The organism is Candidatus Zymogenus saltonus (assembly GCA_016929395.1).
Classification (GTDB): Bacteria; Desulfobacterota; Zymogenia; order Zymogenales; family Zymogenaceae; genus Zymogenus; species Zymogenus saltonus.
In genome coordinates, this window is the sequence record JAFGIX010000088.1 from 1 (window position 1) to 41,093 (window position 41,093).

Consider the following 41,093-nt stretch of genomic DNA (forward strand, 5'->3'; position numbering starts at 1 on the left):
ATTGCGGGGGGTTGGATGTTTTGATTTCTCATTTCGTAATCATCAGGTCGGGGGTTCAACTCCCCCCTCCGGCTCCAGTGATTTCAATAACTTACATGTTTTAGCTTTCCCGAAAATTTCATTGATACAAAAACGATGCCAAACAGGGCGTAAAAAAAAACGCTAAAAAATCTCCTTTTTCAGTCATCTGGTCAATTCCCTTTTCACCCTTCCCGAAAGGGATTACATCACCCTCTTCTTCCCCGGTTCGAGCGGTAAATTAAATTTGGTAACTATCCCCTTAAAGTAACTATGCATAAGTTGAATATAGCATGTGAGGGGAGTCTGTAAAAAAGTCCTTGACTTATTACTATTTTTTGAAAGGAAATTATACGTCGACTTTGAGTTGAAATGTAATATGTTCTCCCATTACTTTCAGATTATCAGCATATTGGAGTCTCTTTTGACTCGTCGGTTATCCCGCTTTAAAGAAATACAGTCTCGGGAGCCGGGAGGACTATTGCCGTAAAACTGGGTGTTACAAATAGGGTTTGGAGTAAGATATTAAATTGTCACTTCTTACTGAAGTAACAACTTTCTACACAATTCGTAACTTTTTCAAATTACGGATTTAAACAGTTGTCTCCTTACAATCGGGGACTTCGAGAATATCGCAAAGGCTCTTAGAGTCCCTGTAAGTACATTTTTCAAAGACGAAGAATTAAAGACAAAGGACCCCGAATCCTATCTGTATAAGGGAACGCTTCCAATCCTACACTCCCGATCCATGCTCAATGGACGGCGCCGTCGTGCTCCTGGTTTTCGCTGCCGGAGGTTTCAGAGTCGTCCTGACTGTATACATTGAGGGCCTTCTCCTCCTCCGTGGATACCGGCTTTTCGAAGTTAGCGCCAGGCTCGGTAAAATCACCCTCTTCTGCGGCAAGGGATAACGGCATCGAAGATAAGGATATGAAAACGATAAAAAAGAGGAGCAGATTTAAAGTCCTTTTCATTTGATTCTCCCAATTAATCTTATTATGACTGATAAAATAGAGAAAAAAGTCTGATATGTCAAGATTATTCAGCGAGAAGTTTTTTTCTTGACTTTTTTTGTATATAAAGTAATGTGCTGCTGTATATTATCGTCATTATAAGGAGGAGTGTAATGATTAGAAAAGGAATCGTCTTTTCGATACTATTTATACTCGCAAGTATTCCCGCGTTTGCCATCGACTGGGAGACCAATCCGGTTTTTCTAAGGGGGGTTGATGAAGACTCGATCTTTGCGTCATATAGGGCCACCTTCGGCTCCGGAAGATTGCATAATATCTCCAATTCGATCACGGGAAATTACACGACCTACCTCGCGGCCGAAAAGGACATTGTAAATCACGGCCTTTACATCGGTTACGTCCAAATACTTTCGCCGGAGAGCAACTTCGGGGCGTTCGCAAGCTATGACCTCGGGCTCGAATACACCGATGGTTTTTTTCATCAGAGCTATCCGTCCAGCGGGACCTACTACATCGACGAGTACGGGAAATATTCCCGCACAAACGGCGAGTCCCTCGATCTCCTCTATGCGAGGAGGCTTTCCAACAAGATAGCCCTCGGCGTCTCCCTGAACCTCGACTTTAGCCAGGCGAGGGACGAGACCCTGTACAGTACCGTCAAGACAAACCGGAGCGGAAGATACGCCCAGTACATCGAAACGAAGGAGAAGTATTACATCGGCGCGACATTTGGAATGGGGTGGCTTCCCTTAAAGGATCTGGAGCTCGACTTCGCCCTCGAGGCGGCGGGCCTTTTCGGAAATCTTAGATACGAGGAGGATATTGTTAACTACCCGATGAACAGAACCTATTACGACTTCAGGGACAACGGAAGCATAGACGGGTGGAAGATCAGGACGGAGATCGACGGCATCTGGAAGCCCTCGAAATACTTCAGGGTCCCGTTCTCGCTGTCGTATGCATTCAACAACGAGCTTGAAGAATATTCCGGATTCGGGGTCTACGACAGAGACACCCTTCCACAAAGCTATCTCTATTTCAAGGACTATGAAAATGATTTAAGGGCCCATTTAATGGATCTCGGTCTCGGTCTGAAATATTACCCAACCGGCAAGACGGATGAGCTGGGACTCTATTTGTGGTGCTATTATAAATATTACAACGGTACTTCGAGGACGGTCTTATTCATAGACGAATCGAAGGGAGGGCTCCCCAGCTCGCTGAACAACAGCAACGTGGTTTACAACAACAACACCATCGGTTTTTCGGCCGGGGGAAATCTGCCGCTGACGCAACAGCTCTGGCTCTCTATGGGCGTAAACTATTACTACACCTTCATCTCCATGAACAAGAGGCAGAGGAACTACGCTGACGGGGACGTTACCTCCATCTACAACTACTACGGGAACGGCCACAGCCAGTATCTTGGATTGAAGCTCGGTCTCGGCTACACCCTGCCAAAAAGCGGACTCACGATAAACCTGACAACTCATATTCCCATACTCCACGAATCCGACTACGTACTGGACGGCGCAAACAACGTCAACCTCTTTTTGCCGGACCCGATAAGGTCCGATTCCATGAGGAGAGACTACAGCGTCATCCTGGGCATCTCATACTCCTTTTAACCGGGACGACGCGGGACTATTCATACAACCCTGCGGCGCGGCCTAATGTGCCGGGCGGAAGATTATGTTAGATGAATGCGGATTGAGCCGCATTGAATCCGCCCAGGAAAATTTTATATATAGGGGTAAAATTATGAAAAGGATAAGCCTAATACTCGTGGGTGTCATGATACTGGCCATGTCTGGGTGCCTCTTTCTTTTTCACGACACGAATAAAAGCCTGTTGATATTCTTCAACAAGGACGGAAGCATTGATTACGTGATACACGAAGACGGAACCGTTACCAAATTTTATCCGGACGGGAGCAAGAGGCACTACGACGCGGGACAATACGGCCCCTCGGCGGACGGCGGATGGGATTACAAATATGGCGCCCCCGGAGAGAAGCAGGGGTACGAGGGGAGGACTATCTGGGTCGATCACGGGGACGGAAGGGTGACCTACTACACCGCAAAGGGGGAGAAGCTGTATACAAGGGACAGCCAGGGCAATAAGGTATGGTACGACAGGGACGGCAGGGAGTCGTTCAGGGAGGACGCGGACGGGACGATCACCCACCTCATCTGGGAGAAGGATAGGGTCGAGGGGGTGGAGGAGATAAAGAACAAAATGCCTCCTCCGGCCGCATATGCGCCCGGCGGGGAGGACAATAAATCGGGGTCGGGCGGAACGGACGTGGGGATGGGCTACGAGGACGACTTATTCAACAAGCCGCTCCCGCCCTATGACGAGAAGGGCGAGCCGGGATCGATAGGGACCCCCGATCCGGCGGGGGGTGACAAAAAACCCAAGCCATACCCCCTCTACACAGTCAAGAAGCCGGACGGATCATCGATCACGGTTTTCAGCGACGGCTCGGAGGTGGCGTACTACCCGGACGGGAGCATACGCTTTAAGATTGGTCCCGGCTATCAGCCGAACATTACCTACTACAAGGATGGGAAGGTGTGGTATGTGGAGGACCACGAGGGAAACGTGATATATCACTCCGGCGGAACGATCCCGGACGACATGAAGAAGGGGAATAGAGAGGAAGTGGACAGGATGGTCCAAAGCCTGGACAAGTCCGCCCCGGCGTCGAAAAAGCTGGAGGGGAACACGGGCCCCGAATACGGCTACGAGGGGGAAAAGGGGAATGTAAAGGAAGAGAAGGTTAATATGGCCCAGAGCCCGGAGACGGAGACCATCGGCACCCCCACGCCCGGAACGGGAGATAACAAGGAGACAGACTCCTTCGACACGGGGACTCCCACTCCAAATACGGGAGGAGATAAAGAGACCGGCTCTTTTGACGTCGCCACGCCAACACCCGGAACGGGGGACAAAAAGGAGACCGGCTCCTTTAACGTAGGCACCCCTACGCCCAAGTCCCTCAAGGATGAATTTGAAAGAGACTCGGATGGGAACGTAACCTACTTCTACACGGACGGGAAGAAGGCTTACACCGTTCACCCTGACGGCTCGGTGACCTATTACGATGAGAATGAAAATAGATGGTACACCAAGCACAAAGACGGGACGGTTACCTATTATAAAAAGGAGGACAAAAAAGAGGGGAATTCGACCGAGGAGCTTTCCAATTTTCTGGAGGAGACCGATACCGGCAATGACTTCATCGAAGGTGGAGGCAACACAGGCCCCGGCGGAGGCATGGATCCCAGCGGCGGTCACGGCAGTTACGAGTAGGAGAGTTCCCCGCCCGCGTATAATGAAAAAAATAAAGCCTCACCCCCCTCTTCATGGAATCGAGGGATATTCGAATGCTGTGGTGAAAAGAAAGCCCGGGACGTCAGGGCCGGATGGGGAGACCGGTCTATTCACAAAACCTGATAAAAAACCAAGAAAGTGTCTTTATTATAAGTCGCCTCTCTAAATGTTCTTCAATTTGTCCATTGAGCTGAAGAGTGAGATCGGAAGTTGATATTTGCCTTGATGAGTCTTTCTAATGAATCACTAATGAACTCATTGTTTTTTTACTGAATCGAAAACCGCTTGGCAAGAAATAGAAACGGCGAAATTTATTTCTTCCGTCCAAAGAGACGGGGCTTTTGACTCCCGATCCTGTTATGAATTGACAACATCGGTATTTTGGCCTTCGGCTCCAATTATTCCAAAAAGGCTGCCGGGGTCTTTTTCAACTCCTCTTAACTCTTTGTGACCACATATTTCCCAACTTCCACCGATAAAATACAAACATTCATTTTTGAAATATTTTCTTGTTTGCTTCTGATATTCATTTGTGGTAAATTAACTCCGTTTGGGAAAAGGGAAAGGGCTTAAATTTCAAATTGGTTTTTTAAGGGGAATCGCGGTTGACGCAAGGCTCCGATGAGATGATTAAGTTGATTACGATAAATTTTGATTTATTCTATCTAAAGACAGAAGGAGGAAATTATGGCGGAAAAAGTATGGCATAAGTTTTACCCACCTAACGTGCCGAAGAATATCGATTACGATAAGCACACCATTTCTCAGGCGCTGAAGAGATCGGCGGAGAAGTACCCTAACCAGTCGGCCATCAACTACATGGGCAGAAAGATCACCTATAAGGAGCTCGATGGTTTGGTCAACAGCTTTGCCCGGGCGCTCATTGACATGGGTGTCAAAAAGGGGGACAACGTGGCGGTATGCCTTCCGAACATCCCTCAGGTGGTTATCGCCGATCTCGCCATCATGCGCATCGGGGCCGTTATAGCGCAGAACAATCCCCTTTATACCGAGCGGGAGCTGGAGTATCAGCTGAACGACTCCGGCTCGGAGTATATCATCACTCTTTCGCTACTGGTGCCCCGGATGCAGGGATTGATGCCCAAGACGAAGATAAAGAAGATAATCGCCTGCCATATTCATTCATACCTCTCATTTCCAAAGAAGCAGCTCTTCCCCTATGTGAAGAAGGCAATGCACAGAGATATCGAAGAGACCGATGACGTAAAGGTTTTCATCAACCTGATAAAAAAATACTCAAAGGAGCCGATCGAAGACAAGAGCAAGTGGGACGATCTAGCGACCCTGATCTACACCGGCGGAACCACGGGGGTCAGCAAGGGGGTCATGCTCTCCCACAAGAACCTCTCCGTCAACGTGCAGCAGATACAGAGATGGTTTCCCGATCTTACTTTCGGGGACGATTCGATCGTCGGCACCTACCCCTTGTTTCACTCGGCGGGAAACATCATAAGCTGTTTTGCCGTCTGGATGGGGTGGACGCAGATACTGATACCCCGCCCCGAGCCGAAGGGAATCGTTGAAATCTTGAAGAAGACCAAGCCGGGATGGCTCCCGGGCGTTCCGACAATCTTCGTAGGGCTTTTGAACGAGCCGAGCTTCCGCAGTCTCGATCTCACCTTTATAAAGGGGTTTTTCTCCGCCGCGGCCCCCCTCGCACCGGAAACGCTGAGGGACCTGAAAGACCTCACCGGGGCCACGATGTCGGAGATCTACGGGATGACCGAGGTCTCCCCCGCGGCGACCATCACCCCGAGCAGCGGAACCATAAAGCCGGGGACGGTGGGCATCCCGATCGCAGACACGGACGTCAAGGTGATGGATTCGGACAAGGGGACGAAGGAGCTCAAGCCTCACGAGACGGGGGAGATAATCATCACGGGTCCGCAGCTCATGATGGGCTACTACAACAAGCCGAAGGAGACGAAAGAGGCGGTGAGAAACGGGTGGTTCTACTCGGGCGACCTCGGATTCTTCGACGAGGACGGCTACCTAACCATCGTGGACAGGAAGAAGGATATGGTCATTGCGGGGGGATACAATATCTATCCAGTGGAGATAGACAACGTCCTTTACGAGCACCCGAAGATCCTCGAGGCGTGCGCCGCCGGGGTGCCGGACAAGTACAGGGGCGAGACGATAAAGGCGTTTGTCGTCGTCAAACCGGGCGAAAAGCTGACGGAAGAGGAAGTCATCGCCTACTGCAAGAAGAACCTCGCCGCCTACAAGGTGCCGAAGGTGGTGGAGTTCATGAACGAGCTGCCGAAGAGCACCGTGGGAAAGGTATTGAGGAGAGAGCTCAGGGATATGGAGATGAAGAAGGCAAAGGAAGCTGGCAAGTAGAGGTGGGGATATAATATAGTTTTATCCTCGAAAACAAACCGATATTGTGTATATAAAAGGGGGGCGGGTTGTAATGACCCGTCCCCCCTTTGATTTGGCCGACGGTTTTGGGCCGGGGGGAGGTGACGCCCCGCTATGCTCCGCCGGCCCCTGTTGGCTGTCAGCGGCCCGACTTCGGCCGCCCGAGATCAGCGGGACCAATTATAATATCCCCGATTATACCTGTCGTATCCATCTCGGTGAGTCCTGTCGTTACGACCCCTCGCCCCGTCGAGTCTCCGCTCTTTATACCAATTCCGGTTTTCGTTGTAATATTGTTCCCGACTATCATATTGATTCCTTTTGATCATGAACCGGAGAAAACCGCCGGGCATGGTGCCCGCCGGATTGTTCCTCCAGGCGTAATTACAGTAGCTCCCCGAACCGGGATTTATGCACGATCCGTATCCCGTTTTAGACGATGTTCCTGTATTGTTATTTCGTACGTTCCTGTATAAATCCTGTCCTGAGACAGATCCGGCGAAGAGAAGGACAATCGCCGCAAATACAAGAACCACGCCCGTCTTATTCTTTATTCTATCCATGACTATGCCTCCTTGACTTTGAATTTGCATAATTTCTTAATGGTATAAACAATGTGGGTGTTGAAATCCTTCGGATTGCATAAATAGAAATGGGGGGCAAGGTCAATAACAGTTCGAATGTTGATATGTTGAAGCATTGAAATTAGTGAAGCATTGATATTAGATAGGTCAATCTTTAAGATACTTTTGGTAAATACTTCCTTTTATTTAATATTCATGGCGATTTTAGACGATTTGATGTCCATATCGATCGTTCTATAATGAAAAATACAGGCATTTTATCCTTACTTATCTACAAAATATGTCTTTTCTTGTCTTCATAACGCACATTTTTCTTGACATATGAAAAAATTTGTTGTATTGTTAATCACGATCAGGGCGCGGGGTCCTGATTATGGATACTGCTAAAGAGAGAGTCGAGGCGTATCATCAAGGTGTCCGATAATTTCAATAGCAGTTTTTTATGTTTTATTCTCGAGTTTAATAATGTGTTTTGAGAGAGGTATTGTTGTTTTCTTGTTTTCGCCTCCTGAAGTGACCGTTGTTAAATAGAGAAAAAGGAGTCAAGAATGCAAGGAAGCAAACTTTTTGTGGGAAACCTCAGCTATTCGGTGACCGCTGAAGAGCTCGAAAACCTCTTTTCGGAATATGGAGAGGTTGTAGAGGCCAAGGTCATCGAGAGAAAAGGCTTTGGATTTGTCGAAATGTCGACCCAGGCCGAAGCCGAAGAGGCGAAAGAGGCATTACACGGAAAGGATTTATCCGGACGAACACTGAACGTCGACGAGGCAAAGCCTCCTCGGAGCAGGAATCAGAGGGATAACCATCGTAGGTATTAACCCACGAGTTAAATTCCGAACAAGAGAGGGGGGACTATTCCCCCCTTTTTTATTGTCTTTAAGAAGCTGAGCATCGAGGGTTAATATTAACTTACTATAATAATGATACAAGTGTCGTGAAAGTTGAGCTTTTAATTAACTCCAAAAAATGCTTGCTATTCTTAAGCATTTATGATAGCTTCAACGAAGTATGTTTTTAATCCTTTAGAGGAGGCTTAAATGGATCCTTCGCTGTTTATCATGCAGTACGCAGAAGAGGCCGGTGGGGGTGGTTTTGGCTCAATACTTATTGCTGTTTTGGGTTACGTTTTCTTCGCCCTCGCCCTCATGGGTATTGCAAAAAAGACCAATACGAAAAACGCCTGGTTTGCCTGGATTCCCATTCTCAATATTGTCCTGCTACTTAACATTGCCAAGAGGCCCGTCTGGTGGCTTATCCTGCTCCTGATACCCCTTGTGAATATTATCATTGGGATAATTGTTGGTATAGACATCTTAAAGGCAAGGGGCAAGCCAGCATGGTGGATCATTCTTCTTCTCATCCCCATCGTCAATGTCATTGTGCTTTGTATACTCGCCTGGGGCAAGTAAAAAAAAGAGAAGGTTTCATCTACAGTTTTGCTAGAAAAGGGCGCTTCGGGCGCCCTTTTTGTCGTCATCTTCCCCTCTCGATCAATTCCAGGCCGAAGCGGATCACGGAAGTCTTTGCCGTTTCGTAATATCTCTTCACGGTCAGATAGTCCCTTATGGAACAAAACGTGTCCAGCGATGAGACGACGAGCGACTCCAAGTAAATGGGCGGAATCACGGTAAGGGGCCACATATGTTTTTTGATGATGTCCTCCTCCTTTCTGGAGAGGCTTGTTATCTCACGAGCGTTCTTGAGGGAGATGTTCGGGTGCCTGAAGCCGTGGAGTCTCGGCCCTTCCCGCAGCCAGTCGTAGTAGAAAAGGTCGTGCAGCAGTGCCCCCCGGACGATAGCATCACAGTCGAGGGAAAGCTTCTTCCCCGCTATAAGGCCAAGATACGCCACCTCCTTTACATGGTCCAACCTTGACTTGCCGTTGTGGTGGTTACATTCAGATAGGATCGCCACCCTCTGGTCTTCAAGAAGGGGCCTCGTCACGCTTGTGTATTGCCTGTTAAGAATTTCTCTCTCTTCCGGCGTAAGCCTGAAGAAGGTTTCCACCGATAGGGTCAGGAAATCGACAAGCATTATGGAGGAGAGGGCTATCGCAAAAAATATTACAGAGGAGGGCGGAAAACCGAAGAGGGCATTCTTGTATGCCGGAAATATAAGATATTCAAAGACAAACGCCGCAAACGTCCAGTAAATCGAGAACTTTAGACAGATGTAGCCCTTGTAATTGAGATGCTGGTCGGAATAGTCCCAGAGGCGGGTGTTGAAAAGGCGCTTGGCGATGACTCCCGAGGCAAATTCAAGCCCGGTTATGATTATGATATAGACCAGCGCCTTTATCGCCGGGCCCGATTCCCGCAGCAGAGATATGGCCACGATAAGGATCAGGGCGCTCGTGCCGTAAAGTATGAGATAGGGCCCCTTCAAAAGACCGGGGTTGACGAACCTCCCGGCGTTGTAAGAGCGGTAAGAGACCTCGAGGATCCATCCCAGGATAGAAAAGACAGAGAAGGTAAAAAGCACCTCTACAATTTCTGAAATCATCTTTCACACCATTATTGAAGTGTTTTACAGAGGGGCGGCTTTCAGGCCGTGTCTTTAACCCCCTTTTCAGACATAATTCCGAAGAAAAGGAGCTTCAGCAATTCGTCGAGATAATGCTCTATGAGCTCCTCGCTTTCCTGCACCAGCCAGTTGAGCTCAAAGCCCTTCAGCGCATAGCCGATCGCCCTTGCGGTAAGGAGTATGTCGTTGGTCTTGAAGGTCCCCTTTTCGATCCCCTCTTTCAGAATGGATACGATGATGTTGTTCTCCCGATTGAAAAAATCGTCTCGAATCTTCTCGGCGCTCGGCAGGAGATTTTCTATCCCCTCTTTGTCAAGATTTAGGATATTTACGGCCCTGTGCATATACTTGAACTTTGCGCGGACAAAGGAAACTAACTTTTTGTCGGGGGAGGTCTCTCTTTCGACGGACGACAGGACGCTTTCCAGAATCTCGTCCGCCTCCCGGTTGAGGACCTCCATATAGACCCTGTCCTTGCTCCCGAAGTAGTTGTAGATGGTCCCCTTGGCGACCCGCGCAAGCCGGGCGATCTCATCGAGGTTTGTCTTCTTGAGGCCGTAGCGGGCGAAGAGCTTCCTGGCCGTTTTTAGTATTTCATCCAGCTTTTCCTGCTTCATTAATTTGTCCTAAAAATCATTTTGTACCTATATCGTTTTATAGTTCAAATATAGCACAAAAAAAGCGTGTGTCAAGGGATTTTTTTGTTTTTTTTCGGATGATTGAAAAAAACCGAGACGGCAGAGGTGTTTGAAGATGGAAGAAAAAAGGGCGCCTGGGGACGCCCTTCCTTATCTAAACTGGTTTTCAATGCCGGATATTGAAGTCAGTTAATATCGGATCCGATTTTTTTAGGCAGATTAATCAATTGATCATTCCCCTACTTCTCTCATTCTTGTCTTGACCCGATCCGTTTCTTGCCTAAAATGGCCCGTCCGTCAATTTGTCCCCCCACTCACCACAGGGCCGGAAAGAGGCGCCTTCTCTCCCTTGCGAACTCCGGGTAGCCATCCATCTTGAAAAGGGTCTTCTCCTCCCCCAGGATTCTCAGCGCTATCGCCGGTATAAAGAGAAAGAGGTAAATAATCAAGGTCGGGAGATTGAAGAAGTAGATTATGACGCCGAGGTTTGCCGCGATCATCCCGGAGTAGGCCGGGTGGCGGATGTACCTGTAGGGCCCCGAGTCTATGATCCTGTGGCCGTCGACCTCCCTGACTATGTGCGAGTAGTACCTCCCCAGCGTCCTGATCGCCCAGAGCCTTAAGGAGACGCCGATGAGAAATATCGAAAATCCGAGGAGGTGAAAGGGGCCGGGGGACTGCCAGACCGATTTAAACCAGAGGGCGGAGAGGAATACCGCCGCCTGGCCTATCGCGTAGAGCTCGCACGTCCCGAAGTCGCGGGTCTTGTCCCCCTTGTCCAGCTCGCTCTTCGAAACCTTCGATTCCAAGATAATCCAAAAGAGGTATGCGCATACAAAGACGATGTCCATGTTGAATATCCACCCGTCCCATATACCCCCGCCCTTGAGCCTCAAAAACGTCAGGACCAGGATCAGTATAAAGAGGATGGGCGACATTATCATCGGGATTAGATTTTTAATATTAACGCTCATACCTTTCTCCCCGATTACCCAATTACAGGAGATGCTCCAAATGAGTCCTTTTGTCTCAATCCGCCCATCATGCTTGAACACAGCTCAAAAGGCGAGCCGAGTCAAGTATAGAGAGATTTTGAATCTATAAACTCCCGCCTGAATCGCCAACCTCTCTATTTCCTGAGAGACGAGACGATTATCTTATACATCAATCTCTCAGGCATAAAGCGGACCATGAGATGGGTTATCCGGTTGTTCAGCCCGGGGATACAGATCGGCCTGTCTCTCTTTAGACAGTCGAGAGATATTTTGACGACTTCATCGGGGCTCATCGCCTTGCTCATCCCCTTGGTTTCATAGATCTCGGAAGGTTTAAGCCCCATCTTCTCGTGGAAATCCGTTACGGTCATACCGGGGCACAGAGCCTGTACCCTAACGCCGGTCCCCTTGAGTTCGAGATGGATGCTCTCGGTGAAGAACTTCACGAAGGCCTTGGTCGCCGAGTAGATTGAGTTTCCGGGGAAGGGCAAAAGCCCGCCGATGGATGACAGGTTGATAATATACCCCCTGCCGTTCTTCACCATTTTCGGAAGCGCCGCGTACGTCAGCTCCATGGTGGCGACCGAGTGCACCGCCAGCATCTCCCTTTGCGGCCCGATATCCGATTCGTGGAAGCTCCCGCTCACCGCAAAGCCGGCGTTGTTGACGAGGATTTCGAGGTTGTCCGTCGATCTTACCCTCTCTATCAGCTTATCCAGCTCCTTTTTGTCAGAAAGCTCACAAATGATCACCTCGACCTTTACCTTATGCTCCTTTTTGATCGAATCTGCAACGGACTCGATCTTTTCCCGGCGTCTGCCGGTGATAACGAGATCGTACCCCTTTTTCGCGAAGGCCGTGGCGAAGGCCTTCCCTATCCCGCTGGTTCCGCCGGTGATGAGGGCGGTTCCTTTTGTTTTTTCTTGCATATTCTAATCTCAATTGCTAAATTAGTGTTTCAAGGGGTATATTATATAACTACTTTCGGTGAGGTCAATTGAAATATGTAAAATATTTTTGTCCATTTCTATTCCAGTTTTTGTTCAACACCTTCATTAGATAGAATACAATTTCATTACAGCCCAACGCTCTCGTTAAGAGTTTGTGCATCGAATGAATCCTCCACTTCACTTCCCCAAACGAAAAATTGAAAAAGCTCTTATTACAAACGGTTTTTAGTAACTCTCACACGGATTTTTTTGTTAAAGATTCAAAAATCAATATCAAAACAACTTGATTTAGTTGCATATTAAAAAACAACTTGACAAAGGCATCTAATTAGGGTAAATTCTTAAATAGGAATGATAATTAATAAAGTTTCAGGAAATGGAAGACAGCTCAGAGAAAATATCTCAGAAACTGGATGACTTTAAAAAAACCATAACACAGGCGGGATTCAAGCTTACCCCACAGAGAATTGAAATATTTAAAGAGGTTATTAAATCCAAAGATCACCCTGACGCAATGACGGTATATAAGAAAGTAAGCGTCAAAATGCCTAATATATCATTAGACTCGGTTTACAGGTCACTGTGGCTTTTTATAGACCTGGGGTTGATTACAACTTTCGGCAATTCATGCGATAGGTTGCGATTCGATCGGAACATGGATCCCCATCATCATTTTATTTGTAGAAACTGTGGGACAATACTTGATTTTGACAATGATGATTTCAGCCATTTAGAAATTCCCGAAAATGTTGAGAGTATGGGAAGTGTTGAAAATATTCATGTTGAAATGAGGGGTGTGTGTTCACTTTGTTTGCAAAAAAGGCAAAGCGAAAAAAACAAAAATAAGAAAGGAGGGTAAAGAAATGAAAAACAAAAAAAGAATTCTCACAACCGGTTTCGGAATGCCGGTGGATAATGATTTGAACTCGATGACGGCGGGATTGAAGGGGCCCGTTTTAATACAGGACGTTCATCTCACCGAGAAGCTGGCGCATTTTGACAGGGAGAGAATCCCCGAGCGTGTCGTGCACGCCAAGGGAGCTGGGGCCCACGGCTATTTTGAAGTAACACACGATGTGACGAAGTATACCTGCGCCGATTTTCTATCGAAAGTGGGGAAAAAGACCGATGTATTCGCCAGGTTTTCCACAGTCGGCGGCGAGAAGGGGTCCGCAGATTCTGAAAGGGATCCCAGGGGATTTGCCCTGAAATTCTACACGGAAGAGGGCAACTATGATATGGTGGGGAACAACACACCCGTATTTTTTATTCGCGATCCCCTTAAGTTTCCAGATTTCATTCATACCCAGAAGCGAAACCCCGCGAATAACCTTAAGGACGCGGATATGTTCTGGGATTTTCTATCCCTTACGCCGGAGTCGATTCATCAGGTTACAATTCTGTTTTCAGATCGCGGCACTCCCAGGACGTTCCGAAATATGAACGGGTACAGCAGCCACACTTATATGTGGTATAACAAGAAAGGTGAGTACTTTTGGGTGCAGCTGCACTTCAAGACGGAACAGGGGATTGACAACTTTACCGGGGAAGAGGCGGCAAAAATGAGGGGCATTGACCCGGACTGCGTGACGCGGGACCTCCATGAATCGATAGGACGCGGCGATTTTCCCTCGTGGCGTTTGGAAGTGCAGATAATGACGCCGGAGCAGGCAAAAGATTATCGGTTCGATCCGTTTGATATTACAAAGGTCTGGCCCCACGGCGACTTTCCACCCATGGACGTCGGCCGTTTGGTCCTGAATAGAAATCCGAATAACTATTTTGCGGAAGTCGAGCAGGCGGCCTTTTCTCCTGGAAATTTCGTCCAGGGCATAGGACCTTCCCCGGACAAGATGCTTCAGGGGAGACTGTTCAGTTACCACGATACCCATCGCCACAGACTCGGCCCCAACTATCACCTGTTGCCGATTAACGCCCCGAGGGCGTGCAAGATGGACAGCTATCAGCGAGACGGCTATATGCGCTTCGACGATAACGGCGGCGGGGGACCTAACTACTGGCCGAACAGCTTTGGCGGGTCGAGTCCCGATCCAGACATAGTTTTCCCGAAGCTCGATATTTCCGGGATGGCCGCGAGACACACCTATGAGCTTGGAGATGTTGATTTTGTTCAGCCCGGCGATCTTTACAACAAGGTCATGAAAGATAAGGATCGTGAAAATCTCGTGAGCAATATCGTAGGGCATCTTAAGAACGCACAAAAAAGGATAGAGCTCAGGCAGACGGCTCTCTTCTATAAGGTTGACGGCGATTACGGCGAGCGTGTGGCAAAGGGACTCGGGCTGAACGTGAGTGATATAAAGAAGCTCGCGGCAATGTCACAGGAGGAGCGCGTCAAGGCGACTGCAAAATAATGCAGAGTTGTCTTTGGCGTTTTGGTGGTTAAAAATGCTTTAACACCATTAATTTATTGTATATAATTAATGGATAACAAGAGAGGAAAATTTAATCTATTAGAGGAGGGGCAAAATGGCGGAGCCAAAAGACAAATGTGTAAAGCCGGCGGGCGGGCCGCTGCTTGAGGCCGCGGAAAAGCCGGAGGAACAAAGGGCGTTTCAAACAGGAGGACGCGTAATGATCGCAAAGGTAGGTAAGCCGGCCCCGGATTTCGAAGCCAGCGCTTTTTACAAGGGGGGATTTGAAAACATCAAGCTCTCCAAGTACAGGGGGAAATGGGTACTTCTTTGCTTCTATCCGGGAGACTTTACGTTTGTTTGACCTACTGAGCTTACGGCAGTTGCCGTAAAGTATGATGAATTCAAGAAGCTGGACACGGAGATTCTGGCCATGAGCGTCGACAGCAGGTTTTCCCACAAGATATGGCAGGAGGAGGAGCTCTCCAAGATGGTCAAGGGGGGACTTCCCTACCCGATGCTAACCGACGCCGGCGGCCGAATCGGGACCGTATACGGGGTGTATGACGAGGAGGCGGGAGTCAATGTGCGCGGCCGCTTCATAATCGACCCGGACGGGATCGTCCAGGCGATAGAGATATTGACTCCTTCTGTGGGGAGGAACGTCTCGGAGGCGTTGAGGCAGCTCAAGGCATTCCAGCACGTCAGGAAGACGGGCGAAGCGACACCGTCGGGGTGGCAGCCGGGGAAGAAGACCCTGAGTCCAACCCCCAGTCTTTCGGGCAAGGTCTGGGAGATATGGAAGCCGGAGATGGCCTTCTGATATGCTTTCTGATAAAAAATATTGGATTAGGATATAGATGCATGGAATTGTTTAACCTTAGAGGAAAGGAGTTTGGATATGCTTTCACAGATACCGATTGATATTAGCAAGATCAAAAAGGACGACCTCGACCGGGAAATCATAAGGGCCGGGATCATCGCGGAGCTCGACGCGATCAACCTCTACGAGCAGATGGCGGCGCTGGCGAGCGACAATGATCTTAAGAAGGTCTTGCTCGACATCGCCAAGGAGGAGAAGGAGCACGTCGGGGAGTTCATGGCCTTGCTTCTGAGATCGGACAAGGAGCAGGTGGAGGAGCTGGAAGAGGGGAGGGAGGAGGTCGAGGAGCTGATCGGCAAGAAGTAGCAGCGGTTTATCAAAAGTCTTATAACGTCATCAAACATCCTGAAAATCTACAGAGTAAAAAGGGGGGGCTTAAAGCTCCCCCTTTTTTTGCGGGAAGATAGATTTGACGCTTTATCTTATTGCCGAATAATGAAGCCCGGCATACGAACCGGGCTTTTTTATCTAGGGATTGAATTTCAACACTGTTGACTGCGGGCACATCATGTGCTATCTTCAGGGGAGGTTGAAGGAGTAAATTCGTGAGATTTTATAATATATACTATTTTCAGGAGGCTGAAATGAAGAAAAGAATCGTTTTAGTTCTGATGTTGTCGATAGTCTTATCCTTTTCAATTCCCCTATTTGCCGTCGAGATAGAAGATGCCTGCATGAAGGGGGAGCCGTTCACCAAAGGGATTCTTCTTCAGGACGATAGGGACTATATGATCGTAACCGATCTCGGAATGGATTTGAAGGTCGATATCATACAGCAGCTGGAAGGGCAGACCACAGAAGGCAAGGTCGTCTGGACGACTACGGATAGCGGCAGTTTCACGTTCAGGCCGCCCCTCACATCATACCACATCATCAAGGTGACAAACTCATCGGACAACGTGAGGACGTTCAACATCAGAATTGAAGAGAAGCCGGCAGATAAATATCTCAGGTGATACCTCATTCATTTTTAGAGTGTTAATTTTAGTGGAGTTTTTCCATGTCAGTAATTGAGATCGTACCGAATATCTACTGGATCGGCGTAAACGACAGGACAACAGACCTCTTCGAGGGGATCTGGCCCATAACCGATGTGGGTATAGTAAACAACGCCTACTTCATCGACGACGAGAAGAAGGCGATCGTAGAGTCATCAAAGGCGTTCCAGACGGAAGACCTGCTAAACAAGATTGCGGAGATAGCAAGTCCCCCGGAGATAGACTATGTGATAATAAACCACATGGAGCCGGATCACACCGGGGCCTTGGCCAGGCTGGCGGATGCCGCCCCGAAGGCGGTCTTCGTCGGGACCGAGCGCACGAAGGGCCTCCTTGAGGCGTTTTACGGAATCACCGAAAGGGTGGTGACCGTAGCGGACGGCGAGGAGCTGTCTCTTGGATCGCGCACGCTGAAGTTCTTCCACACGCCTATGGTCCACTGGCCCGAGACTATGATGACCCTGGAGACAAAAGACGGCGTCCTTTTTTCCTGTGACGGGTTCGGCGGGTACGGGGCGATCGAGGATAACATCTTCGACGAGACCTGCTCCGATATCGACTACTACGAAAAGGAGTCGCTTCGCTATTACACCAACATCGTGACCAAGTTCAGCGGTATGGTTACGAAGGCGATCGACAAGCTGTCGTCCGTCCCCGTCAAGATCATCGCGCCCTCCCACGGCCTGATCTGGAAGAAGGAGCCGGGACGGATCATAGACCTATATAAGAAGTGGGCGTCGTACGGGGTAGGAGAGGGGGAGAGGGGAATAACCGTGATTCACGGGTCGATGTACGGCAACACCGACATGATGCTCGACGTCGTGATCGAGGCGTTGAAAAAGTCCGGGATCCCCTTCGAGGCCTTTGACGCCTCCCGGACCCATGTCAGCTACGTGCTTCCCTCCCTCCTGACGAGGTCGGGCGTCGTTATCGGCGCCCCGACCTATGAGGCGGGGCTTTTCGTGCCGGTGGCCCATATCCTCGACATGGCGGCCAGGAAGGGGATTAAGAACAAGAAACTCTTTCGGTTCGGCAGCTACGGCTGGTCCGGCGGGGCCGAGCGGGAGCTGAAAAAGTTCATCGACGACCTGAAGTGGGAGCTTACAGACAGCTTCGAGTTCAACGGCAGGCCCACCGAAGAAGACCTGAAAAAAGGGGCTGATCTGGCGAAGATGTTCGCTGAGGGCCTCTAAGAAGAGCGGACATTGCTTGAGCTGTGCTCGTTGTTTGATGTTATATCATATCCATAGCGAGAGAGGAGGTTGAAAGATGGGCGATACCTATCACGAGAGCTCGCGGGAGATTCCCGTTTTCGATTCGGTCGACGTAATCGTTTGCGGAGGGGGCACCTCCGGTATATTCGCCGCCCTTGCCGCCGCAAGGGGGGGAGCTGAGACGTTTCTCATAGAAAAAGAGGGATTTCTCGGCGGGACGGCGACCTCGTATCTGGTCAACCCGCTCCCGGAGATGATGGGAAAGGGGGGCCTCATAGGGGAGTTCATGGACAGGATGGCGGAGTTGGGCGGGTACGTGAAACACGACCCGGCGGACGTCGTGTACGATTTTTCCTTGGCAAACACCTACGACGTAGAGCTTTTCAAGGACGTGGCGCTTGAGATGCTCAACGATGCGGGGGTCAAGATACTCCTTCACACGATGGCCGTGAGATCGATTTTGGAAGAGGGTACTATCAAAGGGATCATAGTTGAAAACAAGTCGGGGAGGCAGGCGGTGATGGGAAAGAGGGCCATCGACTGCACCGGCGACGGGGACGTCTCCGCGTTTTCCGGCGCACCCTTCGAGAAGGGGAGAAAGAAGGACGGGTTGATGCCCTCGGTGTCGCTTCTCTTTCACCTCCAGAATGAGGGGAAGCTTAAGGACAACCCTGCAATCCCGGTGGGGGGGATATTTCTCCTGGCGCCGGTTCTGATGGGGCTCGCCAGGGAGAAGGGGATAGACTATGAGATCCCCTACGATGCGAGCTTCCTCGTCCCGATGCCGGTGAGCCGCGGGAGGCTCCTTGTCAACCTGGCCCACGTGAAAAACGTCGACGGCACGAAGGCGGAAGACCTGACAAGGGCGCACATCGCCTTAAGAAAGCAGATCAGGGAGGCGGTGGATTTATTGAAGAACCACCCCTACTTCCAGGACGCGTACGTTGCCACAACAGCGACCAACATCTATGTGAGGGAGACGAGGCGGATCACGGGCGAGTACGTCATAACCGAGGAGGACGCACTGTCCGGGAGGAGCTTTGAAGACGCGGTCGCATCGTGCCGCTATATGATAGATGTCCACCCAATAGACGACACTGAGGTAGGGAGATACGACAACCACCCCCCCTTCGACATCCCGTACAGGAGCCTCGTCCCGCTGAAGGTGGAAAACCTCCTGATGGCCGGAAGGTGCGTATCGAGCGACAGGGTTGCCCAGTCCGCCCTGAGGATAAGCGGCACCTGCATGAGCACCGGCGAGGCGGCGGGGACGGCGGCGGCCCTCTCCGTGGTGGAGGGCCTCTCCCCGAGGGAGCTGGACGGCAAGCTCGTTAAAACCCTCCTCGAGAAGAACGGGGTAAACATAAGGCCGGACGAGAGCCGGATGCCGAAGAAGTGCATGCTCGATTGAGGATTCGAGATTAATTCCTCTCCTGTTGTTGAACCGGTTTGTGGGGTTGTCCGAACAGTTGAGGGGGGTAAGCAATATTTTAATTAAGGGCGCGCCCAGCCCTTAGACACATTCTAATACTTAAACAGAGGAGATACCTTATACCATGAGTTACATCTTCGGCCCCGTCCCATCCCGACGTCTCGGACGTTCCCTCGGGATTGACCTCGTCCCGTTCAAGACCTGCACGTACGACTGCATCTACTGCCAGCTCGGGGCGACCACCAACCGCACGATGGAGAGGGGGGAGTGGTTTCCCTTAGACAAGATAGTATCGGAGTTGAAGGAGAAGCTTGATACAAGGCCCGACTACATCACCCTCAGCGGGTCGGGGGAGCCGACGCTTTACTCGAGAATCGGCGATCTCATAGAGGCGATTCGTTTGATGACCGATGTCCCGGTCGCCGTCCTGACGAACGGCTCGCTTCTGTGGCAAAAGGAGGTTCGCCGGGGGCTGATCGATGCGAATCTCGTGATCCCGTCGTTGGACGCCGGCGACGCCTCGACCTTCGAGGCGGTCAACAGGCCGGTTGACGGCATTGACTTTGAGGAGATGGTGGAAGGCCTTGTCACCTTCAGGTCGGAGCACAAAGGTGACCTCTGGCTGGAGGTGTTTTTGCTGGACGGCTACAACGCGGCCGTGGACGACGTTAAAAAGATCGCCGCCCACGCCCTGAAGATCGGGCCGGACCGCGTTCAGCTCAATACCGTGACACGGCCCCCGTCCGAGGAATATGCCCTGGCCGTTAATCAAAATCGAATGAAGGAGCTCGCGAAGCTGTTTGAGCCTCAGGCCGAGGTTATCGCGGACTTCCGGTCGATTCATAAGGAGGCGGATTTTGCCTCAACCCGGGAAGATATTGTAAAGATGCTTCAGAGGCGCCCGTGCACGACGGCCGACATTGCGGACGGGCTGGGGATCCACAGAAACGAGGTGGTTAAATATATCGAAGAGCTCTTCGAGAGGGGGCTGCTGGAGCAAAAGAGGGTGGGGGAAAAGGTCTACTATTTCGCCGATACAAATTCTTGATCCGGCGGGCCGTTCAAGGAGCGCCGGGGCGTCCAATAATGGGACTTCTTTAAGATTCCAGGACTTTCGCTCATTTCCTCAATGATGCGGGTAAAAAAGGGATAAGAAATAAGAAAAATTTTCGGTCCGAAAGCTACGGCTTGTCCAGCAAGTCCGAGCGGGAGATCAAGAGATTCATCGATTATTTGAAGTGAAAGCTGATATTACGTTTTGCATTCAACAAAGGACTTACAGATGAAGATTTGAAAAGAGGAACAAATCTGGTTAAAAAATTTGCTGAAGGTATCTAAAAAGACGCTTTTAAGAAGGAGGGATAAATATGAAACCAATAGGGCCTCTAATGCACGAACATCGTCTTATTGAGCGAATGATCGCAATTATTGGAAGGGAAAAAGAACGTATCACGGCGACTAACACTCTAAACGCCGTCTTAATCGATACAGTGGTCGATTTTATAAGAATATACGCAGACAAAACACATCATGGGAAAGAGGAGGATATTCTTTTTCGTGATCTGCTGAAGAAGAAAATGACGCCGGATCACGAGAAAATAATGCAGGAGTTGATTGATGAACACAAGTTCGCCCGTAAGGTAACGGGGGATCTGGTTCAGGCAAAAGAGAACTATTTAAAGGATGGCAAAGAGCATGATTTAGATGTAATTGTTGGGCACTTAAACACGCTAATCGAATTCTATCCCGAGCATATAAGGAAGGAGGATAAAGATTTCTTCTTCCCAATTTTGGATTACTTTACAAAGGAAGAGCAGGATGCCATGCTCAAAGAGTTCGATGAATTCGATAGAAATATGATCCACATGAAATATAAGTCAGTAGTTGAAACTTATGAAAAATAGTTTTCAACGGTCAGGAGTTGTATTGACAATAGGTTTCCCCGATTTTCAATAATGCCAAATTTTATTTTTCGGATTCAATTCGTTAATAGAACAGCTCGATTGAAGACTGTTCTGTTGTTGTCCTGTAATAGAGCGGTTATCAAAGACTGTCGTTTTGTTTCTATATAAATGAATAGCCATCCCCATTCTCGTGCAAACCGATTTTTGATTCTCACGGACGCTTCTTTGCCTTGGCAGCGAGAAGAGGCATAATCCAATCATAAAAATCCACCTTTTTATTGTTCATAAAGTGGCGCTTGTAAGTCCAGTTTATCGACCTTAAAAAAATCAAAGTACCGCCATTTTTTTCTTGACATATTTTATATAGTGAAGTAGTATTTTAGTTAGACTAACTAAATATATGGTCGCAACGATGGAATTTATACAGCTCCTTATAAGGATAAACGAGATCGTCCACGCCTCAATGAGGCGGTTCAAGGAGGAGATCATCGGGGGGGGCGACTACCCGGAAGTCACGGTAAACCAGCTTATATACCTCGAGGCGATATTCCAGCTGGGGAGCCCCACGGTGAGCGAGCTGGCCGATCACCTGAAGGTGTCGAAGGCGTCGGCCAGCGTGGGGATCGGAAAGCTGATCAAGAGCGGGCTGGCAGATAAGACGATATCGCTTCAAGACCGGAGGATTCACCATATAAGCCTCTCCGGCGATGGGAAGAGGCTTATCGAGGCGGAGGTGAGGGCGCTCACCGAATTCTCGGAGAGGGTCAGGGGGGCGCTCTCGGACGATGAGGCGAAGGTGCTGATCGAGATATTCAAAAAGATACTCTCTAACTACAATGGTTCTAATAATAAGGACTGATTTTTTTTAAGGCAAATGTTAGTTAGACTAACTAAAAAGGAGGCAAAATATGGAAAAAGTGGAAAAAGTGGAAAATGTGGACAGAAGAATCTTGTGGCTGAGGATAAGCTACTGGGTCGGGGCGATCCTCGACGGGCTATGGGTGGTTCCCATGTATTTTCCGAGACTGGGGGCGAGAATCTACGGGATCGAGGACTTAACCTTCGGGGGCGACTTCAGGTATGCGCTGGCTATTGGCGCGGCGCTCATGCTCGGCTGGACGTTTCTCCTCATATGGGCGGACAGGAAACCGGTGCAGAGGCGGGGGGTCCTGCTCCTCACGATATTTCCGGTAAAGGTCGGGTTGGACCTGGCGAACATATATCTTTTCGTCTACGGTTACGCCACCGTTAAGGGTATGCTCCCCTCATGGATATTGTCGTTTCTCCTCTATGTCCTGTTTATATACAGCTACGTTAATTCGAGGAGTCTGGTTGAAAAGAAGGGCTGATTGGTGATTCAGCCTTTTTACTGGATATGGATTAGGCCCCCCGTTGGAGCAGACAGACTAATTAAATTCGAGCATCACCTTAAAAGCTGGTTATACTGATAGGACATCCTTGAGTAAAAGACTTTTTTAGGGCAAACTGTTTCGGATTTTCGCGAGCGTTCCTTTTCAATGATAAAAAACGCGGATCCCAAACAGTTTGCCCCTTTTTGTGATTCCTAAAAACTGCACAAATATGTTGACTTTAGCTTTCCGTTTAAGCTGCTTATACCCGTAATCAAAAGTCTCAACCTAATCCATTTGCTGCTGCTCTTCTTCCTTGGCGCCGTCGCCGTTTCCGGTGTCGCCGTCATCGCCGCCCGTATCGACGTTGTTTACGTTCATCACGGCCGTGACCGGGCTTGACTTCAGCTTGTCTATCTCGGCAAGGGGTATCCATTTGCCCGTCGGCAGTGTGTGTACCTTACCATTCTTGAAGACCACTAACTTGTCGAACCTGACTGAGCCCTTGTTCAACGTCCCGTTGACCGGGTCCTTGTAGTAGATGTCATCCATCATGAGGATATTGACCATATCCCCCTTTACCTTCGCCTTCCCGACAAACCTCGTGTCCACGCCCCCGATCTTTAGCTCTTCGGACTTTGCGTTTCCCTCCCTAAGGAGTCCCCTCCAGGCGTTTGACGCCTCATCGCCCGAAAGCGTCCCGGCGTTGACCTCATCCACGAACTTGGTTACGGAATCCGAGTCGACAAGGTAGCACCTGATCTCCAGCGAGTAGAGACTCACCACCTTCGACCCGGCGCCCAGGGCGCTTCCGACCAGGGCAATGGAGAGCGCCATCGCCGTAATAACAAAACTTAATATTAATCTCTTCATTTTTTAACCCCCAAATAATTGATAACACGACTTAATTTCAGAATACTACGAAAATGGTCAGAAGTCAATAGGAGGCAATTAAAACCGCGAGATAAATCTTGGTTAAGGATGGGTTGATATTTTTGTCTATAAAGCCAGGAAGGATATAAGCGGAGAAATTATCTTAAAGTGGTGGATTGTTGTACTGAAGAAAAGAGATTCTTTATCCAATCACCGACCCTTGAAAACCTTGTCTCGAAACCTGCCGCCGGGGCATATATGTTTGATGGCGCAGACCTCGCAAATCTTTAATAGGAAAACCAGATAATATACTAAATGTATCAAAAAATAGCCTATAGCATATACTATACCGAGTTTGGCTAACCAGTAGAGTGGGAAGAACGGCATACCCAGAAAGGCGAGGAAGGCGGTCGAGGCGTTTATATCAAACATCCACTTTGACTTTACGATCTTTCTATTTCCGCAGATTAGCTTCGCTAATATGCTCGCCGGCATCAGGCCCGCCGCGCCCGGGCAGAATCCGCCGACATAGGGGCAGTCCTGATAGACGCAGCAGTACGCCATGAAAAAACACATTATTAGGTAAAGCGACAGAAATATCAGGGAGAGGATAAAGTTGATAGACCAGAGGTAGATGAATACGAGGATGTAAATTAGCAGGAGGGGGACTGTCATTAAAAGATATAGCTTCTTCCTGCGATAGGGAAAATAGGACATATCGGGCTTCATTCCTTCGGGCATCTTGATACTCCATTACCCAAGCTTCATCTTAACTGAAAATACTTTAGAACAAGAGGGATTGTCAACGTTTTTATTGGTTGTGAGGCAGAAAAAAACAAGAGCCGAAGCCCTTTAGTCAAGTTTTTGTTGATACGATCCGGGAAAAATGATATAAGGGAAAACTACTCGAACTGACCGATAGATACCTTTAAACAACACAACAAATTCAATACCGGATTTCTGATTTGATGAGCGGATAAACATGGGTGAGATATTAAATATTGCGCCCCTTAAGTGATTTCGTGATCTTGACCTGAATCGAATTATGGCGGAAATATGAACGACGAAAATATCTGGATACCGATCCTGATCACCACCCTCGCCGGGTTGTCCACCGGCATAGGGAGCGTTGCGTCCCTCTTTATCAAGGAGTTCAAACACTCCTTCCTCTCCGTGACCCTCGGATTTTCAGCGGGCGTGATGGTCTACGTCTCTTTTGTGGAGCTTTTGAGAAACGCCATCGACGGGGTGGGATTCGTTTACGCAAACCTCGGCTTTTTCGGCGGAATTATCTTTATGTTCCTCATAGACCGGATCGTGCCCCACAACTATTTCGAGGAGCAGGTGGAAGGCGCCCCGGAAAACAAAAAGCTGATGGCGACGGGAACCTTCACCGCCCTGGGGATTGCGATTCACAACTTCCCCGAGGGGATGGGGGTTCTCTTCTCATCGATAAGCGACCTCTCCCTCGGAATCCCCCTGGCAGTGGCGATCGCCGTTCACAACATCCCCGAGGGAATCGCCGTATCGATGCCGATCTACTACGCCACCAAGAGCAGAAAGACCGCCTTTCTCTACTCCTTTTTTTCCGGCGTGGCGGAGCCGTTGGGCGCGATCATCGGGTTTTTCATCCTCCGGCCGTTTCTCAACGACTTCGTCCTGTCAATGACGCTGGCGGCGGTGGGGGGGATCATGGTCTTCATATCCTTCGACGAGCTTTTGCCCCTCTCCTTCGAGACGGGTGAGGAGCACGTTGCAATAATCGGCGCGATCTTTGGGATGGTGGTAATGGCCGTCTCTTTGTCACTACTATAGAAGAAGAGGATTGCGGTAAATGGAAGATGGAAAACGAGCAAATAAGGAGAGACGGTTCTGGAGGAGGTTCGCTCCCCGTTACGACCGTTTTGTGGAAAAACAGGTTAAGATCAGCTATCAAATCCTGATTGGGAAGATATTGGACGAGATAGAAAAGGGCAATTCGGTTCTTGAGGTCGCCGCGGGAACGGGCCTGATCGCCCTCGAGGTCGCCGGAAAGGCGGGAGAGGTAAAAGCTGTCGACATAACGCCGGAGATGGTTCGCTTCGCCGAGAAAAAGGCAAAAGAGCGAAGTATAAAAAACACCCGGTTTTCCGTGGGAGACGCCTACGCCCTCCCCTTCGACGACGGCTCGTTCGACGCGGCAGTCTGCTCCAACGCCCTTCACAATATGATGGAGCCTAAGAGGGCCTTAACTGAGATGAGGCGGGTCTTGAAAAAAGGGGGGAAGCTGATCACCCCGACCTATTGCCACGGCGAGGGGTTGAAGTCACGGATGTTATCGAGGCTGATGTCCCTCTCCGGATTTCCCGGCTATCACAGATTTACAATAGAGTCATTGTCCGGGCTTATATCGGACTCGGGCTTTGAGATAGAGAAGATCGAGATCATCGAGGATCGAATCCCCCTGGCCTTTATTGTGGGCAGGCCAAAAAAATAGAAAGTCTTTAAAGAGGTCAAGATTCCTCATACCTTTATATATATTTTGTCCTGTCTCTGGGTCACTCAATTTGTATGTAATATAAAGCCTAAAGGAAGATATGATGCATCAGGGAGACGACTTTTGGAAGAACTACATGGAGAGGTGGTTCGGAGAGGGGCTGATCGCCGACTGGGAAAAGAACGTTAAGCTCGACTCGATCGCCTCGAACGGCCGGAGGATCAACCTCGAGGTGTACGATACCGGCAACGCAAGGGCGAAGACGATCGTCTTCGCCCACGGCATAGCCGGATACGCGAGGCTCCTTTTGCCCCTCACAATCCCCCTCTTCAAGAGGGGCCACAACCTCGTCGTCCCGGATCTCCAGGGATACGGATACAACGAGGGGCTGAAGGGGGACTTCGAGTGGAACGCCCACGTCCAAAACCTGATGGATGCTGTGGACTACGCCGGGGAGAGATTCAATGGGAAACCCTTCCTCGGCGGCGCGAGCATGGGGGGCCCTCTCGCCTATGCGGCAGCGTCGAAGATCACAGACAGGGTCGACGGGCTGATATGCTGGTGCCTGTGGGATTTTAGCGACAAGGAGTTCATGGTAAAGGAGACGAACACGGGATACTTCACGTATCCCCTGATGCCCCTGTTTTGGCTCGCCTCGAAGCTCTTCGGGAGGCTGCGCCTGAAGACCTACAGCCTGATCTCGTATGACACCCTGACCGACTCAAAGGAGATGAACGACCTTGTCAAGCTCGATCCGCAGGCGGGGACGCACATCACGCTCAGGGGCGCGGCAAGCCTGATTCTACAGAGCAAACCCGAGCTGAGACACGAGGACTTTCGCCTGCCTGTCCTGATAGTCCAGCCGGGGGCCGACAGGATGACGCCGAAGGTCTATTCGGAGAGGGTGTATGAGAAACTGGGGTCGAAGATAAAGGAATACGTCGAGCTCGAGGGCGCGGCCCACTTCCCCACGGAGAGAAGATATTATGAGTTGTGGGAATCCGCCGTCAATGCCTTTCTGAAGAGGGTCTGAGATCGGAAGCGATAATCTTCATCGTCATATCCCTCTTTTCCCTCAGAAAGTCGCGTCTGTTGCATAATCAACTCATTATAGAGCGCATTTAGGCTCAAACCATCCAACCATCCTAATGATTACTCACTAAAAGCCTCCTTAATATAGTTTTTTCTTGAAAAAACCCTTAAAAAACGCTTGACACAATCAATCGGTTTTGGTAAGATTAGGTCAGATGGTCTGATGTTATGTATATTATGTAGGAGAAAATGGAGCCGATAAACAGAGTCAACATATCCGAGTCGATCGTACGCCAGATGATCGACCTTATCAGCAAGGGGGTCTACCCCCCCGGCAAGAAGCTGCCCCCGGAGCGGGAGCTGATGCTGCAGCTGAACGTGGGGCGGTCGTCAGTCAGGGAGGCCTTTCAGGCCCTGGCCATAATGGGGCTGGTCGATATCCGCCCGGGTCTGGGGACGTTTGTCAGGGAGGTGACCAATGATGTCGCGGTCCCCGCAAGCATCTTCGCCCCCCTCGTGAGACCCGAGGACGCCGAAGACCTCCTCGAGGCCAGGCTCTTGGTAGAGCCGTCGATAGCCGCCATGGCGGCCCGGCGTCACACGGAGGAGGAGATCGAAGAAATCGAGCGGTTGCTCGAGAGGTGCAGGGACGCCTCCAGATCGGGGGAGGTGGTCTATCCGCTGGCGGCGAGGTTTCACGTGGAGATTGCCAGGGCGACGCACAACATAGTATTCACCCGTTTCATAGAGACGATCGCCGGCCTCTTTGCGGTCCGCGGAGCGCTGATGGAGAGGCACGAGGACTACCTCGACTGGGAGTACTCCTCTCATCATGCGATTTTCGACGCCGTACGCTCCCGCAACCCGAACGAGGCGCACAGCCAGATGGAAAAGCACATCAGAGAGGTGACGCGCATTTACGTGGAGAGGGAGGGGAGCTGAATATTGCTCTGGCGTTTTCCCGTATCCCAAAGGATGAGGGAATCCCGCCGCCTCGGCCGTCGATAGTCTATTTTAGTGGCTTTAAAAAAAGCAAGAGGTTGTCAAACCTGCGGGTAGATTTTTCCTTTAAATATAGAAAAAAAGGAGGGAGCGGTCATGTCGACAACACAACTCTCCCACGATGAGGTCATAACCCTCTGCGGGCGCCTCGAAAAGACCTACACCCCCGCCGTCGCCGACACGCTGGACGGTATGGGCTTTTTTAACCAGGCGATGCACATCGGCTTCGTCCCGATATTCTCAGATAGCGTGGTGGCCGGGCCCGCCTTTACGATGGACGAGGCCAAGACCAAGAAGAGCACGAGGCTCGCAGAATACGATCCCGAATTCGTGGCCCAGGCGCTGACGGCCATATTCGGCAACATGGAGAAGGGCCAGGTGATCGCCGTCAACACCAACGGCTTTTTCGGGGCGGGCGCCTTCGGAGAGCTTATGGCCACCACCAGCAAGTACTACGGCGGGGTGAAGGGCGCCGTGGTGGACGGCCCGATCAGGGACATCAACAGGATAAGGGAGATCGAATTTCCGGTCTGGGCGAAGGGGAACATCCCCACCGACTCCATCGGCCGGGTCGATCTGGTGGGGGTCAACGGTCCGATCTTCTGCGGCGGGGTAAGGGTCAACCCGGGCGATATAATCTTCGCCGACTGCGACGGCGTGGTGGTGATTCCCATGAACGACGTGGACCTGAAAGCGGTCGTGAAGGAGGCGGAGGAGGTGGTCGCGGCGGAGAGGAGGTCGAGGCAGGAGATCAGGGGGGGGAAGTCTCTGCTTGACGTCTACAAGAAGTACGGCAAGCTTTAATTCTAATCTGGTAATCTGGTAATCGGGCAACGAAATGGGCCTCTTTGAGTTTCAATACTTCGACGAGCGCGTGGCAGTCGAGATTCCCGGCGAGCTTCTGATCGACAAGATCGAGCCGGAGGTCGTGACTGCGCTTTACGACGTGTGCTCGGCGACGGAGGAGGCGCTGTCAAATCCCGTCGGGGCGCCGACCATTGAGGACTCGATATCGAAAAATAGTAAAGTCCTCGTCGTCGTCCCGGATAAGAGCCGTCACACCAACCTTCGGGAGGTCGTGAGGGTCCTCCTCTCCCGTATCGATAGCGCCGGTGCCAAGAGGGAAGACATAACGATCCTGATAGCCACAGGCACGCACCGTCCCATGACGGAGGCGGAGATCGCCCAAAAATACTCCGATGTTTTGGAGGGGTATAGCGTAGTCAACCACGTATACGACGACGAGTCCACCCTCGTCGATCTCGGAACTACGAAGGACGGCCTCCCCGTCCAGTTCAACCGCCTCATTCTAGAGCATGACTTCATCGTCTCGGTAGGGAACATCGGCCCCCACCCGGTGGGGGGCTACTCCGGCGGGGCGAAGGGGCTGCTCCCAGGGATCGCCGGAAAGCGTTCCACCGACTACTTTCACTGGGAGGCCACCAACCACCCTCTCTTCGACGTCTTCGGCAACGCCGACAATCCGATCCGCCGCGAGATGGAGGAGATCGTGGCCGAGACGGGGCTGTCGTTTATCGTCAACACGACCGAGAACGCCGACCGTGAAATATCGGGCGTGTTTGCCGGTCACTACGTAGAGGCGCACCGTAAAGGCGTCGAGTTTCTCAAAAAGACATCCCCCATCGCCTATCCGGTGAGCCTCCCGGACATCCTCGTGGTCGGCTTAGGTTTAGACCGCCCCGACCTCTGGGGGGGCGCGGCGGGGATATACCTTGCGGCGGCGCTGTTGAAGGCAGGGGGCATTCTTGTCCTCTTTGCAAAATGCCCAGAGGGGGTGGCGAACAACCACCCCGTGGTCTTGGAGCACGGCTACAGAGACTGGCGCCGGGTGAGGGAAATGGTGATGGACGGGAAGATCGCCGACAGGACCGGCGCATCTCACATCGTTACGGTCGGAAAGATATTGGAGGAGAAGGATATGAAGGTGATATTGGTGTCCGGCTCCATTTCTAAAGAGGACGCCGAACGCCTCGGATTTATCGGCGCAGACAGGCCCCAGGAGGCGGTCGATATGGCGCTTTCCACTGCGGAAAATCCGGGCGTTCTGATCTACTGGAGGATATAGCGATGGCAATGGGAATGGCGAAAAAACCTAAGAGCGGCGCCCTGACCAAAGACGCCGACAGGCTGGCTACCGCCCTCATCCGGGTGGAGCTCCTGAAGGCATGCGGCATAAGGCGGGAGGAGATCGAGAACAAGCCTTTGATCGGGATCGTCAACTCGTGGAACGACCTTTTGCCCGGGCACCTCCATTTGAGAGAACTCGCCAGGTCGGTCAGGGACGGGGTGCTGGCGGCGGGGGGAGTCCCCCTCGAGTTCAACACGATCGCCCCCTGCGACGGCTACTCCAACGGGCTTCCCGGCATGAGGTACGTCCTTCCGATGCGGGAGATCATCGCCGACGCCGTGGAATCTATGGTTTCGGCCCACGGATTCGACGGGCTGGTCTTCCTCTCCGGGTGCGACAAGATCGTCCCCGCCCAGCTCATGGCGGCGGCCCGCCTCGACCTCCCCTCGATCTTCGTGACCGGGGGGCCGATGCTCCCCTTCAACGCCTTCGCCCCGAAGGGAACGCCGCCGATCCTCTCGATGGTCTCCTGCCCGGGGCCGGGGGCGTGCAGCGGCATGGGAACGGCGGTGTCGATGCAGTGTCTGGTCGAGGCGATGGGGATGTCGCTGCCCGGCTCCGCCGCCACCCACGCCGTCCACAGCGAGAAATTCCTGATGGGCCAAAAAAGCGGAATGCGGGTGGTCGAGATGGTGGAGGAAGAGCTCTCCTGCAGAAAGATATTGACCGAGGGGGCGCTGAGAAACGGCCTCGTCACGACTGCGGCGGCGGGCTGCTCCACCAACGTGGTTATCCACCTCCTGGCGCTGGCGGAGGAGCTGGGCCTGAAGCTTTCGATAGACGACTTCGACAACGTGGGGCGGGAAGTCCCCCACATCCTCGGCGTATATCCTTCAGGGCCGTACTTTCTCCTCGACGTATATAGAGCCGGGGGGATACCGGTTATGCTCAAAAAGGTTGTGAAATTTCTAAAGATCGACGCCCTCACCGTCACCGGGCGCACCATAGGCGAAGAGGTTGAGCCGTTTTCCTGCACCGACGACGACGTTATCCGCGATCTCGAAAACCCCTATCACCCGGACGGAGGGATCGCAATCCTCAGGGGGAGCCTTGCGCCCGACGGCGCGGTGGTGAAGACCGGAAGCATCCCGGAGTCGATGCTCAAGTTCACCGGGCCCGCCCACGTCTACGAAAGCGAGGCCGCCGCCATCGAGGGGGGGACGAAGGGCGAGTTCGGCGTCGGGGAGGTGATCATCATCAGGAACGAAGGGCCGGTAGGGGGGCCGGGGATGCCGGAGCTCCTCACCGTGACGGAGCTTTTATTCCAATTGGAGATAGCCGACAAGAGCGCGCTGATCACCGACGGGCGGTTTTCCGGCTTCTCCCGGGGGCCGTGCGTGGGCCACGTCTCCCCGGAGGCGTTCGTCGGGGGGCCGCTGTCGCTGATCGAGGACGGGGACATCATTACAATCGACATACCTAACCGGGACATCTCGTTTAACGTAAGCGAGGAGATTCTCAAGAAACGGGCCGAAAAGAGGAAGCCCGAAAAGCGGTCTCTCACGGGGGCCTTGTCTAAATACGCCGCCCTCGTCTCCCAGGCGTACAGGGGGTGCGTAACCAAAGTGGAGGATGGAAAATGAAGATAGCGATAACGGGAAGCTCCGGGTATCTGGGGAGGTGCGTGACCGCCGCCGCCCTGAGTCGCGGTCACGAGGTGGTCGGGATCGACATCAAGCCTTCCGGGATAAGGGACGGGCGGTTTTCTGAGCATCTCATAGACATCGCCGACGGGGAGGCGGTAAACAGGGCGGTTAAAGGCGTCGACGCCGTCTTCCACCTTGCGGCGGCGCTGGCCCAGTTCGTGAGAGACGAGAAAAGGATGCAAAAGACAAACGTGGACGGGACGGCAAACATCCTTAAAGCGGCAAAGGTAAATAAAATCAAGAAGTTGGTCTACACCTCCTCGGTGGAGGTCTACGGGATCGACGTCCCGACCCCCTGTCCGGAGGACGCCCCGATGAACCCGATCTGTCAGTACGGCAGGGAGAAGGTGGAGTGCGAGAAGATGTGCCGGGACTACGGGAGGGAGGGGCTCGACATTACGATCTTCCGTCCGCCGACAATAAACGGGCCGGGACAGAACGAGCCGTTTCTGGTCTCCCAGATGGAGGCGGTATACCGGGGAAAGGCGACGCTCCTTCCGGGCGGGGGTAGGTCGAGGCTCCAGATGGTGGACGTGGCCGACGTGGCCGACGCCCTCTTTCTGGCCCTGGAGCACCCGAAGGCGGTGGGCGCCGTGATGAACCTGGGGAGCGACAACGTCCCCACCCTTCGCGGGATGGCCCAGGCCCTCTACGAGCATATAGGGAGGCGCCCCAAATTCATCTCGATTCCGGCCCTGCCGGCGAGGATTGTCGTCAGGGGGCTATCCGCTATGGGGCTCTCCCCCATCGAGCCGCAGCATTTGGAGATCGCCCTTAAGGACTACGTCTTCGACAACAGCCGCGCCAAGGAACTCATCGGCTGGCGGCCGAAGAAGGACGACATCGAGTCGGCGAAGGCCGCCTTCGACGACCATATCAAGAGGATGGAGGTGGGAGGCTGAAAGTGGGAATTTTTTGCCTATAATGGAAGAAGGGGATCATCGTCCCGTAAACCCCCGTAACCATAAGTGGAGGAGACTATGGAGATTACGCTGATAGGGCAGAGCACCCTTATGATAAAGACCTCGGGCGTCTCGATCATGACAGACCCGTGGTGGGGGTCGTTCGAGTTTCTCAGGGGCGTCCCCCTGACTGTCGACCCGGAGAAGATCGACCCGATCGACCTTATGCTCGTCTCCCACAACCACGTGGATCACTGGTGCTCCAGGGCGGTTGAGCTCGCCGCAGATCGGGAGATCCCTGTTATCGGCTCCGTAAAGGCCGCAAGGCGCGCCAGGCGGGGGGGTGTGAAAAACGTGACCTCCCTGAAGCCGGGCGACTCGTGCAAGTTTCGGGGCCTTGTTGTCCACGCGACCCCCGCCACACACCCCTTTGCGAGGGACGCCGTGGGATTTGTGGTTGAGGGCGAAGAGTGCTTCTACTTTTCGGGGGATACCCGCTACGACGGGGAGATCGTGAAGTTCCTCGAAGGGTTCGACCTCGACTGCGTCTTTCTGCAGAGCGCCGCATCGACCTATCCCCTCGTGGGGAAGGACGGAATGGAGCTCGAAGACGCGGCCCGCCTCGTCAAGGAGGTTGGGCCGAAGGTTACTGTCCCTATCCACTTTCAGGTGAAGGGGAAGACCGTGGACACCGAGACGTTAAGTAAATGGAAAGTTACATCGCGCCTCGTGGTGCCGGAGCACGGGAAGACGGTGGAAATCTTCTTTTAAAACAACTTTTGGGATAATTATTAGAACAACTAGGATGCCCCGGTTAAGGCCGATGATCTCATCACATACCACCGGGGCCAATGGAGGACACTATATGGAAGGACGCTCACAAGATCAAAGGGGGATGGCGGCTCCGCCGGCGCAGGGGCGGATATCGCTATCCCGCATGTTCACCTACAGCTCGGCGAGCCTCGGGATGGGCCTCTTCTACGCCTTCAACAACTTTACGCTGCCGCTGTTTTTGAGGAGCTACACGTCTAACGACGCCCTGATCGGGATCCTCTCCAGCACGCGGTCGTTCGAGGGGGCGATGGTGCAGCCGGTCATAGGCGCCTGGAGTGACCGGATATGGACGCCGATAGGGAGACGCACACCCTTCTTCATCCTGGGGATGCCGATTGTCGTTGCCCTTCTCGTCTACTGCTCCTTTCGGCCGACATTTATCCTCCTCATCGCCGCGATACTCTTTTTCACCCTTATATTTAACATCGGGGTCGACCCGTACATCGCCCTCCAGTCCGATATCGCGCCACCGGGGCAGCGAAGCACGTTAAACAGCATTTCCACCCTCTTCATCGCCTTTGGACAGCTCTCCTTTGCGTTGATAAGCGGACTGATCCTGTGGAATATCAATCCCGCGTATTGCTTCTACTTCGTGGGCGGGGGGATGTTTTTGACCTACCTCATAACGTCCTTCGGGATAAAGGAGCGGCGGGAGAACGTAGAGATTCGACAGCCGATGAAGCTGAAGGAGCACCTGAAGTCTCTCCCAGACTACCCGGAGGCCCTGAAGTTTTTTGTCTCCCAGCTGCTGCTCTGGTTCGGAATAAACGCCGCCACCCCCTTCCTGACCCTCTTCGCCAGCCGGGAGGTGCCGGGGGTGAGCGCGGGGGTCGCCCAGATTCTGGCGGCGCTCCTTCTGGGTTTGACTGCGCTCTGTGCCGTGCCGGTGGGCGTCTTGGGGGACAGGATAAGCAGGAAGAGGCTTCTGCAGTTTGGCCTTGCGCTGTTCGGCGTCGCCGCTCTCGTGGTTGCCTTTTTCGTTAGGTCGCTTCCCATCCTTGCCCTTCTCATCGTGGCCATCGGAATCGGAAACACGTTTCACACGGTGCTCTCCTATCCGCTCCTCACGGAGCTCGCGCCCCACGAGAGGATAGGCGAGTTCTGGGGGATAAACACGTTTTTCTCCTCCTCCGGCGCAATCTTCTCCGCCGCGTTGGCGGGGTGGCTCGCCGACATCTTCGGGACGTATCGGGCGGTCTTCGTCCTGACGGGGATCTGTATGCTGGCGGCGCTGATCGTCCTTCAGTTCGTTCACCCCGAAAAGGTTGCCGGTGGGGAAGGCCCGACATCGGGAGATGTCTGATGAGCCTCTTCGAGCGCGCAAGGGAGATTCTCACGAGCGAGCGGATGCCACCCCTTGTGCTCCGGGCCGTTGCGCGCGCGGCCGTCGGGGTAATCGGACTCAAGATGCGCCTTAGTGACCGCAGGGAGGCGCGCCGGGAGCCGGGGGCGAAGCCGCCCAAGGGGAGGCTATATCTGGTGGACGGCTACCACGGGGGTGTGGTTTTCTGGGACTGGCTTGGGATTCGGGGAGGGGGACTTTGGAGCGTTTACAACTGGCCCCTCTGCCTCAGGCCCCCCATCGAGAGGGCGATTTGCGACGATCGCTTTAAGGTCGTTCTTGACCTCGATGCCTACACCTACGAGTGGATGGGAAGGGAATATCCCAAGGGGGCAGGGCTGATCCGGCGGGGGATAGGGACGGGGCGGGTCGAGCTTGTAAACGGCACCTACGCCCAGCCCTTCGCCGCCGCCGAGAGCGGGGAGTCGTTCCTGCGCCAGATCGAGCTCGGAACCGGGGAGATTCGATCCGCCCTTGGCTGTGACGTCACGACCTTCTACTCCCAGGAGCCCTCCTGCTTCCCCCAGCTTCCGCAGATATTAACCGCCTTCGGATACAAGAGGGCCGTCTTTCGCACCCAGTGGGCGTCCTTCGGGACAGATCCGGGCCACGACGCTGAGATGGTCTCGTGGCTGTCTCCGGACGGGAGCGGGATACCGACGATCCCCAGGTACAAGTTCCAAAATTACGAGCGTCAGCTGAAGGACCACCCCGGCTTGGCCGCCGGCTCCCTCTCGATGGGGGATGACATCCCGGACTGGGCGCCCGAGAGCCTGGCGCCGTTTGAGAAGGAGGCAAGGAGGCGCGGGATCATCAGCCCGCTCGTGGCTGACCTCAAGGACGTAAACATCCCGGAGGCCCCGCTTCCGAGGGGGGTTGAGATGGCCAAGATGGAAAACGTCAGCTTCACGACCGTATCCGAATACGCCCGTTCGGCCGACCCCCCGGCCGAGTCTATCTTTCACGATCTGGACGACATCCCCTGCACCCTCCCCTGGGGGCTCGAGGCGGAGGGCGTTCCCAGGGCCGCGGCCGCGGCCGAGAGTGCGCTGATCGTCGGGGAGCGGCTGGACGCGGCGGCGCGTTTCTTCGGTTACTCAAGTCAGGAGGCGCGACTCATCGACGCGTGGAAGTCGTTTTGCCTCGCTCAACACCACGATCTCTACGTCTGCGGGCCGTGGCACTCCAGGGCGCACGGGACCTCGATGTCCACTGTGGCAATCGACTACGCGAAATCCGCCAGGGACACGGCAGAGGCGGTCGCAAGAGAGGCCCTGTCGAGGCTCTCGTCAAGGCCGGGCGGAGACGTGATCGTCTTCAATCCGGCGGGAAACAAGAGGTTCGATTACGTGGAGGTGTCGGTGCCGCGGAAAGCCTTGCCGTCGACCCCAAACTCCGTCGCCCTGACGGACGGTCTTTTGGAATATCCATGCCAGCCATGCCAGGTGGCGGCCGAGGATGGGGAGAGTGTCAGGCTGGGCGCCCTAGTTCATGCGCCGTCTCTCGGAATTGTGCACCTGAAGCTGATACCGGCGAGCGATTCCAAAGGCAAAGATAGATTCCGTGAGGCGAATGGGAAGATCGGGCTGAAGCTTGACGTCTCGCCGGAGGGGCGCGTCTCTCTAATTAACGGGAATGGCGGGGTAGTTATCGAGGGGCCGTTTCTCACCTGCGGACGGGACGGGAGGGCGCACGATTCGAGAGATTCGGCCTCAAATGTAAAATGGGTCGCCGACGGCCCGGTCTTCAGCCGCATAGAGGTTGAGGGGAGCGTTGCCGGACTTTCATTCATCCAGACGCTCACCGAGTACCGGGGGACGGGGAGGATCGCCGGGAGGGTGGGGATCGACTTCGGAGAAGAGGGCGCATACCTCGGCCCGCAGATCGAGGACGATGAGCCGGGGCGTGCCTGCTCCGTCCAGGACGAAAGGAAACTCTGCCTCGCGCTCAAATCGTCCAAAAAGCGGATGTGGTGCGCATCCCCCTTCTGGATCGGCGAGATTAAGGGGGAGCGGGCCGCCAGCGCATCCTGGGTCGGGATCGAAGACGGTGACGGCCGCGGCCTTGCGCTGATCAACAGGGGGACGAGGGGCTATTACCTCGACCGCAATACCGGTGTCTTCAGGAACGTCCTCGCCTGGGGGCCGAAGGAGTGGATCTATGCCAGCGACGACTCGATCACGAGAGGGCGCTCGAAATACACGATGCTCAGAGGCAAAGAGACCTTCAGATACGCGATCGCGCCCTACGCATCGCGGGAGGAAGCAGAGATCGCGGCGGCGGAGGTCAGGCTGCCCCTCCTGGCGATATTTAGGGGAGGGGGGCAAGATGAAGAGCGGGGAGAGCTACCACCTCCTTTCAGCGCGCTTTCGGTTTCGCCGAAGTCGGTTATTATCACGGCGTTTCTGGTTCGCGGCGGTGAAATCTACGCCAGGCTCTGGAACGGTTCGGACGGTAAGGTTGAGGCCGAGATCGTCACGGCCGAGGGAGGCCCCGTATACTCCGCTCCCCTGGGGCTGGGCGTGGGGGGGGAGGAGCTGACGGGTTCCAGGCTTACGATTCCACCCTGGGGGATACGCGCCGTCAGGATCGGGGAGGAGACTAAATGAGAAGTAAATTACTTTTTCAAACCTTGATACATTAAAGGGGGAGAAAAATGTCGAAGGATATGAATAAACCAACGGAAAAGGCAAAGACCGAGTCGATCTCCCGACCCCCAATCGGGCCGCGCAGACTTTTGATCTTGGGGCCGGGGCTTGTCTGGGCGGCAAGCTCCGTGGGCGTGGCGGAGCTCGTCTTTGCAACGAGGGCCGGGGCGATCTTCGGGTTTCTCCTGATCTGGGTGCCTGTCGTCTCCCTCTTTTTCAAGTACTTCATAACGGAGCTCGTGGGGCGATACACCATAGTCACCGGCGAGGACGTCATCGCCGCCTTCGGGAGGATCGAGACGAGGATAGGCCCCGTGACCCTGCCGAAGGGGTGGATACTCTGGCTCTTCTGGGCGTTCTTCGTGGCCAGCGTGGCGGGTATGAGCGGCATCGCCCTTACCGTCGGGAGCGCCCTTTTTGCAATATACTCAGGCGTCCCCTACGTCGTCTGGTCGATGATTGCTCTGATCCTCGTCGGGATAATCCTCTTTCTCGGGAGCTATCGGGGACTGGAGTACGCATCGAGGCTCTTGATGATCGTAATCGTATGCTTCATCTTCTACGCCGTCCTTCGCCGCTTCCCGCCCCTTTCTGAGATGGCCGCGGGACTTGTCCCGAACGTCCCGGAGGAGTCCCTCAGGGAGCTGATCCCGCTCCTCGGCTGGTCGGGGGCGGGGGCGATGGGCACTATCTGGTTTTCCCTCTGGACGAAGGCGAGCGGCCGCGGCGCATCGGCGATGATCGACCGCCCCTCGACCGAGGAGGTCAAGGCGATAAAAAGCTGGATCTCGATAAACCGGACCGATCTCTTGGTAAACATGATCCTGACCGCCGTGTTGACGGTGGGATTTATCATAGCCGGGGCGATTATCCTCAACCCCCTCGGCATAGTGCCGGAGGGGGAGGGACTGGGGATTTCGCTGGCAAAAATCGCTGGGGAGTTCTACGGCCCCGGGGCCGTGATGATCTTTCTTGTCGGCGTAGTCGGTACCCTCTACAGCACGCTCCTTGCGGACACCGACGGATTGTGTCGCGTGGCGGGCGGGGCGGTCAAGGCCCAGTCGAAGACAAAGAGGCCGGAGCACTTCTTCTATATGACGTTTTTGATCGTCTACGTGATTTTCGCCAGCCTCTTCACCACCGTCATACAGGCGCCGGTTCTGCTCCTTCAGGTAACCGCGGTCATCGACACGATTCTTCTCCCCATAGTCGGCGTCATGGCAATCCATATCTGCACGAAGACGCTTCCGGCGGACTTCAGGCCCAGGCGGGCGACGATTATTATGTCGTATCTGTCGGTCCTGTTTTTCATCTTCTTTATTGTCCTTCTCGTAATGGCCGTAGTAAAGGGGGTAGACTTCTCGATGTAACTTAAGAGTATCGTCATAACTCAAAGATCCGCTAAATGACAAACGGTATTTCCAGCTCCCCTCCGTCTTCAATAGTCTGTGCGGCCTTAACGGGTTCGGCCCAGTTCTCTCGCGCTGTTTAGAATTTGTTTCAAGGCTGTCCAAGAAAATGTCTATTGACTTTAACCGAACAGGTCTATAAGATAGTGCTTTAATTTTTAAGCAAAAGAATGAACCCTGAACCAAAGAGCGGAACGCTCGACATAGACTATGCGTAAAAAAGGAGTGACTTGAAAAAAACTATAAAGACAATCCTGAAGTTCACGATAGGTCTTCTCCTTTTTTTCGTAGTAGTGGCGCTCTTCAGCGGCTTCAAGGATATCGACCGGCTTTTTAAGATCAACTGGCTTATGGCGTGGCCGGTTGTCATCCTGACTTTTATAGTTAACTTTATGGATGCCTGGAAGCTCCACGTAATCATAAACCACTTCTCAAAAAAAGGGGATCTCATAACTCTCCTCAGATACATTATCATGGGGAGATTTGTCGGTCACTCCACAAGCCAGATGTTCGGCGATATGGGAAGCCGCTTTCTCTATACTAAATCGATCGGCATAGACTTAAAAAGGGGCACGTTTGCAATAATACTCGATAAGCTCCTTATAGGGATACTCCTCGGATGCATAATAGTGACGATTCCGGTGGTGGTGGCGTTCGAGGAATTTGAACGTTATACGTCGATTGTGCCTCTCGTTTCGGCGGTCCTCTTTGCAATAAGCATATCCCTTATGCCGGCGGTCATATCCATCTTCATAAGGTTTTTCCCAAAACGGGATATTTTAAAACAATTAAGAACCATGGTATCGGGAAGACTGCGCTGGCTCCTCTTTTTCCTCACGATCGGGAAATTTTTACTGTCAGCGATCAGGTTTCTATTCATAATGAGGCTCTGCCAGATAGACCTCGCTTTCGCGAAGGTCTTTATGGGGACGGCCATCGTGCAGGGGAGCATGATCGTGGGAATTACTCCGGGCGGGCTGGGTCTCGTGGAGGCGGGATGGGCGGGGGTGCTCTATTTTTATAAAGTTCCGTCCCTAAACAGCGCGAGTTTTCTGGTCAATCAGAGGCTCCTTATCTTTGGATCCATCCTCCTGTTGTCACTCCTTTTCGTAATCCATAATGGGCTGAAGAAAAGATTTTCGACACCAAAGGAAAAACCGCCCACCTCCGACTCTCAACCGAAATAGTCAATCTATCCCCTCCGTGGAAAAGGGGCCACTTTAGGCGATGCCGCTCCCTTACAAAACGGATATACTCATATGGAAATTGAGCCTTTTAAGGTGGCGACAAGTCGGCCCATATCCTTCATTCCAATATCATTAGGTTTGATTTTATCTGCGATAACCTCTGCACTGCATGCAGTGTGTTATATGTCGGATTCTTTGGAAAAGGGATTCTAAAAGGATAGGACCTTCTTTTGTTTCTATTCATAGGGCAGAAATTTTATGAATTTTATAATATATTGATGATATAAATGGGTTTATATTGAATATAATTTCTTAATCATGACAATTTTCTTGACAATATAATTAATATCATGATAAATGTTCTTTGTAAAAACAATTATTTTTAATAGTAGCGTTTGGTATAAGGCGTTTTTGTTTGAACTTTTTTCTCGGCATCACGCGGTAAAGTGAAGTAAATATTCGCCAGAAAATCATTAAAATAAATGATTATATAATGAGGCGGTCATGTCCAGAATAGATCAAGCGAAAATAGACAGATTTAGAAGCATCTTAAACGATTTAAATTTTGTATTGGATCAAACTGATCCAGAATTAGATGAAAACAGAAGATGTTGGATGGCGTATCATTTGCTGTATATGATTTGGCATGAGAGTGACACCGGAACTGCGACAGCGCAATATCATGGCGGTCCTGCAAGGGGGATAATCCAGATTCAGCCGAATAGGGCCTATGATGTGGTAAAGTATATTCTTAAAAAGGGAAGTACGGATAACATAAATGAATTTGCCAAATCATCTAATATAGATGAAAAGGATATACCATTCTTTAAGAAGGTGTTTCAAGATTACTTAGATAATTGTATTGATGAAACTAATGGACAAAGAATATATAAATGGCCAAGAAAAGGTGATTCTTTTCACTTAGAAAGGTGTCTAAGGGAATATAATATATGGGAATTATAAACGATTTTCCACCAAATTAGTTAGATAAGAAACTACAATTTCGAATATATCATCATTATAACGGTTATTATA

38 protein-coding genes are annotated in these 41,093 nt (G+C 52.2%); 30 read left to right on the plus strand and 8 right to left on the minus strand.

Translation table 11 applies throughout. From position 1 onward, the window contains the following. Positions 1-770: 770 nt before the first annotated feature. Entirely contained in the window at positions 771-992 is a 222-nt protein-coding gene (locus JW984_16300) for a hypothetical protein (protein ID MBN1574758.1), read from the minus strand. Between the two features lie 152 nt (positions 993-1,144). Here JW984_16300 and JW984_16305 point away from each other — a divergent pair, with 152 nt between their 5' ends. From JW984_16305 to JW984_16315, 3 genes are all read left to right on the plus strand, one after another. Further along, the gene (locus JW984_16305; protein ID MBN1574759.1) at positions 1,145-2,620 is read left to right on the plus strand and encodes a hypothetical protein; all 1,476 of its coding nucleotides are present in this window, start codon (positions 1,145-1,147) and stop codon (positions 2,618-2,620) included. A 133-nt stretch (positions 2,621-2,753) separates the two neighbouring features. Continuing rightward, the gene (locus tag JW984_16310) at positions 2,754-4,307 is read left to right on the plus strand and encodes a hypothetical protein (protein MBN1574760.1); all 1,554 of its coding nucleotides are present in this window, start codon (positions 2,754-2,756) and stop codon (positions 4,305-4,307) included. A gap of 708 nt (positions 4,308-5,015) precedes the next feature. Next, positions 5,016-6,692, plus strand: coding sequence for a long-chain fatty acid--CoA ligase (locus JW984_16315; GenBank protein MBN1574761.1), 1,677 nt, complete (start codon positions 5,016-5,018; stop codon positions 6,690-6,692). Positions 6,693-6,880: 188 nt separating this feature from the next. Here the strand turns inward: JW984_16315 and JW984_16320 are convergent, their stop codons facing one another. Continuing rightward, positions 6,881-7,276 carry a hypothetical protein gene (locus tag JW984_16320; protein ID MBN1574762.1) on the minus strand — a complete coding sequence of 132 codons (396 nt, stop codon included), beginning with the start codon at positions 7,274-7,276 and terminating at the stop codon, positions 6,881-6,883. Positions 7,277-7,845: 569 nt separating this feature from the next. Between JW984_16320 and JW984_16325 the strand changes: the two genes are divergently transcribed. Together JW984_16325 and JW984_16330 are read left to right on the plus strand one after the other, a co-directional pair. Beyond that, positions 7,846-8,115, plus strand: coding sequence for an RNA-binding protein (locus JW984_16325; protein ID MBN1574763.1), 270 nt, complete (start codon positions 7,846-7,848; stop codon positions 8,113-8,115). A 219-nt stretch (positions 8,116-8,334) separates the two neighbouring features. Then, entirely contained in the window at positions 8,335-8,706 is a 372-nt protein-coding gene (locus JW984_16330) for a hypothetical protein (GenBank protein MBN1574764.1), read from the plus strand. Between the two features lie 64 nt (positions 8,707-8,770). On the opposite strand, the gene JW984_16335 is transcribed toward JW984_16330, so the two are convergent. From JW984_16335 to JW984_16350, 4 genes are all read right to left on the minus strand, one after another. Then, positions 8,771-9,799, minus strand: a complete 1,029-nt coding sequence (locus JW984_16335) for a phosphohydrolase (GenBank protein MBN1574765.1) — start codon at positions 9,797-9,799, stop codon at positions 8,771-8,773. Between the two features lie 41 nt (positions 9,800-9,840). Continuing rightward, positions 9,841-10,437: a TetR/AcrR family transcriptional regulator gene (locus JW984_16340; protein MBN1574766.1), complete on the minus strand. Its 597-nt coding sequence runs from the start codon at positions 10,435-10,437 to the stop codon at positions 9,841-9,843. Positions 10,438-10,772: 335 nt separating this feature from the next. Then, positions 10,773-11,396 (minus strand): isoprenylcysteine carboxylmethyltransferase family protein, encoded by a 624-nt coding sequence (locus JW984_16345; GenBank protein ID MBN1574767.1) that lies wholly within the window; start codon positions 11,394-11,396, stop codon positions 10,773-10,775. Positions 11,397-11,587: 191 nt separating this feature from the next. Beyond that, positions 11,588-12,382, minus strand: a complete 795-nt coding sequence (locus JW984_16350) for an SDR family oxidoreductase (GenBank protein MBN1574768.1) — start codon at positions 12,380-12,382, stop codon at positions 11,588-11,590. A 397-nt stretch (positions 12,383-12,779) separates the two neighbouring features. Between JW984_16350 and JW984_16355 the strand changes: the two genes are divergently transcribed. The 11 genes from JW984_16355 to JW984_16405 all read left to right on the plus strand — a co-directional run bounded on the left by JW984_16355 (position 12,780) and on the right by JW984_16405 (position 22,558). Continuing rightward, positions 12,780-13,262, plus strand: coding sequence for a transcriptional repressor (locus tag JW984_16355; GenBank protein ID MBN1574769.1), 483 nt, complete (start codon positions 12,780-12,782; stop codon positions 13,260-13,262). A gap of 4 nt (positions 13,263-13,266) precedes the next feature. Further along, a complete protein-coding gene (locus JW984_16360) occupies positions 13,267-14,778 on the plus strand; it encodes a catalase (protein ID MBN1574770.1) in 1,512 nt (503 codons plus the stop codon). Between the two features lie 115 nt (positions 14,779-14,893). After that, positions 14,894-15,601 (plus strand): peroxiredoxin, encoded by a 708-nt coding sequence (locus tag JW984_16365; GenBank protein MBN1574771.1) that lies wholly within the window; start codon positions 14,894-14,896, stop codon positions 15,599-15,601. A gap of 78 nt (positions 15,602-15,679) precedes the next feature. After that, positions 15,680-15,967, plus strand: a complete 288-nt coding sequence (locus tag JW984_16370; GenBank protein MBN1574772.1) for a rubrerythrin — start codon at positions 15,680-15,682, stop codon at positions 15,965-15,967. A gap of 278 nt (positions 15,968-16,245) precedes the next feature. Continuing rightward, complete coding sequence (locus JW984_16375; GenBank protein MBN1574773.1) at positions 16,246-16,617, plus strand: hypothetical protein; 372 nt, start codon at positions 16,246-16,248, stop codon at positions 16,615-16,617. Between the two features lie 44 nt (positions 16,618-16,661). After that, positions 16,662-17,852: an FprA family A-type flavoprotein gene (locus JW984_16380; protein MBN1574774.1), complete on the plus strand. Its 1,191-nt coding sequence runs from the start codon at positions 16,662-16,664 to the stop codon at positions 17,850-17,852. A gap of 76 nt (positions 17,853-17,928) precedes the next feature. Further along, positions 17,929-19,284 (plus strand): FAD-dependent oxidoreductase, encoded by a 1,356-nt coding sequence (locus JW984_16385; GenBank protein MBN1574775.1) that lies wholly within the window; start codon positions 17,929-17,931, stop codon positions 19,282-19,284. 145 nt (positions 19,285-19,429) lie between these two features. Then, the gene (locus JW984_16390) at positions 19,430-20,353 is read left to right on the plus strand and encodes a radical SAM protein (protein ID MBN1574776.1); all 924 of its coding nucleotides are present in this window, start codon (positions 19,430-19,432) and stop codon (positions 20,351-20,353) included. A gap of 319 nt (positions 20,354-20,672) precedes the next feature. Then, complete coding sequence (locus JW984_16395; protein ID MBN1574777.1) at positions 20,673-21,209, plus strand: hemerythrin domain-containing protein; 537 nt, start codon at positions 20,673-20,675, stop codon at positions 21,207-21,209. A 412-nt stretch (positions 21,210-21,621) separates the two neighbouring features. Next, a complete protein-coding gene (locus JW984_16400) occupies positions 21,622-22,068 on the plus strand; it encodes a winged helix-turn-helix transcriptional regulator (GenBank protein ID MBN1574778.1) in 447 nt (148 codons plus the stop codon). Between the two features lie 49 nt (positions 22,069-22,117). After that, positions 22,118-22,558 (plus strand): hypothetical protein, encoded by a 441-nt coding sequence (locus tag JW984_16405; protein ID MBN1574779.1) that lies wholly within the window; start codon positions 22,118-22,120, stop codon positions 22,556-22,558. Between the two features lie 288 nt (positions 22,559-22,846). Here the strand turns inward: JW984_16405 and JW984_16410 are convergent, their stop codons facing one another. Both JW984_16410 and JW984_16415 read right to left on the minus strand, forming a co-directional pair. Beyond that, positions 22,847-23,431: a hypothetical protein gene (locus JW984_16410; GenBank protein MBN1574780.1), complete on the minus strand. Its 585-nt coding sequence runs from the start codon at positions 23,429-23,431 to the stop codon at positions 22,847-22,849. 210 nt (positions 23,432-23,641) lie between these two features. Next, positions 23,642-24,172 (minus strand): hypothetical protein, encoded by a 531-nt coding sequence (locus JW984_16415; protein MBN1574781.1) that lies wholly within the window; start codon positions 24,170-24,172, stop codon positions 23,642-23,644. A gap of 315 nt (positions 24,173-24,487) precedes the next feature. Here JW984_16415 and zupT point away from each other — a divergent pair, with 315 nt between their 5' ends. The 14 genes from zupT (at position 24,488) to JW984_16485 (ending at position 41,021) form a co-directional block, all read left to right on the plus strand. Beyond that, on the plus strand, positions 24,488-25,246 hold the full coding sequence (gene zupT / locus JW984_16420; GenBank protein MBN1574782.1) for a zinc transporter ZupT: 759 nt from the start codon (positions 24,488-24,490) through the stop codon (positions 25,244-25,246). 19 nt (positions 25,247-25,265) lie between these two features. Further along, positions 25,266-25,907, plus strand: a complete 642-nt coding sequence (locus JW984_16425) for a methyltransferase domain-containing protein (protein MBN1574783.1) — start codon at positions 25,266-25,268, stop codon at positions 25,905-25,907. Between the two features lie 100 nt (positions 25,908-26,007). Beyond that, a complete protein-coding gene (locus JW984_16430) occupies positions 26,008-26,940 on the plus strand; it encodes an alpha/beta fold hydrolase (GenBank protein ID MBN1574784.1) in 933 nt (310 codons plus the stop codon). Positions 26,941-27,188: 248 nt separating this feature from the next. Then, a complete protein-coding gene (locus JW984_16435; GenBank protein ID MBN1574785.1) occupies positions 27,189-27,881 on the plus strand; it encodes a FadR family transcriptional regulator in 693 nt (230 codons plus the stop codon). Between the two features lie 156 nt (positions 27,882-28,037). After that, positions 28,038-28,745: an RraA family protein gene (locus tag JW984_16440; GenBank protein ID MBN1574786.1), complete on the plus strand. Its 708-nt coding sequence runs from the start codon at positions 28,038-28,040 to the stop codon at positions 28,743-28,745. Positions 28,746-28,779: 34 nt separating this feature from the next. Then, positions 28,780-30,027 (plus strand): nickel-dependent lactate racemase, encoded by a 1,248-nt coding sequence (gene larA, locus JW984_16445; protein MBN1574787.1) that lies wholly within the window; start codon positions 28,780-28,782, stop codon positions 30,025-30,027. Between the two features lie 14 nt (positions 30,028-30,041). Beyond that, on the plus strand, positions 30,042-31,673 hold the full coding sequence (locus tag JW984_16450) for a dihydroxy-acid dehydratase (protein MBN1574788.1): 1,632 nt from the start codon (positions 30,042-30,044) through the stop codon (positions 31,671-31,673). Further along, the gene (locus JW984_16455) at positions 31,670-32,638 is read left to right on the plus strand and encodes an NAD(P)-dependent oxidoreductase (protein ID MBN1574789.1); all 969 of its coding nucleotides are present in this window, start codon (positions 31,670-31,672) and stop codon (positions 32,636-32,638) included. The genes JW984_16450 and JW984_16455 overlap by 4 nt, the downstream gene beginning before the upstream one ends. 78 nt (positions 32,639-32,716) lie before the next feature. Continuing rightward, positions 32,717-33,409 carry an MBL fold metallo-hydrolase gene (locus JW984_16460; protein MBN1574790.1) on the plus strand — a complete coding sequence of 231 codons (693 nt, stop codon included), beginning with the start codon at positions 32,717-32,719 and terminating at the stop codon, positions 33,407-33,409. 94 nt (positions 33,410-33,503) lie between these two features. Further along, a complete protein-coding gene (locus JW984_16465; protein MBN1574791.1) occupies positions 33,504-34,775 on the plus strand; it encodes an MFS transporter in 1,272 nt (423 codons plus the stop codon). Continuing rightward, on the plus strand, positions 34,775-37,423 hold the full coding sequence (locus JW984_16470; protein ID MBN1574792.1) for a hypothetical protein: 2,649 nt from the start codon (positions 34,775-34,777) through the stop codon (positions 37,421-37,423). The genes JW984_16465 and JW984_16470 overlap by 1 nt, the downstream gene beginning before the upstream one ends. A 47-nt stretch (positions 37,424-37,470) precedes the next feature. Further along, positions 37,471-38,832 (plus strand): Nramp family divalent metal transporter, encoded by a 1,362-nt coding sequence (locus JW984_16475; GenBank protein ID MBN1574793.1) that lies wholly within the window; start codon positions 37,471-37,473, stop codon positions 38,830-38,832. A 269-nt stretch (positions 38,833-39,101) separates the two neighbouring features. After that, positions 39,102-40,058 carry a flippase-like domain-containing protein gene (locus JW984_16480; protein MBN1574794.1) on the plus strand — a complete coding sequence of 319 codons (957 nt, stop codon included), beginning with the start codon at positions 39,102-39,104 and terminating at the stop codon, positions 40,056-40,058. Between the two features lie 504 nt (positions 40,059-40,562). Continuing rightward, entirely contained in the window at positions 40,563-41,021 is a 459-nt protein-coding gene (locus JW984_16485; protein ID MBN1574795.1) for a hypothetical protein, read from the plus strand. Positions 41,022-41,093 lie beyond the last annotated feature (72 nt).

Bases quoted from the DNA above. Each gene is read 5' to 3' on its own strand.
- JW984_16300 (MBN1574758.1), bottom strand. From the start codon at position 992: ATGAAAAGGACTTTAAATCTGCTCCTCTTTTTTATCGTTTTCATATCC.
- JW984_16305 (MBN1574759.1), top strand. From the start codon at position 1,145: ATGATTAGAAAAGGAATCGTCTTTTCGATACTATTTATACTCGCAAGT.
- JW984_16310 (MBN1574760.1), top strand. From the start codon at position 2,754: ATGAAAAGGATAAGCCTAATACTCGTGGGTGTCATGATACTGGCCATG.
- JW984_16315 (MBN1574761.1), top strand. From the start codon at position 5,016: ATGGCGGAAAAAGTATGGCATAAGTTTTACCCACCTAACGTGCCGAAG.
- JW984_16320 (MBN1574762.1), bottom strand. From the start codon at position 7,276: ATGGATAGAATAAAGAATAAGACGGGCGTGGTTCTTGTATTTGCGGCG.
- JW984_16325 (MBN1574763.1), top strand. From the start codon at position 7,846: ATGCAAGGAAGCAAACTTTTTGTGGGAAACCTCAGCTATTCGGTGACC.
- JW984_16330 (MBN1574764.1), top strand. From the start codon at position 8,335: ATGGATCCTTCGCTGTTTATCATGCAGTACGCAGAAGAGGCCGGTGGG.
- JW984_16335 (MBN1574765.1), bottom strand. From the start codon at position 9,799: ATGATTTCAGAAATTGTAGAGGTGCTTTTTACCTTCTCTGTCTTTTCT.
- JW984_16340 (MBN1574766.1), bottom strand. From the start codon at position 10,437: ATGAAGCAGGAAAAGCTGGATGAAATACTAAAAACGGCCAGGAAGCTC.
- JW984_16345 (MBN1574767.1), bottom strand. From the start codon at position 11,396: ATGTCGCCCATCCTCTTTATACTGATCCTGGTCCTGACGTTTTTGAGG.
- JW984_16350 (MBN1574768.1), bottom strand. From the start codon at position 12,382: ATGCAAGAAAAAACAAAAGGAACCGCCCTCATCACCGGCGGAACCAGC.
- JW984_16355 (MBN1574769.1), top strand. From the start codon at position 12,780: ATGGAAGACAGCTCAGAGAAAATATCTCAGAAACTGGATGACTTTAAA.
- JW984_16360 (MBN1574770.1), top strand. From the start codon at position 13,267: ATGAAAAACAAAAAAAGAATTCTCACAACCGGTTTCGGAATGCCGGTG.
- JW984_16370 (MBN1574772.1), top strand. From the start codon at position 15,680: ATGCTTTCACAGATACCGATTGATATTAGCAAGATCAAAAAGGACGAC.
- JW984_16375 (MBN1574773.1), top strand. From the start codon at position 16,246: ATGAAGAAAAGAATCGTTTTAGTTCTGATGTTGTCGATAGTCTTATCC.
- JW984_16380 (MBN1574774.1), top strand. From the start codon at position 16,662: ATGTCAGTAATTGAGATCGTACCGAATATCTACTGGATCGGCGTAAAC.
- JW984_16385 (MBN1574775.1), top strand. From the start codon at position 17,929: ATGGGCGATACCTATCACGAGAGCTCGCGGGAGATTCCCGTTTTCGAT.
- JW984_16390 (MBN1574776.1), top strand. From the start codon at position 19,430: ATGAGTTACATCTTCGGCCCCGTCCCATCCCGACGTCTCGGACGTTCC.
- JW984_16395 (MBN1574777.1), top strand. From the start codon at position 20,673: ATGAAACCAATAGGGCCTCTAATGCACGAACATCGTCTTATTGAGCGA.
- JW984_16400 (MBN1574778.1), top strand. From the start codon at position 21,622: ATGGAATTTATACAGCTCCTTATAAGGATAAACGAGATCGTCCACGCC.
- JW984_16405 (MBN1574779.1), top strand. From the start codon at position 22,118: ATGGAAAAAGTGGAAAAAGTGGAAAATGTGGACAGAAGAATCTTGTGG.
- JW984_16410 (MBN1574780.1), bottom strand. From the start codon at position 23,431: ATGAAGAGATTAATATTAAGTTTTGTTATTACGGCGATGGCGCTCTCC.
- JW984_16415 (MBN1574781.1), bottom strand. From the start codon at position 24,172: ATGCCCGAAGGAATGAAGCCCGATATGTCCTATTTTCCCTATCGCAGG.
- zupT (MBN1574782.1), top strand. From the start codon at position 24,488: ATGAACGACGAAAATATCTGGATACCGATCCTGATCACCACCCTCGCC.
- JW984_16425 (MBN1574783.1), top strand. From the start codon at position 25,266: ATGGAAGATGGAAAACGAGCAAATAAGGAGAGACGGTTCTGGAGGAGG.
- JW984_16430 (MBN1574784.1), top strand. From the start codon at position 26,008: ATGATGCATCAGGGAGACGACTTTTGGAAGAACTACATGGAGAGGTGG.
- JW984_16435 (MBN1574785.1), top strand. From the start codon at position 27,189: ATGGAGCCGATAAACAGAGTCAACATATCCGAGTCGATCGTACGCCAG.
- JW984_16440 (MBN1574786.1), top strand. From the start codon at position 28,038: ATGTCGACAACACAACTCTCCCACGATGAGGTCATAACCCTCTGCGGG.
- larA (MBN1574787.1), top strand. From the start codon at position 28,780: ATGGGCCTCTTTGAGTTTCAATACTTCGACGAGCGCGTGGCAGTCGAG.
- JW984_16450 (MBN1574788.1), top strand. From the start codon at position 30,042: ATGGCGAAAAAACCTAAGAGCGGCGCCCTGACCAAAGACGCCGACAGG.
- JW984_16455 (MBN1574789.1), top strand. From the start codon at position 31,670: ATGAAGATAGCGATAACGGGAAGCTCCGGGTATCTGGGGAGGTGCGTG.
- JW984_16460 (MBN1574790.1), top strand. From the start codon at position 32,717: ATGGAGATTACGCTGATAGGGCAGAGCACCCTTATGATAAAGACCTCG.
- JW984_16465 (MBN1574791.1), top strand. From the start codon at position 33,504: ATGGAAGGACGCTCACAAGATCAAAGGGGGATGGCGGCTCCGCCGGCG.
- JW984_16470 (MBN1574792.1), top strand. From the start codon at position 34,775: ATGAGCCTCTTCGAGCGCGCAAGGGAGATTCTCACGAGCGAGCGGATG.
- JW984_16475 (MBN1574793.1), top strand. From the start codon at position 37,471: ATGTCGAAGGATATGAATAAACCAACGGAAAAGGCAAAGACCGAGTCG.
- JW984_16485 (MBN1574795.1), top strand. From the start codon at position 40,563: ATGTCCAGAATAGATCAAGCGAAAATAGACAGATTTAGAAGCATCTTA.